We start from the raw sequence: 57671 nt of genomic DNA, 5'->3' as shown, positions 1-57671 counted from the left end.
TCCAGTCCTGATGCGCGATGTCCAGCATCAGCGGCAGGGGCAGGTCTTGCATCAGGTCGCGGTAGTCCTGCAGCGACTGCGGCATCAGGTAGTCGCGCCCATGGTCGGCGCTGAGCATGTCGAACAGGGTGGACTTCAGGAAGGCGGTCGGCCCGTTGGCGACGAACTCCTTGAACACCGCGTCCAGGCCGCTGGCCATCTTCAGCAGGTCCTGCGGCAGGTGCAGCAGGTCCTCGAAGGCGGCCGGCAGCGCGGCCAGCGCCTGGTAGAAGGCCTTCAGCTCCTCCAGGTCGCGCTCCGGATGCAGCAGGCTGAAGTCCTTCCTCAGCTGCTCGTAGGCCCGCTCGACGCGGCGCAGCGCCTCGGTCGGCAGGTCGGCGTTGAGCTCGCGCTCCAGCAGGCGCAGCACCGCGCGCTGGAAATTGGCGCTCAGCACCATAAAGACCTGCAGCACCTGGGCCTCGTAGGCCGGGCTGAACTTCTCGGCCTGGGGCAGGTCGGCCGACAGCGGCACGCCCTCCAGATAGCTCTGCATGTAGTTGTACTCGGTGCGCGCCAGCGAGAGCTGGAAACGCCGCGCCGCGCGGGCCTCGGGGTCCTGCCGCTGCGGCAGGCTGGGGATCCCGGCGCCGCCGGTGCTGCTGGTGGAAAGGTTGGTCATCATCATCGCTCCCTTGTGATTGGCTTGGGCGCGGGCCATCGGGGCCGGCGCGGGCTGCACGGTAGCCGCTCCGCCCCGGGGCGAAAGCGCCGAAAAGAGGCCAAAACGCCGCCGCCGGCGCGCCCGGTTGTCCGATTTGCCGCCAGGCCCTAAGCTGCATGACGACAACACAGCCACCGGGCCCTGGCGCCCGCAGCCCGAGCCACGATGAACACCACGAGTGCCGGCAAGCCCACCAGCGCCTTCAAGGTGCTGGTGATCGACGACCAGCAGCAGGTGCGGCAGATCATCCGCGAATCGCTGTTCCGCCTGGGCTTTCGCCATGTGCTGATGGCGGCCAACGCGGCCGAGGCGCTGAAGGCCCTGCGCGCCGACAAGGTGGACCTGGTGCTGAGCGACTACAACCTCGGCGAAGGCCCCGACGGCCAGCAGCTGCTGGAGGCGGCGCGCGGCGGCCGGCTGCTCAGCCCGGTCGCACCCTGGATCTACATCACCGCCAATGCGCTGCGCGCCGACATCCTGGCCGCCGGCGATTTCATGCCCGACGGCTACATCGTCAAGCCCTTCACCGACCAGCTGCTGTCGCGCTATATCGAGGGTCTGTCGGCGCGCAAGCAGGCGCTGGCGCCGCTGCTGCTGGCCAGCGACGCGCAGCAATGGGAGAAGGTGCTGGTCGAGGCCGAGACCTATATCAAGCGCGGCGACGCGCTCAGCGTCGAGGGCCTGAAGCACAAGGCCCAGGCGCTGATGCGGCTGGCCCGCTTCGACGAGGCCCAGGCTTGCTACGGCCGCGCGCTGGACCTGAACTCCGAGCTCGCCTGGGCGCGCCTGGGCCATGCCCAGGCCCTGCGCGCCCAGGGCAAGCTGGACGCCGCGCGCAGCGCGCTGGAGCAGCTGACCAAGAGCCAGCCCAGCTTCGCCAGCGCCTACGACACCCTGCTGGAGATCGCCGAGGACCTGGGCGACCAGCAGACCGCGCTGGACACCGCGCGCACCGTGGCCGATCTGGTGCCGAACGCCAAGCGCAAGATCCGCCTGGGCAGCATGGCGCTGGCCGCTGGCGAGACCGAGCTGGCGCTCAAGTCGCTGGAGCAGGCGGTGGCGAAGAACCGCCATGCGGTCTCGCCCACGCACCAGGAGAGCGTGCTGCTGGCCCAGGCCCTGCTGGACAGCGGCGACGCGAACCGCGCCGCCGCGCTGACGGCCGATGTCGTCAAGCGCTTCGCCGGCCAGAGCGATGCCCTGCTGCTGGCCAAGGCGGTCGGCGCCCAGGCCCAGCAGCGCCTGGGCAACGAGGCCGCGGCCGCCGCGCTGATGGACGAGGTCGCGCAAGACCTGGCACGCGCCGGCGCCCAGCTCGACGAGCAGCACAAGCTGCTGCTGGCCAAGAGCGCGCTGGCCACCGGCCGCAACGAGCTGGGCCAGCAGCTGATCGGCGAGGTGGCGCGCAACAACAGCGACCGTCCGCTGCTGCTGGCCAGCGCGCTGCGCGCCGCCGCCGGCACCGCGGCCGAGGCCGAATGCCGCGCCCTGATCGAACGCGCCAACGAGGAGATGAGCGCCGCACTGGCCGAGCTGCAGCGCGCCAAGCGCAGCGGCGACCTGGCCGCGGCGCTGGAGATTGGCGAGCAGGCGCTGCAGCTGTCGCCGCAGAACTTCAATGTGCTGATCGAGCTCTGCACTCTGCACCTGATCGCGATGGGCCGCCAGCAGGGCGAGGCCGGGCAGGGCTTGCGCGAGCAGCACCGCGAGCGCGCGCGCGAGCTGCTGACCCGGCTCGAGCAGAGCCACCCCAACCATGACCGCGTCGCGGCGGCGCGCAAGTTCTTCCGCGAGCGCGCGGGCCAGTCCTGACCCCACGCACAGCATGCCCCCCTCCTCCGGCCTCGATCCCCGTCTCAGCGCCCTGGTCGTGCATGACCTGAAGAACCGCCTGGCCATCCTGACCGACGAGCTGGCCAAGCTGGGCCGCCTGCCGCTGCCCGAGGCTGCCCATGCCCATGCGCGCCAGGCCAACGAGCAGGCCCTGATGCTGACGCGCCGCCTGATGGAGTTCCTGACCGTGCACCGCGCGATCGAACAGGGCGGCCTGCGCGCCAGCCCGGCCGAGGAGATGCCCGATGCGCTGCTGATGGAACTGGCCGCCGATGCGCAGATGCTGCTGCACGGCCGGCTGGAGGTGGTGCAGCAGTTCGACGACAACCCGCCCTTCTGGTTCTACGACCGCCCGCTGGCCCGCCTGGCGCTCGACTCCGCGCTCTACAACGCCCTGCGCTTCGCGCGCAGCCGCATCACGCTGGGCCTGCGCGTCACGGACGGCCTGCTGTGCTTCTCGGTGCGCGACGACGGCCCGGGCCTGCAGGACACCCCCGCCAGCACCTCGACCGGCCTGGGCCGCCTGGTCTGCGACGAGGTGGCCCGCGCCCACCTGAACCATGGCCGCCAGGGCCGCAGCGTGCTGCGCGACCATGAGGAGGGGGGCGCGGTGTTCGAGCTGTTCTTACCTTGAGGTGATATGCCGGAGCGGGCTGCTAGCATCCCGCGCCATGAGCCGCCCCACCCTTTCTCCCTTCCGCCTGCTCGCCGGCGCCCTGCTGGGCGCGGGCCTGCTCAGTGCCCAGGCCGCCGAGCTGAAGCTGCGCATCCTGCAGACCACGGATGTGCACATGAACCTGCTCAACTACGACTACTACCAGGACCGTCCGACCGACGAGTACGGCCTGGCCAAGGCGGTCACCCTGATCAAGGCGGCGCGCGCCGAGGCGAAGAACAGCCTGCTGTTCGACAACGGCGACCTGCTGCAGGGCAATCCGCTGGGCGATGTGGTGGCGCGGGTCAAGCCGCTGAAGGACGGCGAGGTGCATCCGGCCTACAAGGTACTGAACCTGCTGGAGGTGGATGCCGCCAACATCGGCAACCACGAGTTCAACTACGGCCTGCCCTTCCTGCGCCAGGCGATCTCCGGCGCGAAGTTCCCCTATGTCAGCGCCAATGTGGTCGAGGCCGCCAGCGGCAAGCCGGCCTTCGAGCCCTATGTGCTGCTGGAGCGCCGGCTGCGCGACGAGAGCGGCGCCGAGCGCCGGCTCAAGATCGGCGTGATCGGCTTCGTGCCGCCGCAGATCATGCTGTGGGACCGCCAGAACCTGGAGGGCAAGGTGCGGGCACTGGACATCGTCGAGACCGCCCAGCGCCTGATCCCCGAGCTGCGCGCCAAGGGGGCGGATCTGGTGGTCGTGATCGCGCACAGCGGCATCGAGAAGACCGAGCAGCCGCGCTTCGCCGAGAACGTCGCGGCCCAGCTGGCACAGGTCCCCGGCATCGACGCGCTGCTGCTGGGCCATGCCCATGCCGAGTTCCCCGGCCCGGCCTTCGCCGCCTTCCCCGGCGTGGACAGCGCGCGCGGCCTCATCCATGGCGTGCCCAGCGTGATGCCGGGCCGCTGGGGCGACCATCTCGGCGTGATCGACCTGAGCCTGGACGACAGCGGCGGGCGCTGGCAGGTGGTCGCCAGCCAGGCCAGCATCCGGCCGATCTTCCAGCGCAGCACGCGCAAGGCCCTGGTCGAGGCCGATCCGGCGGTAGGCATCGCCATCGCCGCCGAGCACCAGGCCACCCTGGACTATGTGCGCAGCCAGGTCGCGATCACCGAGGCGCCGATCCACAGCTTCTTCGCCCAGGTCGGCGACGATCCTTCGGTGCAGGTGGTGGCGCAGGCACAGCTGGACTATGCGAAGCGCGCCGTGCGCGGCACGGCCTATGAAAAACTGCCGCTGCTGTCGGCCGCCGCGCCCTTCAAGTCCGGCGGCCGCCAGGGCACCGGCCACTACACCGACATCCCGGCCGGCCCGGTGGCGATCAAGCATGTGGCCGACCTTTATGTCTACCCGAACACGGTCAAGGTCGTGAAGGTCAACGGCGCCGAGCTGCGCGAATGGCTGGAGATGTCGGCCGGCCAGTTCCGCCGCATCGATCCCGCCGGGCCGGCCGCGCAGGAACTGCTGGATCCGGCCTTCCGCTCCTACAACTTCGACATGATCGAGGGCGTCAGCTACCAGATCGACGTCAGCCAGCCGGCGCGCTACACGGCCGAGGGCCAGCGCACCCCGGCCCAGGGCCAGCGCATCGTCAACCTGCGCTACCGGGGCAAGCCGGTCGACCCGGGCGCGGAGTTCCTGGTCGTGACCAACAACTACCGCGCCAGCGGCGGCGGCAACTTCCCGGCACTCGGCGGCGAGCGCATCGTCGTCGACGCGCCGGATGAGAACCGCGAGGCCCTGGCCCAGTACCTGGCCGGCGCGAAACGCTTCAACCCCAGCGCCGACGGCAACTGGCAGATCCTGCCGGTGAAGGGCGTCAAGCTGCGCTTCCTCTCCGGCGCTGGCGGCATCAAGCACCTGGCGCGCACGCCCTCGGTCAAGCTGGTCGAGGAACGCGGCGACGGCTCGGCGTTGTACGAGCTGGCGGACTGAGGTCAGACCGGCTGCGGCTGCCGGTCATGTCCCAGCCACCGGCGTGCCAGGTCGACGAAGCCGCTGGCAGCCGCCTCGAACTCGATCTGGTGCACGTCCTCGCCGTCCAGGAAGCGGCGCAATGCATGGCGCGGCGTGTTGCGGTCGTTCAGCCCGGGCTCGCAGGTCGTGGAGCTGCGCACCTGCATCGCGTCCAGCCAGGCCCATTGGCGCGCGTCCCATTCGCCGCTGGGATAGCAGAAATGCGCGAAAGATGCGCCGGGCAGCCAGCCCTGCAGAGCCTGGCGGTTGTCGGCGATCTCGCCCCGCGCGATGGTCTCGTCAGCGGGAAAGCGATGGCGGTGGGTGTGCAGTTCCACCGTCACACCGGCCGCGGCCAGATCGGCCAGTTGCTCGGGCCGCATCAGCTCCATCACATGGGCCCGCGCCAGATCCGCGAAGTCCACCTGCAGCAGCGCGCCGAGCCGCTCGCACAGGACACGCCGCTGCGCTTCGTCGCAGCGCTGTTCGCCATGATCGATGCAGGCCCACAGCAGCCGGTCGGCGGCCTCGGCATCGGCCAGATCCACCGGACCCTCGATCGCCACGCCATCCAGCCCCGCGACCTCGATGCGGCGCGGTACGGCCTTCCAGAACATGTACTGCAGCAGCAGCCGGAACACCGGGTTGGCCTGCGCCACGTAGTAGCTGGTCACATAGACGGTCGAGGGAAAGCCGTGGCGGCGCAGCAGCGGCACGGCCAGCGCATGAAAGCTGCGAAAGCCGTCATCGACGGTGATGGCCACCGTATCCTTGCGGGTGCGTCCCGCATACAGGTCGTCCACCGCCTGGCCCAGCGGCAGCACCCGATAACCCAGCCGCGCCAGGGTCGCCAGGCGTTGCTCGAACAGCCCGGCACTGATGAAGAGCTTGGGACGGAAATGCTGCTCGTCGCGCAAGGCGAAGCCGTGATAGCAGAGGATCTTTAGGCAGTCGCGCGTCCACCAGCGCGCCAGCGCGAACAGACCCAGCGCGCGGCACAGGTACAGCAGGAGGATCTTCACTCGACGCATGATGTCTTCTCGTCTCGCCCCACCCACCGTCATCGGCGCAGCAGGTTCAGCAGGGCCCGGACCATCGCCCGCGGATACAGCCCGCGGTCGCCGGGAAACAGCAGGTCGGAGCGTATCCGCGGATTCAGCCCCAGCAGCACGAACTCCAGTAGCGGCCAGAGGCGCCGCCGCCAGGGCAAGGCCGGGTCACGCAGGCAGGACAGCAGGTAGGACAGCTCGCCCGGGAAGGTCTGGCGCGCATGCGTGCCAGCATCGTAGCCCGTGGGCACCGCCGCCGGCCGCCCGAAGAAGGCATCGGCCAGCAGGCGCGGGAAGTCGGCGCCGGCGAACAGCGCCAGATGCAGCGAGCCCCAGAAACGCGAGTTGAACTCCAGCAGATAGAAGCGCCCATCGGCCGGGTTCCAGCGGTACTCGAACATGCCCACCCCCTGCCAGGACAGGCAGGCCATGCGCGAACGCGCGTCGGCCAGGATGCGCTCGTCGCGCCAGGCGCGGCGGTAGGAGGAGGCGCCCCCGGTGTGTGGCACCTCGTGCAGGCGCCGATGCATGAACTCGGTCAGATCCCGGCCGCTCCAGCGCGCCAGGAAGGCACCAATGCCCACGCCCGGTACATAGCCCTGGATCAGCACCTGGCGATAGGCCTGGCGCAAGCGCGGCAAGCGCTCCAGCGCCGCCGCGACCGAATCGCAGCGCTGCACCGCGCCTCCGCCCTCACCCGCCCGGGCGTACACCGCGTCGACCTTGATGAACAGCGGCAGGCCAAGGGCCGCCAGCTCGGCCTCGCCCGGCGCGGCCGAGGCATCGTCCAGCAGCAGATGCGGTGGCAGCGCGTCGCTCAGGCCCTTCTCGACGCAGAGCCGGAACAGATCGCATTTGCTCAGGCCGGCGAACACCAGGCGCTCGTTGTCCGGCACCGGCAGCAGATGCCGGTACTTCGCAAACAAGGGGCGCAGCGCCAGCAGGAAGCCCTCGGACGGGATGATCAGCGCCACTCCCTCGGTCTCGATCAGCTCGCCGAGCCAGGCGTCCAGCGCCGCCGTCTCGCGCGGCTGCTCGCGCCGACCGGCGCAGAAACGGGAGTAGAAGCCCAGCGCCGTCGGCTGCGGCGAACTCGCCAGCACGCGATAGCCGGCGCGGCCCAGCGAGCGGATCACCGCCACCGAGCCGATGGCCTGGGCATCGGTGACCAGCACCGTGCGGCCGGCGCGCCAGGATGCCAGGGAATCATCAGCCATGCGGGCCCTCCCCCAGTTGCCGGCGCAGCCCGGCCAGGCCGGCCGCGATGCGTGTGAAACAGGCATCGAAGTAGGCGGGGGACAGGCCATAGGGGTCGTGCAGATAGGGCCAAGGCCACGGCCGCATCCAGCAGCCCAGCAGGGTCACCTGCACGCCCTGGCGCGCCGCCGCCCAGCTTGCCAGCCGCTGCGCATGCGCCGGCTCAAAAGCCACCAGCAGATCGCCCTCGCGCCACTCGAAGTCGTCCAGCGCCTGGGCGCGATGCGCATCCAGACTCAGCCCGAAGCGCGTCGCGCAGGCGCGCGCCTTCGGATCGGCCGGCGTGCCCGGATCCCCCTCCAGCCCGGCCGAGTCGACCACCAGCCCCTGCCGGCGCGCCAGCTCGGCCGCATAGGCGCTGCGGCAGATATTGCCCTTGCAGATGAAGACCAGGCGCCGCACCGCCGCGGCATCGATGCGCCGATAGGCCGCCAGCGCGCCGGCATGGTGGCGCAGCTGCTCCCTCAACAGTTGCAGAAAGGCGCGACGCCCCCCATACAGTTCCAGCGCGAACGGTCGACCCAAGGCTGTTGTCCTCTTGTTCTGCGGCCGGGCGGCCGCGCATGTCGCTCAGACCAGGATTTCCGGGCAGCCCCCATGCCCCAGGAAGGCCTGGGGGCTGGCGCTGGCGCCATAGGCGCCGGACTGGTAGATCACCGCCAGATCGCCCGGCTGGGCCGCCGTCAGCTCCATCCGGTCGGCCAGCAGGTCCAGCGGCGTGCACAGCGGCCCCACGACCGAGGCGGCCTCGCGCGCGGTCTCGCCGCGCGTCTGGCTCAGCATCGCCGGATAGTTCTTGCGGATCACCTGGCCAAAATTGCCGGAGGCCGACAGGTGGTGGTGCAGGCCGCCGTCGGTGACCAGATAGACCTGGCCGCGCGAGATCTTGCGGTCCAGCACCCGGGCCACATAGACGCCGGCCTCGCCGACCAGGTAGCGGCCCAGCTCGATCACCAGGCTGGCCTGGGGCAGCTCGCGCGCGGCGCGCTCGACCAGGGCCTGCAGATTGGCGCCGATTGGCGCCAGCTCCAGCGGCGTCTCGCCCGGGAAATAGGGGATGCCGAAGCCGCCGCCCAGGTTCAGGAAACGCACCGGGGCCGGCGCATCCGCGGCCAGGCGCAGCGCCAGCTCATAGGACTTCTGCTGCGCCTCGCAGATCGATTCGGCCTTCAGGTTCTGCGAACCGGCGAACAGATGGAAGCCCTCGAAGGCCAGGCCGTCGCCGGCCATGCGGCCGATCCGCGCCATCACCTCGGGCAGCACCTCGGCATCGATGCCGAACTGCTTCGGGCCGCCGCCCATCTTCATGCCCGAGCCCTTCAGCTCGAAGTCCGGATTGACGCGCAGCGCCACCCGCGCCGGCAGGCCCAGGGCCTGCGAGGCCTCGGCCAGCAGCGGCAGCTCGCGCTCCGATTCGACATTGACCAGCACGCCCGCGGCCACCGACTGGCGCAGCTCGACGGCGCGCTTGGCCGGGCCGGCGAAGCTGATCTCGGCCGGGTCCGCGCCGGCGTCCAGCGCCACCTTCAGCTCGCCCGCCGAGGCCACGTCGATGCCATCGACCAGGCCGGCCATCAGGCCGACCAGGGCCGGCATCGGGTTGGCCTTCATCGCGTAATGCAGCTTCACCGCTGCCGGCAGCGCGGCGCGCAGCTGCGCCACCCGGGCCTTCAGCAGGCCGCGGTCATAGGCATAGAACGGGGTCTGGCCGACCCGCTCGGCCAGCACCGACAGACGCTGGCCGCCGACGATCAACTCGCCCTGTTGAACCGGGAACTGCGCCATCGGCGCATGCACGGGCTTGTTGCTGGCGGGGGCGCTCTCGCTCATAGATGGTTTTTCTCCACCCAGGCGGTGGACAGGAGTTTGCGGTCGATCTTGCCGTTCGGGTTGCGCGGCAACGGGCCCGGCTGCTGCTCGAAGCCGGCGGGCACCATATAGGCCGGCATGCGCTTCTTGCACTCGGCCTGCAGCGCCGCCAGGTCCAGTTGCGCGGCGCCGGCGGGCGCGGTCGCGATGATCTGGATCGCCTGGCCCAGGCTGGCATGCTCGACGCCGAAGGCCACGCATTCGCCGACCAGCTGGGTGGCGTAGAGGATCTCCTCGACCTCGGTCGGGCTGACGCGGTAGCCCGAGGTCTTGATCATCTCGTCGCGCCGGCCGATGAAGTACAGAAAGCCCTCGGCGTCGCGGCGCACCGTGTCGCCGGAGAACACCGCGTACTCGGGCAGCTGCAGCCCGGCCTGGCGCCCGCCGACGCCGGCGGGCAGCAGCCGGTAGCGCTCGGCGGTCTTCTCCGGGTCGTTCCAGTAGCCCTGGCCGACCAGCGGGCCGCGGTGCACCAGCTCGCCCGGCTCGTCGGGCGCGCATTCCGTGCCGTCCTCGCGCAGCACCAGGATCTCGGCATTCGGGATCGCACGGCCGATCGAATCGGGCCGGCTGTCCACTTCCTCCGGCGGCAGATAGGTGGAGCGGAAGGCCTCGGTCAGGCCGTACATCAGGAAGGGCTGCGCCGCCGGCACACGCCGGCGCAGCAGGTCCAGGGTCTCGCGCGGCATGCGGCCGCCGGTGTTGGCGAAGTAGCGCAGGCGCTCGTTGATGGCGGCCGGCCATTCCAGCTGGGCCAGCTGGATGTAGAGCGGCGGCACCGCGGTCAGACCGGTCACGCCCTCGCGCTCCATCGCCTTCAGCACGTCGCGCGGCAGCAGGTAGTTCAGCAGCACCACCTTGGCGCCGGCGTGGAAGGCGGTGGTCAGTTGGCTGAAGCCGGCGTCGAAGGACAGCGGCAGTGCGGCCAGCAGGATGTCGTCCGCCCGATTGCGCAGATAGGAGGCCACGCTCTTCGCGCCGGCCACCATGTTCCGGTGCGACAGCACCACGCCCTTGGGCCGGCCGGTGCTGCCTGAGGTGTAGAGGATGGCGCAGAGATCGGTGTCGATCACGCGGTGGCCCGGGCGCGGCTCGCTGTTCAGCAGCTGACGCCAATCCTGGCCGTCGGTCGCGATCACCTGGCGCAGCGCCGGGCATTCGGGCAGCACCTCCTGCAGCAGCGCCAGCCGCTCCGGCGAGGTGATCAGCACGCGCACATCGCAGTCGCGCAGGATGAAGCCGACCTGCTCGGGCTTGAGCAGCGGGTTCAGTGGCACGAACACGCCGCCGGCCGCCGGCGCGCCGAAGCTGGCCACCACGGTCTCGAAGCGCTTTTCCAGATAGATCGCGACCCGCTCGCCGCGCTGCAGGCCCAGCTGCAGCAGGCCGCCGGCGAAGGCCTGGATCTGCGCGGCCAGCTCGCCATAGCTGAGCTGGCCGCCACGACCGTCGCCCAGGGCCGGTGCCTCGGGGCGCAGCCGCGCCTGGCGCAGGGGCAGTTCGTGCAGCAGGCTGGCTTCGTCGACGGGATCCGGACGGGTTGCGGTCATACGGCTGAAAGCTCGGTGGAGGGTGACGAACTAGGGGGTGTCGGCCGATGCCGCACGGGGCGGAAAAGTATCTCACGCCCCCTGGCATCGCCACCCATGACGGGCGCCGCCGAGCGTACGTGAAAGCGGGTGACAAATTCAACGCCGCGCCCCTCAGGATAAGGGGGCGCCCCAGCCCGGCGCCACAGGGCGGACAGTTAAGATGCGCCGCTGATTTCAAGCGCCTTTGCGCGCCCGGCCGAGACCCCTGATTCCATGGATACCCAAAAGCAAGTTCTGCGCATCCTCGACGACGTGTTGAGCCTGGACGGCCGCAGCGCCTCCTTCGGCCCCGACACCTTGCTGCTGGGCGCGATCCCCGAGCTGGACTCGATGGCCGTGGTCTCGCTGCTCACCGCGCTGGAGGAGCAGCTGGGCATCAGCGTCGACGACGACGAGATCGAAGGCGCCACCTTCGCCAGCGTCGGCTCCCTGACCGCCTTCGTCGCGGGCAAGCTGGCCGGCTGAGGCCGGCGTGGCGACAGCTGGCATGACCTCCACCGCGCCCTCGCCATTCCAACCCTTTTTTCTTGAACGGCCCCTGGGCCAGCGCTTTTGCATCCGGCATGCGCCGCAAGGCCGGCCGCGGGGTCGGGTCTTGTTCATCCATGCGCTGGCGGAGGAAATGAACAAGTCGCGCCGCATGGCCGCGCTGCAATCGCGCGCGCTGGCCGCGGCGGGTTTTGCGGTGCTGCAGATCGACCTGCTGGGCTGCGGCGACAGCAGCGGTGATTTCGGCGACGCGAGCTGGTCCGCCTGGCTGGACGACCTGCAGGCCGCCAGCGCCTGGCTGCGCGCCCACGGCCCGGCCGCCACCCCGCTGTGGCTGTGGGGCCATCGCCATGGCTGCCTGCTCGCCAGCGAGCTGCTGGCACGGCTGGACGAGCCGGCCGGCCTGCTGTTCTGGCAGCCTCCGGCCGCCGGCAAGAACCTGCTGCAGCAGTTCCTGCGCCTGAAGCTGGCCGGCCAGATGGCCGAGGGCGCCGGCGGCAGCGGCGCGATGGGCGAGCTCAAGCAGGCCCTGGGCGCCGGCGAGACGGTGGACATCGCCGGCTACCGGCTCGCGCCGGCCCTGGCCGTCGGGCTCGAGGCCGCCCAGCTGACGCCGCCCGCCACGCCCATGCCGGCGCTGTGGTTCGAGGTCTCGCCCCAGGCCGAGGCCGCCCTGCCCGTCACCGCCGCCGCGGCCGAACGCTGGCGCGCCGCCGGCTCCGCGCCCACGCTGAGCCTGGTGCAAGGCCCGGCCTTCTGGCAGACCACCGAGATCGAGGACGCACCGGCGCTGATCGAGGCCACGACCGCGGCGCTGCTGAGCCAGGTCCAGGACCCGGTGCCGGCATGAGCGCTACCACCGCCACGATCGATGACTGCCGCGAACGCGCGCTGCTGCTGTCCTGCGAGGGCGAGGCCCTGCTGGGCATCCTGAGCCTGCCCGCGGCCGAGCGGCCGGCGCCGGTCCTGGGCGTGCTGATCGTGGTCGGCGGCCCGCAGTACCGCGCCGGCAGCCATCGCCAGTTCACCCTGCTGGCGCGGCGCCTCGCCGCGGCCGGCTTCCCGGCGCTGCGCTTCGACTACCGCGGCATGGGCGACAGCGGCGGCGCGGCGCGCGACTTCATGGACGTGACGCCCGACATCGATGCCGGCCTGCAGGCCCTGCAGGCCGAGGCCGGCGTGCCGCGCTGCGTGGTGCTGGGCCTGTGCGACGCGGCCTCGGCCGCGCTGATGCATTGGGAGCAGCGCCGCGACCCGCGCGTGGCCGCCCTGGCCCTGCTCAACCCCTGGACCCGTTCGGCCGCCAGCCTGGCCCGCACCCAGGTCAAGCATTACTACCTGGACCGCCTGCGTCAGCGCGAGTTCTGGCTCAAGCTGCTGCGCGGCGGCGTCGCGCTGCAGGCGCTGCGCGGGCTGCTGGGCAATATGCGCCAGGCGCGCCAGGGCTCGGGCGCGGCGGCCGCAGTGAGCGGCGGCAGCTACCAGCAGCGCATGGCGCGCGGCTGGCGCGACTTCCCCGGCCCGCTGCTGCTGCTGCTCAGCGGCCGCGACTACACGGCCAAGGAGTTCCTGGACAACAGCGACAACGATCCGGCCTGGCAGGGTCTGCTGCGGCTGGATAAAGTGCGGCGGGTGGACCTGGCCGAGGCGGACCATACGCTGTCCGACCCGGCCTCGGAGCAGAGGGCGACGGCAAGCCTGCTGGACTGGCTGCAAAACCTGGCCGCCAAGAAGGACGGAGCATCATGATGAAAAGACCTGTGGGAATCCTGAGCCTGGCAGCCCTGCTGGCCGCATCGCTGGCCGGTACTCCCGCCCTGGCGCAGGACGGCGCCTGCGGGCCGCTGGCGAACCACTACGGCCCCTATGACTACCGCAAGGACCGCGGGCCGACGCTGGATGTGGTGGAGCGCCGGCATTTCCCGCTCGAGGTCGAGATGCTGCGCCCCTACCGGACCGAAAGCCCGGGCACCAATATCGCCTACACCCTGCATACCTTCCCGAACCATCATCGAGCGCTGGTCGCGATGGCCAAGCTGGCGGAGAAGGAGAAGCGGGATCCGCCGCGCGACGCCCGCTACACGGTGGATTGCTATTTCGAGCGAGCGCTGCGCTTTCGGCCCGACGACACCGTGGCCCGCCTGCTCTACACCCAGCATCTGGTCGCCAAGGCCAAGCTGGACGAGGCCCGGGTGCAGCTTGAGGAGACCACACGGCTGGCCGGCGAGAACCCCTTCACGCACTACAACATCGGCCTGGTCTATCTCGACATGAAGGACTACGACAAGGCGCTGCAGCAGGCCCAGCGCGCCATGGCCCTGGGCTTCCCGCGCACCGATCTGAAGGACGCGCTGAGCAGCGCCGGCAAGTGGCGCGAACCGGCCGCGGCTGCCTCGGCCTCTGCACCAGCTTCGGCAGCCAGCGCTCCATGAGCTCCGCTGCGACCATCTCCGTCGTCATTCCCTGCTACAACGCCGCGCCCTATATCGGCGCGACCCTGCGTTCCGTCTTTGCACAGCAATGGCCGACGCTGGAGGTGCTGGTGGTGGACGATGGCTCGCAGGACGGCTCGGCCGAGCTGGTCGAGCGCGAATTCCCGCAGGTGCGCGTGCTGCGCCAGCGCAACCAGGGCGTGGCGGTGGCGCGCAACACCGGCATCCGGGCCGCCAGCGGCCGCTGGATCGCCTTCGTCGATGCCGACGACATCTGGCTGCCCGGCAAGCTGCAGGCCCAATGGGACCTGCTGCAGGCAAATCCCGGCGCACGCATCAGCTATACAGCCTGGCAGGTCTGGGACAGCAGCACCGCCGAGCCAGGCGCCGACTACATCGCGGCGCTGCAGGCACGGGCCGACGAAGCACGCTGGCAGGGCGCCAGCGGCTGGATCTACCACCGGCTGCTGCTGGAATGCTCGGTCTGGACCTCCACGGTGCTGGCGGAGCGCTCGCTGTTCGACGAGATCGGCCTGTTCGACGCCGAACTGAAGCTGGGCGAGGACTACGACCTGTGGCTGCGCGTTTCGCGCGTCTCCCCGATCCTGCGCGTGCCGCGCCCGCTGGCGCTGTACCGCACCCATGCACAGGGCATCACCAAGCGCCCGCATGACACCAACTACCAGGCGCTCGTGATCTCGCGGGCGATCGAGCGCTGGGGCTATACCAATGTCGAAGGGCCGGATGCCGACCGTCGCGAGGTCGTGCGCGGCCTCGCGCGCAACTGGACCTTCTTCGCCGCCACGCATCTGCAGGCCGGCGACACCCGCGCCGCCCTTGCCTCCTGCCGTCATGCGCTGCGCCGCAACCCGATGGAACTCGCGGCCTGGAAGCTGATGCTCAAGGCCGCCCTGTTTTCCCTCAAACCCTGACCGGCCACCGGCCCAAGCCCAGCTCACCCGATCCATGCAGCAACAAGTCGGTACCGCGATGACCAAGGGGGCGGCCTGGATGGTCGGCCTCAAGCTGCTGGAGCGCAGCATCGGCTTCATCTCCACGCTGGTGCTGGCGCGCCTGCTGCTGCCGGAAGACTTCGGTCTGGTGGCGATGGCGATGGCCCTGCTGGCCTTCGTGGAGATCGGCGGCCAGTTCGGCTTCGACCTCGCGCTGATCAGCAAGCGCGATGCCACCCGAGCCCATTACGACAGCGCCTGGACCCTGCAGTTCGGCTACGGCGCCGTCTCGGCCCTGTTGCTGCTGGCGCTGGCCTGGCCCCTGTCGCTCTATTTCAAGGAGCCGCGGCTGGTGGCGATCATCGTCGCGCTGGCCCTGATCTCGCTGGCCCAGAGCACCGAGAACATCGGCATCATCGACTTCCGCAAGGAGCTGAAGTTCGGCCGCGACTTTCAGCTGCTGCTGACCAAGAAGCTGGTTTCCTTCACGATCACGCTCGCCCTGGCCTACACCTTCCGCAACTACTGGGCACTGGTCGGCGGCTATGCCGCCTCGCGCGTCTCGGGCGTGCTGCTGAGCTACAAGCTGCACCCCTACCGTCCGCGCTTCGATACCTCCGAGATCCGCAACCTGTTCCGCTTCTCGCGCTGGATCCTGCTGCGCAGTCTGCTGGACTTCTTCATCGAACGCTGCCCCGAGTTCCTGATCGGCCGCGTCTTGAACGCCAACCAGCTCGGTCTGTACCGGGTCTCGCGCGAGATCGCCACCCTGCCGACCACCGAGCTGATCTTCCCCATCATGCGCGCGGTCTTCCCCGGCTATTCGGCGATCGCGCATGACCGCGCGGCGCTGACGCGCAGCTTCCTGCAGGTGCAGGCCACGATCGTGATGGTGGCCTTGCCGGCGGGTCTGGGCATCGCGATGCTGGCCGACCCGATCGTGCGCCTGCTGCTGGGCCCGAACTGGCTGCCGAGCATTCCCCTGATCCAGGTGCTGGGCCTGTATGGCGCGGTGACCGTGTTCCAGGCCACCAATTTCTCGATCTTCAATGTGCTGGGCATCCCGCGCTGGGGCGCCGCGCTGAAGGCCGTCGAGGCGGTGACGCTGCTGGCCCTGCTGGGTCTGCTGGTCTGGCTGGAACAGGGCCTGCTGGCGATGGCCTGGGCGGTGTTCGCGGCCCATGCGCTGGTGATACCGATCGGCGTCGCCCTGATCCAGCGGCTGCTCAAGATCGGCTTCTGGGACCGCTTCCGCCTGGCCTGGCGCCCGGTCCTGGCCTCCGGCATCATGCTGGCGGCCCTGGCCTTGCTGCAGCAGCACCGCAGCGCCGCCGTCGACGCCCCCTCGGCCAGCCTCGAGTTGCTGCTCAGCATACCGCTCGGTGCGGCCAGCTATGTCGGCAGCCTGCTGCTGCTGTGGCGTCTGGCGGGATGCCCGGAGGGCCCCGAGCAGACCATCCTCGGCCTGATCCGCCGCCGACTGGGCCGCCCGGCCCCCATCCAGTGATGTCGAGACCCCGATGAAGCTCTACTACTTCAAAGACGCAAAAGGCAATTTTGGCGACGACCTGAATCCCTGGCTGTGGGAGCGGTTGCTGCCGGGCGTGCTGGATGAGCGTGCGGACGAGATCTTCGTCGGCATTGGCACCCTGCTGAACCATCGCATCCCCGCCGCGCCCGTCAAGCATGTGTTCGGCAGCGGCTACGGCTATGGCGAGAAGCCCGATGTGCGGCAGAACTATGTCTTCCATGCGGTGCGCGGCCACAAGACCGCCCAGGCGCTGGGCCTGTCGCCCGACCTGGTCTATACCGACGCGGCGGTGCTGGTGCGGGCGGTCGAGTTCCGCCGCGCGCCTGCCCGCGAATTCCGCTTCGGCTTCATCCCGACCGGCCACACGATCGCCAGCTACGACTGGCAGCCGCTGTGCCGCGAGCTGGGCTGGCATTTCATCAGCCCGCAGGGGCAGGTGGAAGACATCCTGTACCAGATGAGCCGCTGCGAGACCCTGGTCTGCGAGGCCATGCATGGCGCCATCGTGGCCGATGCGATGCGCATTCCCTGGCTGCCGATCCAATGCGACGGCATGGTGCTGGGTTTCAAGTGGGAGGACTGGCTCGGCACCCTGGAGCTGCCCTACGAGCCCAGCCTGATCACCCCGCTCTACGCGCACCAGGAGCCGATGGGCGCGGGCGCGCAGCTGAAGAACGAGATCAAGCACCGGCTGCGGCAGTTCGGCGTCTGGTCCTCCAGCTGGACCGCTCCGGCCCCGCGCGCGACCGGATCCGCCGCGACCGCGAGAGCGCTGCAGGACCTGCGCCGGCTGGAGCAGAAGTCGCCCTATCTCAGCCGTGAGCCCCTGGTCCAGCAGCATACCGAGCGCTATCTGGCGCTGCTGGAACGGTTCAAGCAGGCACGCGCCTGAGCCCGCTCCGCCCCATCCAAGAAAGCCCAAGCCGATGAAGATCGCCCTGCTCTGCGCCGGCCTCGGCAATATCGCGCGCGGCCACGAGGTGTTCGCGCGCGACCTGTTCACCCTGCTGGGCGACAGCGTCGACATCACGCTGTTCAAGGGCGGCGGCGCGCCGGCCGAGCGCGAGCTCGTGATCGCAAATATCTCGCGCAACGATCCCGCGCTGCAAGCGGTGCGCATGCCCACCGCCTCGCCCAAATGGGAGCAGGTGGCGATCGAGCAGGAGCGCCTGCGCATCGAGGCCGAGACCTTCACCCACGCGGCGCTGCAGCCGCTGCTGGAAGGCGGCTACGACATCATCCACTGCCTGGAGCGCGAGGTCTGCGAACGGCTCTACGGTCTGCGCCATCTGTTCGCGAACCCGCCCAAGATCCTGTTCTCGAACGGCGGCGCCATCCCCGCGGCCGATCTGCCGCCCTGCGACGCGGTGCAGGAGCACACGCCCTACAACCTGCAGCGCAGCGCGCGCGCCAAGGCCTTCATGATCCCGCATGGCGTGGACACGGAGCGCTTCCATCCCGAGGTGCCCACCGAGTTCCGCGCCCGTCATGGCATCCCTGCCGACGCCTTCGTCGTGATCAGCGTCGGCACCATCTGCTTCTGGCACAAGCGCATGGACCATGTGATCCGCGAGATGGCGACGCTGCCCGAGGTCTGGCTGGTGATCGTCGGCCAGGAGAGCCCGGACACGCCGGCGATCAAGGCGCTCGGCGAGCAGCTGATGCCGGGCCGCATCGTCTTCACCAAGCTGCCCCATGCCGAGCTGCCGACCGCCTATGCCGCGGCCGATGTATTCGTGCTCGGCTCGCTGTTCGAGGCCTTCGGCATCGTCTACGTCGAGGCGATGGCGATGGGCCTACCGGTGATCAGCACCGAGCACCCGAACCAGCGCGGCATCGTGCAGGAGGGTCTGTTCGTCGACATGGCCAGGCCCGGCGCCCTGAGCGCCGCGCTGCGCGCGCAATCGCGCGAGCAGCTGCGCGCGCTGGGCGAGCGCGGCCGCCAGGTGGCGCTGCGCGACTACGACGTGCGGCGCCTGCGCGAGCGCTATCTGGCGGCCTACCGCGAGCTGGCCGCGCGCCAGGCATTGCTGCCGCGCTGGACCCTGTCGAGCCGGCTGGCGGCGCATGCGCGCGGCGTGCTGAAGCAGCTGCGCCGGCAATGGGTGCGCTGATGGCCGGGCCGCTGCCGCTGCTGCAGGGCTTCCAGCGCTTCGATCCGAGCGGCTGCGCCTTCCCGCCGGTGGCTGTGCCGCTGCTGCCGGTCGCCAACGCGCGCGGCTGGCGCCTGCGCGCGCGGCAGGAGCCGGGAACGCCGGCCGCCAGCCATCTGCGCCGCTTCGGCCGCGGCCGCTACGCGCTGCACCAGGCCTACCGCCTGGCCGGGCTGAGGGCCGGCGGCCTGCTGCTGGCGCCGGCCTACCATTGCCGCACCATGCTGGACCCGGCGATCGCGCTGGAGGCGCGCATCGCGCTGTACCCGGTCGACGCGCAGCTGCACCCCGACCTGACGGCCCTGGCCGCCCTGCTGGACCAGCCGCAGACCGGGCCGCGCGTGCTGCTGTTGAGCCATTTCTTCGGCTTCCCGGTGCCGGAGCCGACCCTGCAGGCCCTGCTGGCGCTGTGCGAGCGGCATGGCGTGCCGCTGATCGAGGATTGCAGCCATCTGTGCATGCCGGTGCTGTGGCAACGCCAGACCTGCAACACCGGCCGGCGCGGGGCCTTCGGTACCGCCTCCAGCTACAAGTTTTTCCCGGTGCCCGACGGTGGCGAGCTCTGGTCGAACGCGGCGCCCTTGCCGCAAGACCTGACCCTGGCGCCGTCACCGCGCGAGGAGCTACGCGGCCTCAAGCATCTGCTGGACGCGGCGCTGCGCGGGCGCGGGGTGCGCGCGCCGTCCGCCACCGCGGCGCCCAGCCGCGACGGACTCGACGCCTATGCCGAAGGCCTGCGCTGCTCGCCCTTCTACGACCGGGCCCAGGAACGGCGTGGCGGCCTGGACCTCGCCGGCCGGCTCGCCGCCCATGCCGACCTGGACCAGCTGACGGCGGCGCGGCGCCGCCATTACGCCGCCTGGCTGCGGCATTGCAGCGGCCTGCCGGGCTGCCGACCGCTCTACCCCGAACTGCCGGACGAGGTGATTCCCTATATGTTCCCGCTGCTCCTGGACGACCCGCAGCGCCGCTTCGCGGCGCTCAAGCATCGCGGCCTGCCGATCTGGCGCTGGGATGACATGGGCCGCTCCGACTGCCCGGTTGCCGGTCAGGTGCGCCTGGGCCTGATCCACCTGCCCTGTCACCAAAGCCTGTCGCCGCGCCAGCTGGCCTGGATGCAGGACACGCTGGCCGAGGGGCTGCGAGCATGAGCGCCGGCAGGTGGCGGATCAGCCGTCTCAAGGGCGGGCTCGGCGCGCAGGCCGCCGCCTGGGACGAGCTGAACCAGCGCCGCTTCGGCGCGCATCCGCTGCTCAGCGCGCTGTTCGTTGACGGGCTGCTGGCGAGCTTCGGCCAGGGCGACGAGCATCTGTGCCGCCTGGACGGCGACGATGGCCGGCCAATCGCGATGTGCATCCTGCGGCCCAAGGGCCGCCTGGCCTGGCAGAGCTTCCTGCCCAGCCAGGCCCAGGTCGGCCCCAGCCTGCTGCCGGATGCGGCCCAGGCTCGCCAGTTGCTGGCCATGCTGCCCGGCATGGCGCTGCAGCTGGACCTGCTGTGCAACGATCCGCTGCTGGTGCCCGCCGGCGAACTGCGCGCGCCGGAGGCGATGCGGCTCGAGCATGCGCTGACCATGCATGTCGACCTGGCCGGCGGCGATTTCGATGCCTACTGGGAGGCGCGCCCGAAGAAGCTGCGCGCCAATATCAAGCGCTACAAGCAGCGGCTGAAGGCCGAGACCCAGTCGATCCGCTTCGAGGTGCACGAAGACCCGGCCGCGCTGGGCCCGGCGGTGCGGCGCTATGCCGAGCTGGAGACACGCGGCTGGAAGGGCCGCGAAGGCACGGCCCTGGGTTCGGTGCCCGAGCAGCTGCACTTTTACGAGACGCTGCTGGCCGAGGCCGGCGCACGCGGCCAGGCCGCGGTCTACGAGTACTACATCGACGAACGCCTCGCGGCCTCGCGGCTGACCATCGCCAGCGGCGACTGCCTGGTGATGCTGAAGACCACCTATGACGAGGAGCTGAGCAAGTTCGCGCCGGGCCGGCTGCTGCTGCGCCATCTGCTGCGGCACGAGTTCGGGCTGGGCCGGTATCGCCGCATCGAGTTCTACACCAATGCAAACCAGGACCTGCTGGCCTGGGCCAGCGGCCAGCGCTGGATCGATCATCTGAGCCTGTACCGCTACCCGCTGGTCAGCGTGATCAACGATGCCTTCCGGCCGCTGACCCGGCATCTGCAGCTGGGCACCGAGACCATGCTGCCGGCCGAGCAGCGGGTGCGGCGCTTCGACCGCGTCGAGGCCCTGCCGGACGATGCCCGCGCCCTGCTGGAACAGGCCGCCGCCGAGTCCAGCAGCAACTCGACGGCCTGGTATGGCAACCTCGCGCGCACCGTGTACGCCAGCGGCACCGAGCTGTGCTTCTACACCCTGGAGGAGCTGGAGCAGACGGTGGCCGTGCTGCCGCTGCGCATCGAGCGGCGCGGTCGCTCGGTGCGCCTGCATGCGCTGACCAACTTCTACTCGCCGCTCTATGACGCGGTGATCTCGCCGACGGTACGGCTGAACGCGCTGATGACCCTGGTCGCCACCCTGCGCCACGACCATCCGAAGCTGTGCTCGATCTATCTGGCGCCGATGGCGCCGGAGTCGCGCGGCTACCAGGCCATGGTCACCGCGCTGCGCAAGTGCAGCCTGCCGGTGTTCGAGTTCTTCTGCTTCGACAACTGGTATCTGTCGCCGGTGCCGCCCTGGGAGCAGTACCTGGCCTCGCGCGGCGGCCAGCTGCGCTCGACCCTGAAGCGGCGCGGCGCCAAATTCGTCGAGGCGGGCGGCAGCTTCGAGCTGCTGACCACCCCCGAGCAGATGGCCGAGGGCACCGCCGCCTATCTGCAGGTCTATGGATCCAGCTGGAAGCGCCCCGAGCCCTTCCCCGACTTCATCCCCGGCCTGTTGATGACCTATGCCCAGCGCGGCGAGCTGCGCCTGGGTGTGGCGCGCCTGCAGGGCCGGCCGGTCGCGGTGCAGCTGTGGCTGATCGGCCAGGGCCGCGCGGAAATCCACAAGCTGGCCTATGACGAGGCCTTCAAGCAGTTCTCGCCCGGCAGCCTGCTGACGGCCTTCATCATGCGCCATGCGATCGAGCAGGACCAGGTGCAGACGGTCGACTACCTGATCGGCGACGACGACTACAAGCGCGACTGGATGAACACCCGCCGCGAACGCTGGGGCGTAATCGCCTACAACCCGCGTCGCCTGGCCGGCCTGCTGGGCCTGCTGCGGGAGATGCTGGGGCGGGCGATCCGCAGCCTGTGGCCGCGCAGCGCCGGCAGTGCCTGAACCGAGGGTGAGCCCCGCGTCAAGACCTGGCCCCGGGGGCCGCCCACCGGGCAGCCGCCAGGACCCCGGCGTTAAGATGCCGGCGCCCTCGGCTGCGCGGTTCCGCCATGTCTGCTAATCCCTTGCCTTCCATGAGCTCCACCCGACGACACCTGCTGCTCGGTGCACCGCGCTTCACGGCCCAGGACCTGCCCGCCAGCGATGCCCTGACGGCCTGGCGGCAACTGCTATTGGCGCGCGGGCCGGCGCAGGCGGCCACGGCGGCCGGTGGCGAGTTCGCGGTGGCGCTGGAGGACGAGGCCGGCCGGGTGTTCCTGGCGGTCGACAAGTTCGCGGTGCACAGCCTGTGCTACCGCATCGACGGCGGGCAGCTGCGCTTCGCGGCGCGCGCCGACGAACTGGCCGATGCCACGCCAGAGATCGACCCGCAGGCCATCTTCGACTATCTGTTCTTTCACGCGATCCCCTCGCCGCGCACCATCTTCAAGGGCGTGTACCGGCTGCCGCCCGGACATTACGCCTGGTTCGAGAATGGCCAGCTGAGCGTCGCGCCCTACTGGCAGGCGCGCTTCGAGGAAGCCAGCGTGCCGCGCCCGCTGGACGAGCTGCGAGAGGAATTCCAGGGCCTGCTGCGCCAGGCGGTGCAGCGCCAGATCGGCCCCGATGGCCTGCCCGCCTGCTTCCTCAGCGGCGGCACCGACAGCTCCACCGTCGCCGGCATGCTGGCGCGCCTGGGCGACGGCACGCGGCCGCATGCCTATTCGATCGGTTTCCAGGCCGAGGGCTATGACGAGATGGAGTTCGCGCGCATCGCCGCGCGCCATTTCGGCTGCGAGCACCACGAGTACTACGTCACCCCGGAGGACCTGCTGCAGAGCATCCCGAAGGTGGCCGGCCATTTCGACCAGCCCTTCGGCAACTCCTCCGCCCTGCCCGCCTTCTACTGCGCGCAGCAGGCGCGCCAGGACGGCGCGACGCGCATGCTGGCCGGCGACGGCGGCGACGAGCTGTTCGGCGGCAACAGCCGCTATGCCAAGCAGCGCATCTTCAACTGGTACCAGCAGATCCCCGGCCCGCTGCGCCGCGGCCTGCTGGAGCCGCTGGAGCCAGCGCTGTCGCGCAGCGGCCTCGGCCTGCTGCGCAAGACTGGCAGCTATGTCGAGCAGGCCAGCGTGCCGATGCCCGACCGGCTGCAGATGTACAACCTGGTGATGCGCCTGGGCCTGAGCGAGGTGCTGAGCCCGGCCATGCTCGGCGCGATCGATACCGCCGCGCCGCTGGCGCACCAGCGCCAGGTCTGGCGGGCCACGCCGTCCTGCAGCGCGCTGAATCGCGAGCTGGCCTTCGACTGGCGCTACACCCTGGCCGAGAGCGACCTGCCCAAGGTGGTCGGCGCGACCGGCCTGGCCGGCATCGGCGTCGGCTTCCCGATGCTGGACGACGAGCTGCTGGACTTCTCGCTGCGCCTGCCGACCGATCACAAGCTCAAGGGCCTGCAACTGCGCTGGTTCTTCAAGGAGGCGCTGCGCGGCTTCCTGCCCGACGAGATCATCACGAAGAAGAAGCAGGGCTTCGGCCTGCCCTTCGGCGTCTGGACCCATCGCGACCCCAGGCTGCAGGCGCTCGGCGCCGACTCGCTGCGCGGTCTGGCCGCGCGCGGCGTGGTGCGCGCCGAGTTCGTCGAAGACCTGCTGAACCGCCGCCTGGCCGAACACCCGGCCTACTTCGGCGAGATGGTCTGGATCCTGACCATGCTGGAGCAATGGCTGCGCGCCAAGGCGCCGGACTGGCGACTGGCCTGACGGTAGCAGGCCGCCTCAGGCCTGCTGGCGCGCGAGGTCCTGCACTCTTGCGCCACCGGCCGTGGAAACCGCGGCCGTGTCATGTTCGATATGGAACAACGGCCGGCGCTTGGTCTCGACATAGGTCTTGGCCAGGTACTCGCCGATGATGCCGATGCACAACAGCTGGATGCCGCCCAGCAGGTAGATCGGCACCACCGTCGAGGCCCAGCCGGGCACCGAGCTGTCGGAGAACAGGCGCACCCACAGGGCCCACAACGTGATGCCGAAGCTGGCCAGTGAAATCAGCAGCCCGAGGCTGGTAATCAGGCGCAGCGGCATCGTGGAGAAGGAGGTCACGCCCTGCCAGGCCAGGCCCAGCATCTTGCTCAAGGGGTACTTGGACTCGCCGGCAAAACGCTCGGCCCGGTCGTAATAGACCTGGGCCGTGGTGAACCCGAGCTGCGGAATCACGCCGCGCAGGAACAGGTTGACCTCGCGATACTCGCGCAGCGCCTCCACCGCCCGCCGCCCGAGCAGGCGGTAGTCGGCATGGTTGAAGACGATTTCCACCCCCAGGCGCGCCAGCAGCCGGTAGTAGCCCTCGGCGGTCGCACGCTTGAAGAAGGTGTCGGTATCGCGCCGCTTGCGCACCCCATAGACGATCTCGGCGCCGCCCGCATGGGCCTTTAGCATGGCCGGAATCGCACCCAGATCGTCCTGCAGGTCGGCATCGACGCTGATCGTGGCGTCGCCGCGCGCCAGCATCAGGCCGGCCAGCACCGCCTGCTGATGGCCGCGGTTGCGTGACAGCTTGAGGCCGCGCACCCAGGGCGAGCTGCGTGATGCCGCCTCGATCAGGGCCCAGGTGCGGTCGCGGCTGCCGTCGTCGACGAACACCAGCTCGCTGTCGGCAGCGATCTGCCCCGCCTCGCACAACTCCTCCAGGAGCCGGCCTAGCCGCGCCAGGGTCTCACCCAGCACCGCCTCCTCGTTGTAGCAAGGCACGACGATTGACAGCCTCATGATCTTCCTTCGGTGGTGAGCCCGCCCCGGCCGAATGCCCAGAACTTGGCCAGCAGAAAGTTGTTCAGCATCACCAGCGCCGTGGTGAACAGCTGGGCCAGCAGCCAATGCAGGTCCAGCATCTCGACGCCGATGTACAAGAGCCCCATGTTCAACGCCAGCCCGATCAGCACGATGAGCAGGAAGCGCGGCCCGGCCACGCCGTGGCTCACCCGGCTGCGAAACACATAGCGCCGGTTCAACAGGTAGTTGAGCGCCGCACTGATCGCATAGCTCAGCCCGCTCGCCGGTACCGCTGGCCAACCCAGAGCGTCGATCAGCAGGGCCATCAGCAGATACTGCACGGCGGTCGCCAGCCCGCCCACCAGCGCAAAGGCCGAGAACTGCCAGCGCCAGCCCTTCATCACTGCGACTCCTGCTGCGGTCGCGACAGCAGGCATCCCAGCAGGACGCAAGGCACCCAGATCATCGGCAGGTGGTACTTGCTGGCGCTCTCAAAAATCGAGTGCAGGGCGAACAGATACAGCCAGCCCCAGATCAACCAACGCTCCTCATGCGCGCCCTGGTCGCGCCGCCCGGCGCGCACGGCCAGGGCCAGCAGCAGCCAGACCGCCAGCCACCAGAGGTTGGCCAGCAGCTTGGCCGCCATGTAGACGCGCAGATCCTGCGTACCGCCACCGATGCGCAGGGAGGCATAGATCGAGGCGCTGTCGTCGCCCATGAAGCGCAGCTGTTTCTCCAAGGCCAGCGCCGCGAACTCGCCGGGATGGCTGCGGATCCAGGCCAGCGCCAATGCCTTGCCCTGGCGGTCGCTTTCCAGCTCGCTCAGCCCCGACAGATCCACTTCGCCGCGCGGCGTGTAGCCCCCGTTGGCCAGCGGATTGTTGGCGCGATAGAGATTGCCGCCGCCATTGGTGCTGACCAGCACCGGCGCGCCCAGCACCTGCAGATTGCGCAGGGTCCAGGGCAGCACGACCAGCGCCGAACCCAGCAACAGCAGCAGGGCCGGAATCCAGACGCGCCGCAGCGGCAAGCGCAGGCACAAGAGCAGCAGCAGGCCGGGCAGCAGGAACTGCAGGCCGGGCTGCACCAGGATACACAGCCCGAGCGCCAGTCCGGCCAGGAGCGCCCGCCCGACATGGCGCAAATCCAGCAGCAGAAGCAGCAGCCAGGGCAGCAGCGCCAGCACCAGGGCCTCCTTCTCCGGCACGCTGGTCTGGGCCCAGAGATTCGGCCACAAGGCAAAGGCCCAGACCGCCACGCGCGCCGCCGTTTCGCCTCTCAGGTGTCGTGCCAGGCGATGGATGCCGCAGATGGCCAGGACAAAGAGACTGACCTGACTGAGCAGCACGGCCGGGCCTTCGCCGACCAACCTGATCCAGGCTGACAGCCACAGCGGGTAGCCGACCGGCCAGTAGGCCCAGGTGCCATCGGTCAGATAGGGCTGCCCCGCGGCCAGGGCGCGCGCCAGTTCCAGATAGGTGCTGCCATCGGATGCCGGAACCGAAGGAAAAACCACCGCCCAGGCCAGCCGGAGTGCCGCCCCTGCCAACAGGGCAACAGCCAGCCCCGGCAGCCCCGCCAGCCGCCCCCGCAGACCGGCCACCCGACCGCGCCCGATGACGAGCAAGGCCCACGCGACCATCAGGCCGACCAGGCCGACCACCGCTTCGGGCACCCGACCCGCGAAGGGGCTGACGCGCAGCAGCAGGATCGGCGTCGCGGCAAAGGCCAGCAGACACCAGAACAGCAGCAGGTAGTCCCAAGGTCTCGCCGTGAGCACTGCGGCGATGCGTCTGGCCCAGGGCGCGGGCCAGGACATCTCGGCGACGAGTCCGCTCGAATTCATGAGGCCAGCAGATTGCGCTGCAACCGTACGGCAAACCGCAGACGTTGGCGGTCCCAGGGCGTGAAGCGCGGGATCTGGAACAGATCGCCGCCATGACGCGCCGCGCCCCAGGCGGTGGACACCGCGGCATCGAAGCCCAGCTCGCGCACGAGCTCGGTGCTCTCGGCCGAATAGTCCTCGACCGGCCGGCCGTTCGGATAGGCGAACAACCCGACCCGCGCCCCCAGAAGGCCCTCCAGCGCCGCCTTGCTGTCGCCGATCTCCTGCCGGGCCTGCGCGCGCGGCAGGCCCGCCAGGATCGGATGCGACACGGTATGGGCGCCGATCTGCATGCCCGCCGCATGCAGGCCGCGCACCTGGGCCGAACTCATCATCAGATCGTCCGGCAGCACCGCGCCGCTGCGCTCCGCCAGCGCGGCCACCCAGTCCAGGCGCTCGGCATGGTCGAGGTACTTGATCGCCTTGATCGCGCGGTCGATCGCGCCGCGCCGGCCCTCGGCACCGTCCAGGATCAGCCGCCCCAGCGAGGCGGCCGGCGTGCCGGCCAGGTTGATCACCGGCAGCGCGCAGCGGCGGATCGCCTCGATCACCGTGTCGTTCCACATGCGGCCGCCATCAAGGAAGCCGGTCGCGACGAAGAAGGTGGCCGGCAGGCCGGCCTCGCGCAGAATCGGCAGCGCCACCTCATGGTTGTCGGCATAGCCGTCATCGAAGGTGATCGTGCAGGCGCGCGCCGGCAGGGTGCCGTTCTTCAGGCGCAGCGCCGCCTCGTCCAGCGGCAGCACGCGGAACCAGGACCTGAGCCAGGCGCACAGCTCGCGAAAGCGCGCCGCATGCATCTCCTCGGGGAACAGCGGGTCGGCCTCGGGCAGCACGCGATGGAAGATCAGCGTGGACAGCTTGGCTTGGGTGCCGCGGCCGGAGGCCAAGCTCATCAGGGTTCTCATCATCGTCAGCCCCGCACGCCGCTCTTGGCCGCTCCCGCCGGAGCTTCGCCGCGTTCGGCCTCGCTGGCGGCACGCAGTCCCGGGATCCGGCGCCACCAGCGTCCGTCCGGTATCGGCTCGCGCTGCCAGCGCTTCTGCTCGACCCAGGCGCGGCTCAGCACGATCAGCACCATCAGGTTGTACGGCAGATCGAAGTAGGCCAGGCTGAGGAAGGCGCCCCCCACCGCATAGCCGATCAGGGCCACCTGACACATGGCGCCCAGGTCCGACGCCCAGCGAGCCTCCGGGATCTTGACCGCCTCGGTGCGCAGCCACCCGGCCCAGCGATAGCTGACAAACCACATCGCCAGGAAGATCGCGAGCCCGACGAAACCATGGTGGCCCAGCACCTGGAAGTAAATGCTGTGCGCTACCGGTGTGCCGAACTCAAGGCCATAGGGCGAAAACTGCAGGAACAGCGACTCGCGCGCCGCCTCGAAGCCCACACCGAAGGGATAGTGGAAGGCCAGGTTCCAGGCGGTCCACCAGGCCGCGATGCGCCCCAGCGCCGAACGATCCTCCTGATAGGTCTGGATGGTGTTCATCCGCGACGACCATTCTTCGGGCATGAAGGCCACCAGAGCCACCGCCGCGATAGCAATCACCAGCCCGCCCAGCAGGCGGCTGCGTCCGCGCCACCACATCATCAAGGTCATGGCCGACATCGCCAGCAGGCCGCCGCGCGAGTGGCTGCCCAGGGCCGCCGCCGCGCACAGCAACATGACCACCGTCATCAGGTGCCGGCCCCATTTGCTCTGCAGCTGCATCTGCAGAAAACGCAGCAGCGGAATGGTGATCGCCAAGGCCAGGGCGAACTCGTTATTGCCCTCGATGTAACTGCCCGGCGGCCCCCAGACCCGGTAGGAGCCCCCGGTCAACACCGTGAACACGCCCCCCTTGGCTCCCAGTAACGCCAGCGAGCCCGCGGCTACCCAGGTCAGGGCGAAGATATGCTGCTTTGATATCAGCACGGCCATCGCGACGAGGATCATCAGGTCGATCTTCATCACCTTGTTCCACTGCTCATAGTCCTTGTCCGGATCCAGACCGACCAGCCAGGACACGGTGATCCAGACCATGAAAACCAGCAGCCAGCGCGCCGGCGCGTTCTTCAGCGGCGACTGCTTCTCCGCCGTCGCCAGCAGGCCCACCAGGGTGCAGGCCGCGGCGAGCGCGGCCAGCGGCGCGTCATGCGCGAAGCCCCAGGTATAGCGATGCGGGTTCATGATGCTGAGCCAGGTCCAGACCATCACCCCGATCCAGGGGAAACGCAAGGCCGCCAGCGAACCGATCAGCACCGGCAGGAAGACGAGCAGGTCACGCATGCTTCAACACCTCAGACCGCGTGGCTGACCACATAGCGGAACTTGCCCGAGCGCTCCGGCGGGATCGCATCGACCAGGCGCACCTCGACCTCGACCTCGGCGCCCAGGCGGCGCTTGAAGCCGGCGGCGATCTGGGCCGGGGCCTCGGGCGCGAAGCCGGCCTCGGCCACCAGCAGCACCTCGGTGCGGCTGCGGCTGTGCTGCACCACCTTGAAGGAGCGCAGCCCGGCCAGGTCGCGCAGGATGTAGATCAGCGCCAGGCCATGCATCACCGTGCCGTCGGCAGCGACGACAAAATCGGTGTTGCGGCCCTGGATCTCCTTGAGCATCGGCAGGCCGCGACCGCAGGGGCAGGCGGCGGTGTCGAGCACCGCGATGTCGCCGGTGCGGTAGCGCACGAAGGGGAAGTCGCGCGTCGCCAGATGGGTGACGACGATCTCGCCGGCCTGCCCCGCCGGCACGGGCCGGCCGTCACGGTCGACCAGCTCGACGATCACGTCCTCGGCCGTCAGGTGCATGCCGCCCGAGGGGCATTCATGGGCGATGAAGCCGGCGTCACGACCGCCGTAGCCGTTGGCCACCCGGCAGCCGAACACGCGCGAGATCAGCTCGCGCTGCTCGTCGTAGAGCCGCTCCGAGGTGACGAAGGCCACCGCGATGCCCAGATCATCCATGCGCTGGCCGCGCGCCTGGGCATGGCGCGCGATATAGGACAGGGCCGAGGGATAACCGAACAGCATCTTCGGCCGCTTGGCGCGGATCGCCGCGATGAAGCCGTCCAGCTTGGCCTCGGACATCTGGAAGGCCGGCAGCAGCTCGGTGCGCAAGAGCCGGTCGCGCCAGGCGCGGATGCGGTCCTGCGAGCCGAGCTCGATCGGCGAGCCCCAGACCACGATCTCCGGATCGCCAATGTCGACGTCCCACCAGCGGGTGGCGCGCCATTTGGCCGCCACGTCATGGCTGACGCGCCGCTTGCCGATGAAGAAGACCAGCGGTTCGCCCGAGGAGCCACCGGTGTTGAAGCGCGCCAGGCCGACGGCGCGCTCGCTCTTCAGCGCCTCGGTATGGGCACGGATCTCGGCCTTGGTCAGGAAGGGCAGGCGCTGCAGCTCGGCCAGCGAGCGGAACTCGCCCGCCCGGATGCCCTCGCGCGCGAACAGCTCGCGGTAATAGGGCACGTCGCGGCCGATCTCGCGCAGCAGCTCGTTCAGGCGCTGCAGCTGCAGCGCCTCCAGCGCCGCCGGAGCCAGCCATTGGCTGTGCTCCAGCCCGCGGCGCAGCGCCACACTGTCATGGCCCTTCAGGCGCTCATGCAGCGGGAACAGCAGCGAGGAGGCCAGGCGGGTGTAAGCGGACGACATGGCGAATAGCTCAGGAACGCGGAACGAGTAGATCGGAGGCCGTCGGCGCCTGCAGGCTGCGCCGGTAGAAGGCGGCCAGCAGCGGGCCGATCTGCGCCCAGGTGTAGCGCTGCACCTCGGCCAGGCCGTTGCCGCGCAGGGTGTCGTGCAGGAGCTGGTCGTCGAGCAGGCGCAGGATCGCATCGCGCATCGCCGCCACGTCGCGCGGCGGCACCAGCAGCGCGGTCACGCCATGCTGCACCAGATAGGGCACGCCGCCGACATCGGTCGACACCACCGGCACGCCGCTGGCCAACGACTCCAGCACCGAGTTCGGCATATTGTCGGCCAGGCTCGGGTTCAGGCTCAGGCGGCTCTGGCGGTACAGCTCGGCCATGCCCTCGCGCTCGACCCGGCCGGCGAAGCGCAGCGCCTCCTCGCCCAGGCCCAGCTCGCCGGCCAGCGCGCGCAGCGCCGGCTCGTCCGGCCCGGTGCCGGCCACCGTCATGCGCAGGCCCGGCCGCTGCTGGCGCACCGCGGCGAAGGCACGGATCGCGGTCGCGTTGTCGTACAGCGGCTCCAGATTACGCGCCACCAGCAGGTGCAGCGCCGGCGCGGCGGCCGTCTCGGCGGGACGGAAGCGCCGCAGGTCCACCACATTGGGCAGCACCTCGGCGCGATAGCCATGGTGCGCGAACACCGCCTCCAGGAAGCCCGAGGGCACCAGCAGCGCGCTGACGCGCCGCAGGCTGGCACCGATCAGGCCGGGCGAACGCTCAAGGAACTTGCCGGCCTCGCCGCCGCGGTAGTTGATCAGCACCGGGCGGCCACGCAGATTGGCGATCCAGATCGCCGGTGCCGCGAACAGATGCCAGGACCAGCCCGAGTTGGCCATCACATGCAGCAGCTCGTTGCGGCCGGCGGCGCGCCACAGCGCCCACAGATAGGGCAGCAGGCGGAACAGCGCGCGCAGCCCCGGCAGCTGGCCAACCCAGACCGGCCGGTAGGCCGTGTTGGTCTGCACCAGCTCGACCACGGCCCCCTCCCCGCGCAGCAGCTCGGCCAGCTGTCGGGTCTGGTTCGCCATGCCACCGGCCGGCGGCGGCAGCGGCCCCACCAGCGCGATGCGCAGGCCCTTGAAGCCCATATCACCCGTCCCGCTCATCAGGCCAGCGCCTCGCGGGCGCCGCCCAGCAGGGCCTGGTAGACGCCGGGATAGTTGGCCACCGAGGCGCGCCAGTTGCGCTCGGTCTCGACGAAACGCCGCCCCTGCGCGCGCAGGCGCGGCCAGGCCTCGCGATCGGCCAGCAGGCGTTCGACCGCGCCGGCCAGCGCATCGGCGCGGCCGGCCGCGAACAGCAGGCCAGTCTCGCCATCACGGATCAGCTCCTTGTGGCCGCCGACATCGGAGGCCAGCAGGAGGCGGCCCTGGGCCATCGCCTCCAGCGGCTTGAGCGGCGTGACCAACTCGGTCAGGCGCATCGAATGGCGCGGATAGACCAGCACGTCGACCAGGTCGTAATAGCGGGTCACCTCGGCATGCGGCACGCGACCGGTGAACACGATCTTGTCCGCCAGGCCCAGCGCCTGGGCCTGGGCCTTCAGCGCCGCATCCTGCGGCCCGCCACCCACCAGCAGCACCCGCACCTCGGGACGCTGGGCCAGGATCGCCGGCAGCGCCTGCAGCAGCAGGTCCAGGCCTTCATAGGCATAGAAGGAGCCGATGAAGCCCAGCACCGTGGCGCCACTCAGGCCCAGCCGCGCCTTCAGCGCCTCGTCGGGCTGGCCGCCGGGCTCGAAGGATTCGATGTCCACCGCATTCGGGATCACGGTCACCTTGGCCGCCGGCACGCCGCGTGCGACGATGTCACCGCGCAGGCCTTCGCAGATCGTGAACACATGGTCGGCCCGCTTCAGCGCATGGGTCTCCATCGCGCGGGTCAGGCGGTAGCGCAGGCTGCCCTCCTTGGTCGTGCCATGGTCGACCGCCGCGTCCTCCCAGAAGGCACGCACCTCGTAGACCACCGGGATGCCCAGCCGCCGCCCCACCTTCAGCGCTGGCAGCGCATTCAGCACCGGCGAATGGGCATGGATCAGCTGCGGCCGCAACTGCTCGGCCACCTGCTGCAGGCGCGCCTCCAACTGGCGCATCAGGCGCAGTTCGCCCAGGCCCGGCAGGCCGCCGGATGCAGCGACCGGCGTGCGGTGGAAATGCCAGCCGTCGACCGTCTGCTCCGCCAGCGCTCGCTCGGCCGCGTCCTTGTCGGCCAGGCCGGCGCCATGCTTGGGGCTGGTCAGGTGATGGGTGTCCCAGCCCAGGCGGCGCTGCTCGCGCAGCAAGGACAGGGTGCGAAAGGTGTAGCCGCTGTGCAGCGGGATCGAATGATCCAGGACATGGAGAACACGCAAGCTCATGACAGCACCAGGGCCTCCTCACCGGCACGGGTCGGCGTCGGCGCCGCCGACAGGGTGGACACGCCACCATCGACGACCTGGCGCAGGAAGGATTCGAACATCAGGAGGGTCCACAGCGGCGCGCTGTAGTCGCTGGCGCCGCTCTGATGCGCCTCGACCAGATGGCGCAGATAGTCGGGGTTGAACCAGCCGGTGGCGGCCAGGCGCTCGCCCAGCACCGCGTCGCGCACGCGCTGCTTCAAGGGGCCGCGGAACCAGCGCGCCAGCGGCACCGCGAAGCCCATCTTGGGGCGGTACAGGATGTCGTCGGACAGCTGCGGCTCCATCGCCTTCTTGAACAAGTACTTGCCCTCCTGGCCGCGGATCTTCAGGCTCGAGGGCAGACTGCCCAGCCATTCGACCAGCTCATGGTCCATCAGCGGCTCGCGCACCTCCAGCGAATGGGCCATGCTGGCGCGGTCCACCTTGGTGTTGATGTCGCCGACCAGATAGGTCTTCAGGTCCAGGTACTGGATCAGGGCCAGCGGGTCGTCGGTGCCGGCGCGCCGGGCATGGAAGTCGAACACCTCCTGCGCGCTGTAACCGGCCAGCTCGGTCTTGAAGCGCGGGCTGAACAGCTGGGCGCGCATCGGGCCGCGCAGGATCGAGACCGAATGGAAATAGGCTTCTACCGAGCTGCGCGCCATGCCCTCGAAGGTGGTCTTGGCGCGCAGCACGCGCGGCGCCCAGTCGGCCTTCGGATAGACGCGGCCCAGCAGGCCGAACAGCGGCTGGCGCAGCCCGGCCGGCAGGGCCGAGCGCATGCGTTCCTCCATCAGGTGCAGGCGGTAGCGGCGGTAGCCGCCAAAGCTCTCGTCGCCACCGTCGCCGGACAGCGCCACGGTCACATGCTTGCGCGCCAGCTGGCAGACGCGGTAGGTCGGGATGGCCGAGCTGTCGGCATAGGGCTCGTCATAGAGCCGCGCCAGCAGGTCGATCAGGTCGAAGTCGTCGCTCTTGACGGTCTCGACGCGGTGGTTGGTCTGGTAGCGGTCGGCGACAATCTGCGCGAAGGCCGATTCGTTGAAGGCCGGATCGTCGAAGGCGATCGAGCAGGTGTTGACCGGTCCATCGGACAGGCCAGCCATCGTCGCCACCACCGCGCTGGAATCGACCCCGCCGGAGAGGAAGGCGCCCAGCGGCACCTCGGCGATCATGCGCAGGCGCACCGACTCGCGCAGGCGCTCGCGCAGCTCGGCCTCGGCATCCTGCTGCGAGATCTTGTTGTCCAGGGTGAAACGCACATCCCAAAAGGGCCTGGGCTCGGGCAGCGGCTGGCCGCGCCGGATCGTCAGGGTGTGGCCGGGCGGCAGCTTGCGCGCCTGCTTGAAGATGCAGCGCGGCTCGGCCACATAGCCGAGCGCGAAATACTCTTCGACCGCCAGCGGGTCGATCTCGCGCTTCATGCCGCCGCGGCCGTCGTCATAGGCCAGCAGGGACTTCAGCTCGGAGCCGAACAGCAGCAGGCCGTCGTCCAACAGGGACCAGTACATCGGCTTCACGCCCAGGCGGTCGCGCGCGATGAACAGGGTCTGCTTGTTGCGGTCCCAGATCGTGAACGCGAACATGCCGCGCAGGCGCTGGACGCAGGCCTCGCCCCAGGCCTCCCAGGCATGCACGATCACCTCGGTGTCGCTCTTGGTGTGGAAGGCGTAGCCCAGGCCCTGCAGCTCGGCCATGAGGGGCTGGTAGTTGTAGATCTCGCCATTGAAGACGATCACCACCGAGTGGTCGGCATTGAACAGCGGCTGCTGGCCGGTGGCGATGTCGATGATGGACAGGCGGCGATGACCGAAGCCCAGGCCCGGCTCCAGATGGATCGAGCCCTCGTCGGGGCCGCGGTGCCACTGCGAGTCGTTCATGCGCTGCAGCCGCTCGGGCGCGAGCTCGCGTGCCGCACGGGTGTCGAATATGCCGGTGATGCCACACATGGTCGTCAGCCCTTCTTGCTCAGCTCTTTTCGCAGGTGGACCCGCGCAGGCGCCTGCGCGGCCAGCAGTTCATCGTAAAGCGACTGGTAGCCGGCCACCATCACCGACAGCGCAAAACGCTGTTCGGCCGCGGCCCGGCCGGCGCGGCCCATCGCGCGGCGGCGCTCGGCATCATCGGCCAGCGCGATCAGCGCGGCGGCCAGCGCCGCCGCATCGGCCGGCGGTACCAGCAGGCCGGTGCGGTCCTGTTCGACCAGCTCGACATTGCCGCCCACCGCGGTGGCGATCACCGGCAGGCCGCTGGCCATCGCCTCCAGGATCGTGTTGGACACGCCCTCGGCCAGCGAGGGCAGCACGAACAGATCCAGCCCGCGCATCCAGGCCGCCACATCGCCACGCTCGCCAGGCAGCCACGCCAGCGCGCCAAATCCCGCGTCGTCGATCAAGCCTTGCGCCGCGCCGCGCAGCGGGCCGTCGCCGGCCATCACCAGGCGCAGCTTCGTGCGCAGATCCGGGCGCTGCTGCAGGGCCAGCACGAAGGCGCGCGCCAGCAGGGTCTGATCCTTGACCTGCTGCATGCGGCCCACGGTGCCGATCAGCAGCAGTGATGCGTCGGTGCCGAAGGGGCAGCCCTCGATGGGCTCGCGCCGCGGGGCCGGCGTGAAGCGCTGGGTGTCGACGCCGTTGTAGATCTGCCTGATGCGCGCCGGCGCGAAGCCGACGCGCTGCTGCAGATAGCCGGCCAGGTCCTGCGACAGCGCGACGAAGCGCTGCACGAAGACGCCATAGAGCCGGCGCAGGCGCTGGTAGCCGCGATGGCTGCCATCCAGATCGCTGACGTCCCGGCCATGCTCACCATGCACGCGCACCGGCACGCCGGCCGCCCAGGCCGGCACGGCCACCTCCAGCGCGGCCAGATTGCGGGTATGCACGACCGCGGGCTTGAGCTCGCGCAGCAGCCGGTACAGGCGCGGATAGAGCCAGAAGCCATGGCCCGGCGGCTTGTGCAGCGCAAGGAACTGCACATCGGACCGGCGCACCCGTTGCTTGAACTCGGTCACCTCGGTCAGCGCCAGCACCGCGTGGCGATAAGCACCGGGGTCCATGTGGTTGATCAGGTTCACCACGCCGTTCTCCAGCCCGCCGGTATCGAAGCGATACACGACGTGCAGGATCAGCGGGCGTGGGTCCGGTTGCATGGATGAAGACAGCGGGAACTCAGAGGCGCCAGACCTTGTAGCCGGCCTCGGTCAGCCCCTGCTGGTCGAACGCTGCCTTGACGTCGATGAAGGCGCCATTCTTCACCAGCTTCTTGCCCAGGTCCTCCAGACTCAGGGCGGCGAACTCGCGGTGCGCCACCGCCGCGACGATCGCATCGGCGCGCGGCAGCTCGTCCCAGGGCAGCAGCTGCACGCCGTACTCGTGCATGGCCTCCTCGCCTTCCGCCTGCGGGTCGGTCACGAACACCTCGACGCCGTAGCTCTTGAGCTCATGGATGATGTCGATCACCTTGGAGTTGCGCAGGTCGCCGCAGTTCTCCTTGAAGGTCAGGCCCAGCACATTGACCTTGGCGCCCTTGATATAGCTGCCGCTGGCGATCATGTGCTTGATGGTCTGCTCGGCGATGAACTTGGCCATGCCGTCGTTGATGCGCCGCCCCGCCAGGATGACCTGCGGGTGGTAGCCGATCATGTCGGCCTTGTGGGTCAGGTAGTAGGGGTCGACGCCGATGCAGTGCCCACCCACCAGGCCCGGCTTGAACTTCAGGAAGTTCCACTTGGTGCCGGCGGCCTCCAGCACCTCGGAGGTGTCGATGCCGATCTTGTCGAAGATGATGGCCAGCTCGTTCATCAGCGCGATGTTCAGGTCGCGCTGGGTGTTCTCGATCACCTTGGCGGCCTCGGCGGCCTTGATGCTGGAGGCCCGGTGCACGCCGGGCTCGACGATGGTCTCGTAGAGCTTGGCCACCTTGTCCAGGGTCGCGGGCGTGTCGCCGGAAACGATCTTCAGGATCTTGGTCAGCGTGTGTTCCTTGTCGCCCGGGTTGATGCGCTCGGGGCTGTAGCCGACAAAGAAGTCCTGTTTCCACTTCAGGCCCGACTCCTTCTCCAGCACCGGGATGCAGACCTCCTCGGTGGCGCCGGGGTAGACCGTGCTCTCGTAGACCACGGTGACGCCCTTCTTCAGGTGGCGGCCCACGCTGGTGGAGGCGCCGATCAGCGGGCGGAAGTCGGGGATATGGGCCTCGTCGACCGGGGTGGGCACGGCCACCACGATGATGTCGGCCTCGGCCAGCAGGGCCGGGTCGGCGGTGTAGACGGCATGGGTGGCAGCGCGCACCTGCTCGTCGCTCAGCTCGCGCGAGGGGTCGGTGCCGCGCTGGCAGGCATCGACCTTGGACTGCGCGATGTCGAAACCGATCGTGCGCATGTGCTTGCCGAATTCCACCACCAGGGGCAGGCCCACGTATCCCAGGCCGATCACCGCTACCGTGCTGCTGACGCTGATGCTCATCTCTAGATCCTCTTCTTGGTCGGAGCCGCCTTCACCGGCCGGCTGTCTGTTTCAGCAGGGCATCGATCGACGCCCAGTTGTCCTGCAGGAATTCACGCAGCCGCCTCTCGGCCGGCCCGCCATTGTCCGAAACATCGTCGGTGTAGACGACGATGGAAGCCGCATCGTCGCCCTGCCCGCGCAGGCGCTGCCAAGCGCCAAGAGCCTTGGCCAAGGTCGGACTGGCGACTGGGCGCCCATCGACCCAGTAGATCTGCCAAGCCAGCAGGCGTGTGCCACTGGTGCCCCCATCAACACGTCCAGCGCGCAGGTCGGCCCCCTGCAGGGTTATGGCATCCGGCCCCAGCAGCAATGTTTGTGTTGAAGCAGCCAACTGTGCCCACTGCTTGTTCTCCGAATGCACCAGCTGGTTCTGCGAACTGATCAGCTTGCTGTCATACGCCTGCTGGCGGTAATAGGCGAGGTGCAGCCCCACACGCTCGCCATCGCGGGCATAGACCTGCTGTACTTCGGCCACCGGGTTTTCAAAAACCGGCTGCCAAGTCGTCAGCGGCTGGTCTTGCCGTGCCCAACCAGACAAAGTCGGCGCCGGCATCTGCAGCGCCGAACGCGCCCCCTGGTTTTCAAGCCGACTCAACGCCAATGGAGGCAGCATGAACACGACCAGCGCCAGCAGCGGCGCCAGCCACATCGTCCCCGATACGGTTGCCATCCGTGCCGACGCCTGCGGCGCAGCGGCGGCGGGCTCGGCCTCGGTCCAGCGTGCGCCCACCATGAACATCGCCAGCATCAGGATGCCGAAAAACACCCAGCCATAGATCAGGTGATCTGCGCCGGCGGCCAGCTTGTTGTCCGACAGATGGCCCAGCATCACGATCAGGTAGGCGCGCAGCCAGTTGCCGAGCAGCGGCAGCAGGATCGCGACGCCGATGAAGATCAGGCGCCGGCGCAGGCTGTAATAGCTCAGGTAGGCGAACAGGGTGCCCACCATCACCGAGGCCATCAGATAGCGCAGACCGCTGCAGGCCTCGACCACCGACCAGTTGCCGGAGGGGATCACGAACTGCAGGCCCTCGCGGTAGACCGGGATGCCGCTCAGGCGCAGCGCCGCGACGGTGAAGTCCGCGGTCATCTCCATCAGCCCGGGCAGCATGAACTCGCCGATCGGCACCGAGAAGAACAGGAAGGCCAGCGGGAAGATCAGCACGCGGGTGGCCTGCCAGCCCCACAGCAGCGGCACCAGCAGCACGATCTGGGCCACCAGCGCCAGCTGGGTCAGCGCATTGACCGCGACCAGTTCGCCCAGCAGCCAGGCCAGCGACGCCAGAGCCAGCGGCAGCAGGAACCACAGGTTGGGTCGAGGCGTCAGCGCGGCCAGCGCGGTGCGGCGGCGCCAGATCAGCCACAGCGCGATCGGCGGCACGACGAAGGCATGGGCAAAGGTTTCGGAGCGCTGCCAGATGCCCACCATCGCCAGGCCGGTCTCGCGGTACAGCCACAGCAGGGCCAGCAGCGCCAGCACCATCAGCGGTAGCGCGCGGCGCCAAGCGGGCGTCGGCCCTGGCCCGGAAGGCGCTGCCGGAAGAACCATGCTCATGCCGCCTCCGTTTGCAGGGCCGGATGCGCCGGCGGGAAGCCGGGGCGCGGGGGCAGTTCGGCCAGATAGCGATCGATGCCGGCCAGCCGGGCCGCCCAGCTATAGCCGTTCAGCACGCAGCGGCGTCCGGCACGGCCGATCTCGGCCGCCCGGGCCGGGGCCTCCAGCAACGCGCCGATCGCGGCCACATAGGCCTCGGCATCGGTCGCGCCCAGCAGATCCTCGCCGGCGCGGGCGTCGATCGCCTCGACGCAGCCCTGCGCGGCCACCACCGGGCGGGCCATTGCCATCGCCTCCAGGATCTTGTTCTGGATGCCGCGCGCCAGCCGCAGCGGCGCGACCACGACGGCCGCATGCTGCAGATAGGGCCGCACATCGTCCACCGTGCCGGTCACCACCACATCGGGACCGGCCAGGGCCGTCACCGCCGGCGTCGGGCTGCGGCCGACGATGTAAAAGCGCAGGCCCGGATGGCGGCTGCGCAGCCGCGGCAGCACCTCGGCCGCGAACCAGGCCACCGCGTCCTCGTTGGGCCAGTAGTCCATCGCCCCGGTGAACACCAGGGCCCGCTCGCCCGCCGCGAAGGGCGAATCGCGCTGCACGGCCGGCGCGAAGAATTCGGCATCGACGCCGTTACCCAGCGCCTCGACGCGGCCGCGCGCGGCCGGCGCCTGGCTGCGAAACAGCGCCACCTCCTTGTCGGTGACGAAGAAGGAGCAGAGCGCCCGCTCCACCATGCGGGCCTCGAAGTCGAGCAGGCACCGCCCCTCGCGGCGGTACAGCCAGGACAGCGGCCAGCGCCGGCTGCCCGCGTACTCGCTCCACTTGGCCGAGTCGAGATCGACGAAGTCAAGCACCAGCGGCAGGCTGGCCGGCGCGTACTGCGCCATCGTCGAGGAGAACACCACCACCGCGTCGGGTGCCTCGCGCTGCACCGTCTCGTCCACCCAGCGCGCCAGCGCGGCGTCGCGGTAGTAAGGGAGGCTCAACGCCTCGCCGCTCAGCAGCCCACGCAGGCTGGCCAGCTTGGCCCGGCCCGGGTGCAGCCGCACCGCCTGCAGGCTGGTGCACAGTTCGCGCACGCGGCCGAGATGCTGCAGGTCGTCCGGGTCGTCGACAAAGGTCCCCAGATGCACCTCATGGCGCGCCGCCAGATGCTTCAGCAGATGATAGGAGCGCACCTTGTCGCCCTTGTTGGGCGGGTACGGCAGGCGGTGCACCAGATAGAGCAGCTTGGCCATGCAGCCGCCTCACCCCAGGTTGCGAACGATATGCGGCCCCAGCCAGTTCGCCCAGGCCAGCGGCATGCGGCGCCAGGTCTTGATCAAGAGCTGGTACTTGGCGTTGCTGGGGTTGTTCTGGGGCACGGTCTCGCGCTTGTAGAGGCAGTACTCGTAGTGCAGCGGCGTCGGCTCGAAACCCCAGTTCTTCTTGAACGCATAGGAACCCGTGCCCTGCTTGCTGCGGCCATAGTCAAATACCTTGAGCCCGCGCGCGCAGGCGCGGCGCATCAGCTCCCAGTATTTGAAGTCGTTGGCGGCGAGATCCCGAGCCGCCACGGCGTCGCCCGCATAGTAGGGCAGCACCTCGTCGCGGAAGTAGAAACTGAGCACCGAACTGAGGGGGGTGCCCTGCGCATCGGTCACGGTCAGCAGCTCGCAGTCGGCGCCGAACTCCTCCAGCAGCGCATCGAAATAGCGCTTGGGCATGGCCGGCGTGCCATGCCGGTGCACATTGCCGGCATACAGCTCGAAGAAGCGGCCGGTGTCGGCATCGAGATGGCTTTGCAGCCCGTTCTTGATGCCCTTGCGCACCATCGCGCGCTGCTTGCGCGGGATGGCCAGCATATTGGACTCCTCCTCGGGCAGGATCTCCTTGCGGAAGGTCACATAGAGATCCTGGTGCGGCCAGTCGGCATGGCGCCGCTCGACATTGCGCAGCTCCAGATGCTCGGCGCCGAGCTGCTGGGCCAGGGCCTGCGCCTCCCGCTCCAGCGCCGCGGCGGTCTCCTCGTTGTCGGCCGCGACGCCGCCATAGACCGCGAACGGAAGACCGACCAGGGCATGGCCGAACAGCCGGCTCTTCACCTGAGCCAGCGGCAGCACGCCCTCGATGCGGCCGGCCCGCTCGGCATAGAGGAAATAGCAGGGATGGCCGAACACCTCGCCGACCAGGCGCATCCAGCCGGCCCGGTGGAAAAAGCTGGCGCGCGGGCAGCCAAGCACGAAGGCATCCCAGCGCCGGGCGTTCTCGGGCTCGCCCGCGCCCAAGCGCAGGACCTGCAGGGACGGCGCCGTCATGCCGGCACTGCCGCCGCGGGCGCGAGGCCGGCCTGGCTGCGGCCAAGGAAGATCTCGTCCATCCGGCCCCATTCGAAGTCGCGCAGCAACTGGGCGATACGCGCCTCGGTGCGGCCGATGTTCACGTAATGGCGAAAACGCGTCTTGGCATCGATGCCGGCGATGCGCGGCTGCTCCGCGTCGATCTCCCAGGGGTGGAAGTAGAACACCGCGGACTGCTGGTCGCGTTGATTGACCTGGCCGATCAGCCAGCGCGACAGCGCATAGGGCAGCAGCCGGAAATAACCGCCGCCGCTGGACGGCCAGTTGCGGCCGCGCAGGCGCAGGGTGGTGACCGGCACCTCCAGCAGGCCCTCGCGCACGGGATAGGCGAAGCGCGGCGAATCCGGCATGCCGTAATGGTCGTGGCGGATCGGGTAGACGCTGGAGCTGTAGCGGTAGCCGCAGTCGCGCAGCACGTCGAAGGCCCAGAGATTGCGTTCGCCGATCGAGAAGCTCGGCGCCCGGTAGCCCAGCACCTCATGCCCGCCGATGTCCTCCAACAGCCGCTTGGCGCGGCCGACATCGGCACGGAAGGCCTCGGGGCTCAGGTCGCTGGCGCGCTCATGGCCATAGCCATGGCTGGCGAGCTCGTGGCCACCGGCGACGATGCGGTGCACCAGCTGCGGGTAGCGCTCGGCCACCCAGCCCAGGGTGAAGAAGGTGGCACGGGTGCCGCGCTCGGCCAGCAGGGCCAGGATGCGGTCGACATTGCGTTCGACCCGGCATTCCCTGGCATCCCAGTCGCCGCGGGCGATATAGGGTGCGAAGGCGGAGACCTGGAAGTAGTCCTCCACATCGATGGTCATCGCGTTGCGCGGCCGGGCTTGGCGGTTGGGCATCAGCATGGTCGGGCCTCCAAGGGTCAGGACCGGGGTTCGCCGGCGCCGGGTTGCGACTGCTGGCTGACGGCATCGACCAGCCTCTGCAACAGCCCCAGGGTCTGCAGATTGATGCGCTCCAGACGGATCAGGCTCTGCTCCAGGCGCTGCAACTGCCCGAGCTGCTGGTCCTGGCCCAGCGCCGCGATCTCGCCGCCCAGGGCCTCGGCCTCCTCCACGCCCAGGCGCAGTCGGCCGAGATCCAGATCCAGCGGCCCATGCGCATGGCCATTGAGCGCCGCCGGGCTCGCCAGGGTCTTGGCCGGGGTCTCGCTCTCCTGCGCGATGTCGCGCAGCACCTCGTCGATGTCGTCCTTGCCCAGATGGGCCTTGCCGGCCATGAAGCCGAGCAGCAGCAGGCGATCGCACAGCGAATTGATGCGGCGCGGAATGCCTTGGCTCGCCTGGTGCAGGACCGGGAACACGTCTGGATCAAAGCTGGGCTTGCCGTCGCTGCCCGCGCATTTCAGGCGGTGCTCGATATAGCGCTGGGTCTCGTCCTCGTCCAGCGGGCCGATATGGCAGGTGGCCGCAACGCGCTGGCGGAACTGCTCCATCTCGGGCTTTTGCAGGATGCCGCGGAACTCCGGCTGGCCGACCAGAAAGGTCTGCAGCAGCGACTGGTTGCTGAACTGGAAGTTCGACAGCATGCGCAGCTCCTCGACCGCGCGCGCACCAAGGTTCTGCGCCTCGTCGACGATCAGCAGGCAGCGCTTGCCCTGGCTGGTCTGGTTGACGAAGAAGGCCTCCAGGGTCATCAGCAGCTCGGACTTGGGCAGGTCCTTGACCCGCACGCCAAAGGCCGCGCCGACCATGCGCAGGGTGTCTTCGGCATCGAGTTGGGTCGTGACCAGATTGCCGATCACGACATTGCTGCGGTTCAGGCTGTCCAACAGCCCGCGCAGCAAGGTGGTCTTGCCCGCACCGATCTCGCCGGTGATGACGATGAAGCCGTCATTGCGCAGCACGCCATAGTCCAGATAGGCCTTGGCGCGGCGATGCTGCTTGCTGCCGAAATAAAAATTGGGGTCCGGGCTGAGTTGGAACGGCTTGCTGCTCAGCCCGTAGAACGCTTCATACATGGGCGGCTGCTCTAGAACTGCTGGGTGTAGGTGGCGAGCACGGCGTTCTCGCGGTAGGGCTGGGTGGGGCTGTTAAAGCGGTTATGGCGAACGCCTACGGTGAGGTTGTTGTACGGTCCGAGACGGGCATTCCAGTTGGCGATCAGCGACTTCAGGTCGGTGCGCTGACTGTCCAACTCGCCTTGATTCTTCTGCTGGGTCAGCAGCACGCTTGCGCTGCTGATCGGCGTCAAGCGATAGGCGATATTGACCGAGAAGCTGCGCAGGTCCAATCGATTGGTCTGAGCAAAGTCATCGTTGCCACCCGCCGTCGGATCGATCTTGTTGCTCTTGGTTCGACTCAACAGAAAGGTCACCGTGCTCCGTTGCCCTTCCAGCGCAAAGGACAGTTCCTGTCGGCGCATCAGGCTCGCTGTCGAGTTCATGAAGCCACCAATGGCGATGGCATTCGGATTCAACCCAAGCAGCCCCAGAAACTGACGAACCAGCAGGTCGCGCTTTCGCAAATCGGGCTCGCGGGAAGCAAACAGCGAGAAGAACAGATCGTAGTTGGTCATCGCCCCGGCATTGCCCTGCGGGCCGGCAACGTTCGCAATCTGCGTATCCGACACCCGCCATACCGAGCGCGCCATGCGGTGCTCAAGGCTCAAGGTATGCGAGTCCCCATAGTCGTGATGCTGCCAATCCGCCGCCGCTTTCGTACGAGGCGTCGGCAACCAATTGGCGCTGGCGCCATAGGTGTTGCCACTCTCCTGGGACAAGGTGGTGAAACTGTTGCGCTCCTTGCCCAAGGTCAGTCCAAAGTTCCACTCAGGATCCGGGCGGAACAGCAGGGTGCCGGTGACCATGGAGCTTTCGGTATACCGCCCACCGCCGGGCCGCCAGCGCTGGTTCGACAAAAAGGCCGACCAGCCAAACAGACTTTGCGCGCTGAGGCCACCCAATTGGAGCGATAAGCCGCGGCTGCTGAGATCGCCATTGGTGGCATCCTTGGCCCGCGACTCGTTGATGTCCGCCCGCAACTCATAGCTGGCCACACCCCTCAACTGGCCACGCAACGCTGGCGACAGCCCCAGCGTGTAGAGCTCGGAGACGTTGCTGTTGGGCAGGGTTGGATCGATCGACCCGGTCCCGAAGGCGGAGCGTGGCTGCTGGGAAATCGAGGCTCGAGCATCCAGCACAAACCAGTTGTCGATCAGATCGGCACTGCCGCGGGCCGACAGCTGGTTCTGCACCCGGCTGGGCTCGTTGCTCTTGCTGTACAGCAAACCGTTCAGCGCATAGTCCAGCGAGCCTCTCACTCGGCCGCCGGTGGCACTGATCCGGATGCCCGGCGCGATCGTTGAGATCAGCGCCACATCCTTATCATGGGTGCGCAGCTTGAGGTTGTCGGTCAACGTCTCGGTGACGCTCAGACGCGGCTCGATCAGCAGTCTGGGCCGGTTGCTGGAGGCCGCCCCGCCCTCCCCCTCGGACTGAGCCCAAGCCTGCGCCGCCAGCAACGGCAGCAAGACTCCCAGACACAAACCACCAAAGCTCTCAGGCTTTTTGCGCTTCATTGTCCTGTCCGTATCCGTAGCCATAACCGTAGCCATAACCGTAGCCGTAGCCATAACCGCCGCCGGCGGTGGCTCGGGCCTGGTTCAGCAGCAGCATCTTGACCGGACAGGTTTCGATCGTGGCAACGGCCTGTTGCACCGCACTCTGCGGTGTTTTGTCGGCATGCACCACCATCACGATCTGGCCCATATGGGAGGCCACCACGCGCGATTCGGTGGTCAGCAGCAGCGGCGGTGAATCGAAAATGATGATGCGATCAGGATAGCGCTTGGCCATTGCGTCCAGCAGATGGCTCATCGCATCGCTGGCCAGCAGTTCGGTGGCGCGGGCATGCGGCGTGCCGCTGGGCAGGATGGTCAGCTTGTCGACATTGGTGCGCAGCAGCACGCTGGCCATGTCGACCTGATCCTCCAGCACATCCAGCAGGCCCGGCCCTTGCGGCAGGCCCAGCATGCGCAGCACCGAGGGGCGAGCCACATCGGCGTCGACCAGCATCACGGTGTTGTCCATCTCGGCCGCGATGCTCATCGCCAGGTTCAGCGAGGTAAAGCTCTTACCCTCGCCGGCCAACGCGCTGGTCACCATGATCAGGTTGGCATGGTTCAGGGTCGCCGCGCCCTTGCCCATCGCATTCTTGATCAGCGGCCGCTTGATCACCCGGTACTGGTCGGCGATGTGGGTGCGCGGCGCATTGGGCGTCAGGAAGCCCTGGGCGGCCAGCGCCTGCAGATCCAGGTCCACACGTTTGGACTGAGGATGCGGAGCCTCCGACACAGGATCCTGTACCGGCGGGGTGACAAAGGACGGCTCGACCGCTGCGGGCTTCACGCCAGCCGTGTCACCGGGCAGAGAGACCCCGGCCTGCCGCAGTTGCTCAAGGCGCTGCGCCGCCTGTTCGATAAGGCTGCTCATTCAACCCGCCTGTCTGCTAATCAGAATCGCCATCACCACCAGGCCCAGCGCATACACGCCGATCAACCCGCCCGAGGCCGCGCCAAAGCGCAGCAGGTCGATGCGCTCGCGACGGCGCTCACCCGGTGTCGCCAGGCGCGACACCACCCCCAGCACGGGCAGCTCGGTGCGTAGGCGCAGTTCGTTGCCATCATGGAACACCGGCCGCAACTGGCTGGCAGCAAATGCGGTGAACAACCCGGCGCCCAGCGCGACCGCGAGCGCACCGCCCAGCAGCAGCAGCCGATTCGGCGCCACCGGCTTGGACGAGGCGCGCGGCGGATCGATCAGGCGGAAGTCCGCCACACCGGAAGCAACATCGAGTTCTCCCGAGATCGCGGCCGACTCGCGCCGGGCCACCAGGTCCTCGTAGTTCTTCTTGTGGATCGCATAGTCGCGATTGAGCTGGGCAGCCTCGGCTTCCAACTGCGGCGAGGTTTTCATCGCCGCCATCGCCTGCGAATAGCGGCTCGAATACTCCGCCACACGAGCACGCAAGGAGGCTACCTGCACCTCGGCGGCGGCCAGCATCCGGGCCATTTCCTGCTGCATCATGCTGCCGCCTGCACCACCGGCCTGAGGCGCCGCCAGCGCGGCCTTGCGCAACTCGGCCACCTCCTTGGTCTTCTGCTCCTCCAGATCCTTGATCAGCTTGCGCGTGCTGATGATGTCGGGATGCTGCTCGGTATAGCGCTGCAGCAGCGCATCCAGGTTGCGGCGCTGGGCGTCCAGGCGTGCATCGATCTCGGGCGTCGCTATGTTCAGCGACGACTCCTGGAGCAGACTCTGCGTGGTACCGCCGGCGTTGCGGGAGCGCTCACCAGCCAGCTGCTGTTTCGCCGCGTCGCGTGCGTTCTCGGCCTCGCGCAACTCCAGCCGGGAACGCTCCAACTGGCCGCTGAGCTCGCTCAGTCTGGACGCGGAATCCTTGCCATCACCCGACATCATCTGGATATTGCGCAGCCGGAACTCCTTCAGGCGACCCTCGGCCTCCTCCAGCTTGGTCTCGTAGTTCTTGATCTGTTCGTTGATGAAGGTCGCGGCGGTCGCGGTGTCCTTGCGGCTCGCGCCCAGGCTGGACTCGACGAAGATCGAGACCAGCGATTGCACCACCCGCTTGGCTGTCTCCGGATCGCTGTCCCGGTACGCCAAGGTATAGAGGTTGTCTCGTCCCGTGCTCTGGATCGACAGCGCCTTGGTGACCGAGTCGATCATCGCTTCCTGCTGGGCCTTGGACTGGCTCTTCAGGTCCAGATCGGCCATGCGCACCAGCTTCTCGACATTGGGCCGGCTGATCAGCGTGCGGCTCAGCATCACCACCTGTTGCTCGACATTGGGCTGCACGGCCAGCCCGGACATCAGCGGCTTCAAGATGGACTGAGTGTCCACATAGATGCGGGCGCTGGCCTCGTAACGGTCGGGCATCATGAACACGACCCCCGCACCAACGGCACCCGCCACCCAGGCCACGAGAACCGCGGGCCAGCGGTATTTCCACATGCTGCGCGCAATGGAAAGAATCTGGGCAATCAATAAATCCATCGAGATACGGTCGGGCTGAACACGACGCGCCGGCTGAACATCAAGAGCCCCCGGAGATAGCTCCAGGGGTGCGGGTCGGAACCGTGCCTCCTCAGAAGAAGCTCTGCGGAATGATCAGGATATCGCCGGGCCGCATCTCGACATTGGCCGCAACATCGCCGCGCTTGAGCAGATCGGACAGGCGCACCGAGTACTGCTTGTTGCCGTCGCCGGTGCGCAGGATGGTTGCCTGGTTGCCGGCGGCAAAGTCGGTCAAGCCGCCGACGGCGATCATGACGTCCAGCAGGGTCATCTTCTGCTTATAGGGCAGGAACTGGGGCTTCGCCGCTTCGCCGACAACGCGGATCTGCTCGCTGTAGGGGCCAACGAAGGCGGTGACGATCACCGTGACCACCGGGTCGCGCACATACTTGCTCAACTGCTTTTCGATGTCGCGCGCGATCTCGACCGAATTCTTGCCCTGGGCCACGATCTCGTCGACCAGCGGCGTGGAGATCTTGCCGTCCGGCCGCACCGGCACCACGGTCGACAGCTCGGGGTTGCGCCAGACGATGATGTTCAGGCTGTCGCCCGGGCCCACGATATAGCTGTAGTCCTCGGTCGAGGCGGACACCGGCGCCGCGGGAAACTTGTTGCCACCGAACCCGGCACATCCGGCCAGCACGGCGGCCACCACGCACAGAGCGGCCAGACGCAGGCCACGGGGAATGAAGGCAATTCTGGTATTCAAAGCTCGTCCTCTGTTGATTCGACAAACAACATTGATGGATGCATGCGGGCCATCGCCGCCGCTTGTGTCACACCCCAAATCACAAGACATATGCTGAGCTGATGCCGACCGATGATGCCATAGCGTATCGGCGAATCCACAGGCAGATCTAATGGTTTGTATTTGCGCCCATGCGGACTTTCACACGATTCCAATGTCGAAATGGAGAAATCCGGCTCCGACATCACCCATTCCCCATTGCACCGCATTGAACCACCTGCGGGTATCCCTTGATTAGGTGCACCTAGGGCGTAGAAAACAATGGCAAGTTGTAGCGACCGGGCGCGATCACGTCATGGGGATCCAGCACCGACTTCAGAGACCTTAGGGTTTCCCAGAATGGATCGCCGGAACGCACGACCTGTTCCATCATGTCCGCCCGCGCGCGATAGACCTCCAGGCCGCGCCTCCGGATGCATTCATACAAGGCGTCGGCACAACGCAGGGCTCGCGCCACCGCATCCGGCTTGCTACGGTCAAACAACAGATTCGCCACCGCTACCAATGAACTAGGGGTCTCTATATTGAGCGTCACATAAAGCTCATGCCCAAAACCCTGAGCTACCGTTTTCATCGCTTCAACCGTAGCCGCCGCAAAAGCACCATCCATCGGTAGCGCCGGATTGATGAAGAGCAGGCCGCAATTGGTTTGATCCAGCTGGGTTGCCGGCAAGCCGGCCGCGCCGAAACGCCAGGTCAGGTTGTCGATGGCCGCATCGGTCGGCACCCCGGAAGCCAACCCATGCAGAGGCCGGATCGCCGCGATCGCCGCGGCATTGGCGCGCGCAAACGGCAGGAAGCGCAGACGGTGCAGCAGACCGTAGCCCAGCGCCAGCTTGGCATCGTCGACCAGGGTGATACGCGCCAATCCACCCAGACGAGAGCGCACCTCTGCAATCGCCGCGCGCACCTGCCCCTTGGTACCCGAGACTCCACCCAGACTGGCCCATTCATAGGGCGCCACGCGCAGCAGCGCGGCCTGTGCCTGCATCTCCAGTTCCGCTCCGGCCAGCCCGCAATGCTCGGCCAGATAGCCCGAGATGCCACTCATCATGCTGGCCTGGGTGCGCACCCGGTTGCCGATATGGGTCACCGAACTCATCACGCCTTCGCGCTTCAGCGCCGCCAGCCCGTCGATCAGCCGCGGCAGATCCTCCGGCCGGCGCAGGGCCAGCGACACCGCCACCCGGCAGGGTGGCTGCGGCAGCAACCGGAAGCAGGCGCTGGTCACGATGCCAAAGTTGCCCTGAAAGAAGAGACCATCCAGCATCGGCCCGAGGCCGTAGGGATGGGTATGAGCCAGGGGCGAGCCTTCCCCGAGGCGCCGAAAGCCGGTACGCAGCACCTGCCCGGTGCCGGTCACGACCTCCAGCGCAAACAGGTCCTCGCGCCGCGGCCCCAGGTAGCCGACCCCGCGGTCGAGCGCGTTGCCCAACAGGCTGGTCCCCCGCGCCGATCCCGTCACATTGAAAGTCAGCGCCGGGCAATGGCGCTGCAGCGAGTCATAGAGTTGTCCCTGGGTCACCCCGGGCTCAATCAGGGCGACCGGGTTGTTTGCCGAGTAAGGCCGCACACCCGGCTCGCCGTCATCGCGGCCCGGCTCATTGCGGATCCGATCCATCTCACTGAGGTCGACCAGCTCGCAATCCGGCATCACCGGCGAACCGGAGCCATAACCCCAGTTGAGCCCGGTCGAAACCGGGTAGAGCCGGCGCCGCCCCTGGTGTGCCTGCCGCACCAGCTCGACCACATCCCTGACGGATTTCGGCCGGTGCACCGCCCTCACCGCTTGCTGGCGCGCCGTGATGTTGAGTGTTGTTGCCTTATCCAAACCTTCCCCACGCCGCCGACCGCTGGACAGCCGGCCGAATGCTAACAACGCCTCGGGGTTTTCACTCTCGGCAGCAAGAACCGAAGCCCCACCATTCGTGGGGGTGCCGCCCGACCGATAAGCCCGGTCACAGGCTCGGCATCTGGGCACAATCGACCGTTCGGTGAAATCCGGTGAGCAGACGCATTCTTGCGCTCCTGCCCACATCCTGGTTTTGTATCGCGAGCCGACCCCATGGTCCGAGTTCTGTTGAGCGGAGCGAATCGATGAAAGAACTTTCCGGGCGAGCCCGCCTGAGCCTGCTGCTGAGTGCAGCCCTCCTTGCCGGCTGTCTGGGCAAGAGCGAGCAGGACCTGATCGTGTCCGGCAAGCAGCTGAGCGGCAAGGGTGATCTGAATGCCGCCCTGATCGAGTTCAAGAATGCCCTGCAGCAGAACCCGAACTCGGCCGAGGCCCGCTTCCTGCTCGGCAAGGCCCTGTTCGACAAGGGCGACTATGGCACGGCCATCATCGAACTGCGCAAGGCCCAGCAGCTCAAATACTCGCCGACGGAGCTGGTGCCTCTGCTGGCGCGTGCCAGCCTTGAGGTCATCGCACCGGCCCGCCTGATCGAGGAATTTTCTTCCCAGGTGCTGGACACCGTGGCTGCCAATGCGGATCTGCGCACCTCGGTGGCCCGCGCCCATTCCCGGGCCGGCGACCTCGACAAGGCCAAGACGCTGCTGCAGACCGTGCTGAAGGACTCCCCGCAGTTCTCGCCGGCCCTGCTGGCCAAGGCCAGACTAGAGAGTGCGGCCGATCCCTCCGCATCGCTGGTCATCATCGACCAGGTCCTGGCTCGCGAGCCCAAGAACATTGAAGCTTGGCTGCTGCAAGCCGACATCAAGCTGTTCAGCCAGCGCGATGTGGCTGGCGCCACTCAGGCCTATCAGCATGTACTGAGCTTGCAGCAGGACCATGTGCTGGCTCGATCCGCGCTGTACTCGATCGCGCAACTGAACAAGGATCAGAAGGCCGCTCAGCAGCAGCTGGATCAGCTCAAGAAGAGTCACCCCACTCACCCTCAGACGCGCTTCCTGCAAGCCCAACAGGCCTATCAAGGGGGTGATCTGAAAACCGCCAAGGAAATCCTCCTGCAGTTGATGAGCCGCGGTGGCGAGACCGGGCGGATATTGCAACTGGCCGGCACGATTGAGGCCCAGAACGGCTCACTGCTGCAGGCGGAAACCTATTTGAGCAAGAGCCTGCAGCAGGCCCCAGATCTGCTGGATGCTCGACGGCTGCTCGCCCAGGTTCAGTTGCGAACCGGCCAAGCGCAGAAAGCCCTGACCACCCTGAAGCCCGGGCTGCAGGAAGGCTCTACCGACGCAGCCATGCTGTCGCTGGCTGCGCAAGCCCATTTGCAAAATGGCGACCCCAAGGCTTCCGAAGCCCTCTTCAAACAGGCCGCCCGGCTCGATCCCAAGGACAGCAAGGTCCGCACTGCACTGGCACTGAATCGCCTGGCCAAGGGAGAAAGCGCCCAGGCCATCGACGAGCTGAGCAACATCGCCAGCGCGGACGAGCGCGACACCTCGGCCGACATCGCCCTGGTCAGCGCCCATATGGCGCGTCGACAGGTCGATGCCGCCTTGCGCGCCATCGATGCACTGGAAAAGAAAATCCCCGACAAGCCTCTGCCGGAGGAAATGCGCGGACGCATTCATCTGCTGCGCAACGACACCAATGCAGCGCGCAAGAGCTTCGAGACGGCACTGGCCCGCGACCCCAAGTACTTCCCCGCTGCCGCGGCCCTCGCCTCGCTCGATCTACAGGCCCGCCAGCCCCAGGCAGCGCTAAAGCGGTACGAAACCCTGCTCGCGGCCGATCCAGACAATATGCGTGCGACTCTCGCGGTCGCCGAGTTGCGCGCCCAGACCGGAGCACCGAAAGAGCAAGTCAGCCAATTGCTTGAGAAGGCCATCAAGCAAGCACCGGCCGAGCCCGGCCCCAGGCTGTTGCTGATCGCGCATCAACTGGCAAGCCAGGACATCAAGACCGCGTTGGCTACGGCACAGGCGGCCAATACCGCGGTCCCCAATCACCCCGAAATACTCGATGCCCTTGGACGCGCGCAGCTGGAGGGTGGGGACTACAACCAGGCCATCAATACGTTCAATAAACTCGCGCTGCTGCAACCCAAGCAGGCCCGGCCGCTGGTGCGTTTGGCCGATGCACAGATCGTGGCCAAGCAGATGGACAACGCCATCCACTCCCTAAAGAAGGCCGTCGAGATCAGTCCCGATTTGCTGATTGCACAGAAGAATCTGATCGCTTTGCTGCGCCAGACCAAGAAGTTCCCCGCCGCTCTTGAGCAAGCGCGCGCCTACCAGGGACGCCATCCGAAGGACCCGCTGGGCTTTTCCTATGAGGGAGACATTCAGTTCGACTTGAAGCGTTGGGATGCAGCAGCATCAGCCTATCGGGAAGGACTGAAACGCAACGGTCCGGAGTTGCTTGCAACCCGTTTGCACGCCTCGTTGATGCGGGCACAGAAACGTGCCGAAGCCGACCAGTTCGTTCATACCTGGTTGAACGACCACCCCAAGGACAGACAGATGCGCACCTATCTGGGCGACGTCGCGGCCTTGGGCGGCGACTTTGCGGGCGCCGAATCCCGATACAGAGAAGCCTTGGCTCTGGATCGCAAGGACTCGCTTGCCCTGAACAATCTGGCCTACGCCATGCTTCGCCAAGGCAAGCCGGGGGCCGCCAAGGTGGCGGAAGAGGCAGCAAGCCTATCCCCCAACAGCCCCGCCGTTCTGGACACCTGGGCAACCGCCCTGGCGGCCGAGAAAGAGCTGCCGAAGGCCCTGGAAAAGGCTCGCAAAGCCCACGAACTTGCCCCCGACACACCTTTGTTCCAACTGACCCTGGCCAAGATCCTCATCCAGAACGGCGATAAGACCCAAGCAAGAACCCATCTCGAAAAGCTACGGTCACTAGGCGATATCTTCAGCAATGAACAGGAAGTGCTGCAATTGCTGAAACAGCTTTAGGGCTGCGGCTGTTACTCTTCCGGCTGGCTGGGCATCTCAGCCGCACAGCTCTGGCCCAGCAACAGGAACCCTAATGGCGGGCACCAAACGCATTCTGTTCTTTGCCGAGGCGGTGACATTGGCCCATGTCGCTCGCCCCATCGCACTCGCCAGTGCCCTTGATCCGGCCAGATACGAATGTGCGATCGCCTGTGACCCACGTTACGCCCGCTTCCTGAGCCCGGGCAACTGGCGAAATATAGAGATCCACAGCATCAGCAGCCAGCAATTCCTGCAGGCCCTAGCCACCGGCAGGCCGCATCACGATTACGAGGTGCTGAGCGGCTATATGAGGGAAGATCTGGCGGTGATTCGGGACTATCAGCCTGATCTGGTCGTCGGCGACTTCCGGCTGTCGCTCGCGGTAAGCGCCAGAGTTGCCGGCGTACCTTACGCGGCGATCTCCAACGCTTACTGGAGCCCATACTTCGCTGGCCTCCGCCTACCCGTCCCCGTACTGCCGCTGACCCGTTGGCTCCCAATACCTTTAGCGCAGACCCTTTTTACTGCAGCAAAACCCCTTGCAATGCGCCGTCATTGTGCCGGCATCAACCGGCTACGCCGCGAAAATGGCCTGCATCCCGTTGGTGGGGATCTACAGCGCGCCTATACGGATGCCGACTACAACCTCTATCCAGATGTGCCTCAGTTGTTTCCGATGCACGATCTGCCATCCAGCCATAGTTTCATTGGCCCTGTTCTTTGGTCCCCCCACGATGCCGTCCCCTCCTGGTGGGATGAGCTCCGACCAGATCCGCCACTGATTTACCTCACATTAGGTAGCTCAGGCCAAGCCAGCCTCCTACAACTAGCACTCGATGCCCTGGCCGACCTGCCCGTGCAGATCATCGCCTCCACAGCTGGGGGTCCGATGCCCGCCCGTATCCCACGCAATGCGCGAGTGACTGACTACCTGCCCGGCACCGAAGCCGCCTCTCGTTCGGCATTGATGGTCTGCAACGCCGGCAGCCTATCCTGTCAACAAGCGCTAGCAGCGGGAGTCCCGATTCTTGGAATTGCCATCAATATTGACCAGTTTCTCAATATGGCAGCGATCGCGGATGCCGGCGCTGGCCTCTTGCTACGGGCAGACCGGATCAGCTCGAACAGAATCCACCTCGCTGCACGACAGATCCTCTCCAACGAAAGCTTTGCACGAGGTGCAAAGCAACTCCGCGAAGCCTTGAACCGTAGCGGCCCTGCAGGCGCCCGCTTCGAGGCCATGATTCCGGGCTTGCTGCATGATTGGTCAACAGGCGCGCGATCACGCACGCTCAACTGAGGACTCAAACGAGGGTGGCCTTGTCGACTTTTCTTACAGGTTTCCCCAACAATGGCCCCGCCCCCTCATAAATAGCAAATAACTTATTGATTTTTAAAGACAAACCCAACATGGCATGGGAACTGCTTGATTGCAGTGCGTCACCACCCTTCATTGGTGGCATCTATCAGGAGAAATCATGCTGAAAAGAACGCTTCTGTCCACAGCAGTCACTGTGGCCTTGGGCTTGAGCGCCGGTCATGCTAACGCGGTGATGATGGACTTGCTGGGTGGCAGCGGCGCCAGTTCACAAGTTCATAATGTTCAAACCCTGGACTGGGCTCCCGACAATGCGCTGGCTATCGGTGCCTTGTCCACTCCGCCTTACACCGGTGTCGGCGCCCCCGCTGCAGCCGGCCAACAGATTGGTGAGGCATACATCCGCAACGTGGCCCAAGGTCGCTTGGCCGAGTTCGGTACCAACTCCGGCCCCCTCGGGACGTCCGGCTCGACCACGTTTGGCCGGGAGTTCACATTCCAGGCTTCTTTCTACACCTTTACTGCAGGCCTGGGCACCACCGGCCTGACCAACCGGGCGGCCCCCGGTGAAAGCTATTTCCGCGTCTATGCCGACACGGCTGGCAACTCTAGCGATGTCACCGGCGCAGGCTACGGCGATGGGCAGTTGATCCTTGAAGGTCGGCTGAGTAGCCTGAGTGGCGTGTTCAATGACAACACCCGTCTCAACCCAACGCTGTTCCCGCCCACTCTGCTGGACAGCTTCGGTGGCGACAATCAGAACGGCGTTCAGTCCCATCGTGGCAACGGCAGCATCACGCTGGACATCGACATCACCTTCCTGGATTCCGCATACTTCCTGGGTGACATCGCCTCCTTGCTGATGACGCTGAACTACAACGACACGTCGAACTTGGCATCGCCGTTCCGTCAGGCCAACCCGTCCGATTCCGTTGTCGGTGAAACGCCTTACTACAGTTTTGACGGCGTTAACAAGCGCAATGGTGCAAACTGCAATGCGCAACTGGGCGGCCGCAGTGAGACGAATGCCATTGGCCCGCGCTGCGACTTCCACTTCCAGTCCGACGCGGCAGGCTCGTTCATCAACAACGTTCCCGAGCCCGGCTCCTTGGCTCTGGCCGGTTTGGCTCTGAGCGCTCTCGGCTTCGCTGGCCGTCGTCGCAAGGCTGCCTGATCGATAGTTCAACATCAAGCCAAGGGCGCCCGTTGGGCGCCCTTTTTCTTTCGTCGTTTCAAACTGCACCTGAACTCATCTGCAACAAACATCGCGCCGCTCCCCTCTCAAGCCAGGGGCACCAGGCAAACATCAAGTTGCAGAAAAACGGCAACCTAGGCGGCTAGATCACTTGAGATCATCCCAGTCTCCAGCGCCGCCACACAGCGCCGCCAATTACCGTCCGGCTCGCCCTCCAGGCGAAAGCCATAGAAGTCTTCGCCGGCGGCTGTGTGCTTGCGCACCGCGGTGATCCGGACCTCCGAACGCTCGCCGACACCCAGCTCGACCACCGCAGTACCTTGCTGGGACAAGGGCAAGGGAAGTTTGGACATGGCCTGGAAGCCCGACAGGGAGATTTCGATCACCAGCAGCACAAAGCTGCGCCCTCCCTCCGATTGTGGGAATCGGACTTCGGCGGGGCAGCGCAGCGAGAACCGCTGGTGGCGGCGCAAGGGATGGGACTCGACCACGCCCGAGCTGAGCATCGGCAGGACGCGGCGGTACTCATAGACCTCGTAGATCGACCACAGCAGCGACTTGCGCCGGTCGTCCAGTTCGGTGAAGACCGGGCTGCGCCGGTTGAAGAAATGGTCCAGCAGGGCCGGCGTCATGACCGGATCATTTGTCGTGAAGTAGCGGCGCTTGGGCAGCTTGATGTTGGGCAGGCGCAGGCCGACAAAATACTTGTAGAGGTTCTTGCGTGCCGCCTTGCCGCCATAGGCTCGCCGGAACACCTCGGGCGCCTGCTTCAGATCCAGGGCGGCCCCCACGGCCGGCGCACCGTTGGCAAAGTCGTAGCTGTCGACCACCCGCTCCTGCAGGCGCTTGAAGAACAGCAGGGACTCATAGAGCTCGATCTTGTCCGGGTTCACCGCGATCACCAGATGCCGCGTGTCGAAGTACTCGGTGCAGTACTCGTACATGAACTTCATCAGCGGAAACAGGATCGCCCCGCCCGTCTTGCGGAAGTCCGGATGCACCGCCAGCGCCGAGATCTCGGCGATGTTCCCTTCCTGCGCCCGGATCTGGCTCAGGTCGAACACCGACTGCAAGGGAAAGCCAAACACGCCCTCGCGGATCATCGAGATCGTGCCGACCACCCGGCCGTCGTACTTCGCACACAAGGTCGTGGTGGTCGGCAGCGCGTGATAGATCGTGACACGCATGCCCGAGGGGTCGGGCTTCATGAAGCCGCTGGCCACATAGGCATCGTGCAGGATGCGGAAGCAATCCTCCAGCTCCTCCTGGGTTTCTGCGATCTTGAGCTCGAGCCGGCTGTCCGGCTCGGGATCGCAGTCCACCATCGAGCGATAGACCGAGAAGCGCAGCCCTTGTGGCATCACGCCAAACAGCCGGCGCATGCCTTGGTGGAGGCGCTTCTTGAAGCTCGAACGCCTGATCTGGGTCATAGCTCGTCTCCCTGCCACACCTTCTCGAGCCGGCGGCCGATCACCCGGCCACCGGCCACCGTCGAAGCGCCATGGCTCGCCATGGCGCTCAAAGCGTGTCCATCAGCTTCTTCACTTCGGCCTGGGCACTGAACTTGTCGCCCAGCGCCGCCAGCCGGCGCAGTTCTTCGCGCGCCTCGGCCTTGCGGCCCGCCGAGGCATAGTACTTCGCCAAATGGAATCGGTGCAGGTGACGCTCCGGATCCAGCGCCACCGCGGCCTTCTGCACGTCGATCGCCTTGGCCACATTGCCCTGGGTCGCATAGACCTCGGCCAGCGTGTCCATGAAGGGAGGCTGCCCCGGGGCCAGCTTGTTGGCCTTCTCGGCCAGCTCGAGCGCTTCGGCCTTACCGCTGCGATTCTTCAGCCAGGCCAGGTTGTTCAGCGCCAACGCGTTCTCGGGTTGCAGGAGCAGCGCATCCTTGTAGCGCTGCTCGGCCGCTGCATGATCGTTGCGAGCCAGTGCGCGATCACCGAGATACAGCACGAAGGCGACGTCGTTCGGCTGCTGCTTGCGCCAGTCGGCCTCGAACGCCGCGGCATCGCCGGCCTTGCCCGTCGACGCCAACAAGGCATGCAGCTTGACCGCCACCTCCGGAGCCGGCCCCTTGGCCAGGGCCGCACGATAGGCCGCGGCCGCGGCCCCCGGATTCTTCTGGGCCTGCTCCAGATCGCCCTCCAGCACATAGGCCAGCGCCTCGTTCGGCCGTTGGCGCTGCATGGTCTTGACGATGCTGCGCGCTTCCGGGAAGCGGCCTGCCATCAGCTCCAGACCGAACATCGCGCGCTGCGCCAGCGGATAGTCGGGCCGGATGCTCAGCGCCTTCTTGACGCTCTGCGTGGCGGCCGGACGATCGTCGCGGCGCATATAGACATCGGCCAGGCGCAGATGCGGCACCGGCGAATCCGGCTGCAACGCCACCAGCCGGTTGTAGGTGCTCGAGGCCTGGTTGAAGTCCCCGCTGTTCAGCTGCACCTGCCCCAGAGCGTCCAGCACTTCGATGTTCTCGGGCAGGGCCGCTACCGCCTCCTGCGCATGGTTGAGCGCCTGCTTGTGCTGGCCGCGCGCCTGCTCCAGCCGGATCAGCGCGAGGCGCGGCGGCGCCTCGGACGGAT

Annotated in this window: 46 protein-coding genes (2 of these 46 cut by a window edge); 17 read left to right on the top strand and 29 right to left on the bottom strand. The window is 67.8% G+C overall.

Annotated features, from left to right (window positions below; translation table 11 throughout):
- Positions 1 to 667, bottom strand: partial view of a lipoxygenase family protein gene (locus tag G8A07_RS12830; protein ID WP_213086275.1) — the 5' portion only. 1490 nt of this gene lie to the left of the window's left edge; only the first 667 of its 2157 coding nucleotides appear in the window; its start codon is at positions 665 to 667; its stop codon lies beyond the left edge, outside the window.
- Positions 668 to 868: 201 nt separating this feature from the next.
- On the opposite strand from G8A07_RS12830, the gene G8A07_RS12825 reads away from it, so the two are divergent.
- From G8A07_RS12825 to G8A07_RS12815, 3 genes are read left to right on the top strand one after another with little or no spacing between them, the layout of a single operon-like run.
- Positions 869 to 2515: a response regulator gene (locus tag G8A07_RS12825; protein WP_195797359.1), complete on the top strand. Its 1647-nt coding sequence runs from the start codon at positions 869 to 871 to the stop codon at positions 2513 to 2515.
- Positions 2516 to 2528: 13 nt separating this feature from the next.
- Positions 2529 to 3170 carry a sensor histidine kinase KdpD gene (locus G8A07_RS12820; protein ID WP_195797358.1) on the top strand — a complete coding sequence of 214 codons (642 nt, stop codon included), beginning with the start codon at positions 2529 to 2531 and terminating at the stop codon, positions 3168 to 3170.
- A gap of 37 nt (positions 3171 to 3207) precedes the next feature.
- Entirely contained in the window at positions 3208 to 5130 is a 1923-nt protein-coding gene (locus tag G8A07_RS12815; protein WP_195797357.1) for a bifunctional 2',3'-cyclic-nucleotide 2'-phosphodiesterase/3'-nucleotidase, read from the top strand.
- A gap of 2 nt (positions 5131 to 5132) precedes the next feature.
- Here the strand turns inward: G8A07_RS12815 and G8A07_RS12810 are convergent, their stop codons facing one another.
- Genes G8A07_RS12810 through G8A07_RS12790 form a run of 5 tightly spaced genes read right to left on the bottom strand, consistent with a single transcriptional unit; the run spans position 5133 to position 10876 of the window.
- Positions 5133 to 6182, bottom strand: coding sequence for a polysaccharide deacetylase family protein (locus tag G8A07_RS12810; RefSeq protein ID WP_195797356.1), 1050 nt, complete (start codon positions 6180 to 6182; stop codon positions 5133 to 5135).
- A 29-nt stretch (positions 6183 to 6211) separates the two neighbouring features.
- Positions 6212 to 7417 carry a hypothetical protein gene (locus tag G8A07_RS12805; protein ID WP_195797355.1) on the bottom strand — a complete coding sequence of 402 codons (1206 nt, stop codon included), beginning with the start codon at positions 7415 to 7417 and terminating at the stop codon, positions 6212 to 6214.
- A complete protein-coding gene (locus tag G8A07_RS12800; protein ID WP_195797354.1) occupies positions 7410 to 7982 on the bottom strand; it encodes a low molecular weight phosphatase family protein in 573 nt (190 codons plus the stop codon). The genes G8A07_RS12805 and G8A07_RS12800 overlap by 8 nt, the downstream gene beginning before the upstream one ends.
- Positions 7983 to 8027: 45 nt before the next feature.
- The gene (locus G8A07_RS12795) at positions 8028 to 9287 is read right to left on the bottom strand and encodes a pyridoxal-dependent decarboxylase, exosortase A system-associated (protein ID WP_195797353.1); all 1260 of its coding nucleotides are present in this window, start codon (positions 9285 to 9287) and stop codon (positions 8028 to 8030) included.
- Complete coding sequence (locus G8A07_RS12790; protein ID WP_195797352.1) at positions 9284 to 10876, bottom strand: acyl-CoA ligase (AMP-forming), exosortase A system-associated; 1593 nt, start codon at positions 10874 to 10876, stop codon at positions 9284 to 9286. Before G8A07_RS12790 ends, G8A07_RS12795 begins: the two co-directional genes overlap by 4 nt.
- A 255-nt stretch (positions 10877 to 11131) precedes the next feature.
- On the opposite strand from G8A07_RS12790, the gene G8A07_RS12785 reads away from it, so the two are divergent.
- The 11 genes from G8A07_RS12785 to G8A07_RS12735 all read left to right on the top strand — a co-directional run bounded on the left by G8A07_RS12785 (position 11132) and on the right by G8A07_RS12735 (position 23558).
- A complete protein-coding gene (locus G8A07_RS12785; RefSeq protein ID WP_195797351.1) occupies positions 11132 to 11383 on the top strand; it encodes an acyl carrier protein in 252 nt (83 codons plus the stop codon).
- 22 nt (positions 11384 to 11405) lie between these two features.
- Positions 11406 to 12257: a hydrolase 2, exosortase A system-associated gene (locus G8A07_RS12780; RefSeq protein WP_195797350.1), complete on the top strand. Its 852-nt coding sequence runs from the start codon at positions 11406 to 11408 to the stop codon at positions 12255 to 12257.
- Positions 12254 to 13156, top strand: coding sequence for a hydrolase 1, exosortase A system-associated (locus G8A07_RS12775; protein ID WP_195797349.1), 903 nt, complete (start codon positions 12254 to 12256; stop codon positions 13154 to 13156). Before G8A07_RS12780 ends, G8A07_RS12775 begins: the two co-directional genes overlap by 4 nt.
- Positions 13153 to 13839, top strand: coding sequence for a tetratricopeptide repeat protein (locus G8A07_RS12770; protein WP_195797348.1), 687 nt, complete (start codon positions 13153 to 13155; stop codon positions 13837 to 13839). The genes G8A07_RS12775 and G8A07_RS12770 overlap by 4 nt, the downstream gene beginning before the upstream one ends.
- Positions 13836 to 14771, top strand: a complete 936-nt coding sequence (locus G8A07_RS12765; RefSeq protein ID WP_195797347.1) for a glycosyltransferase — start codon at positions 13836 to 13838, stop codon at positions 14769 to 14771. Before G8A07_RS12770 ends, G8A07_RS12765 begins: the two co-directional genes overlap by 4 nt.
- A 34-nt stretch (positions 14772 to 14805) precedes the next feature.
- Positions 14806 to 16299, top strand: a complete 1494-nt coding sequence (locus G8A07_RS12760) for a lipopolysaccharide biosynthesis protein (RefSeq protein WP_195797346.1) — start codon at positions 14806 to 14808, stop codon at positions 16297 to 16299.
- Positions 16300 to 16312: 13 nt separating this feature from the next.
- A complete protein-coding gene (locus G8A07_RS12755; RefSeq protein WP_195797345.1) occupies positions 16313 to 17215 on the top strand; it encodes a polysaccharide pyruvyl transferase family protein in 903 nt (300 codons plus the stop codon).
- A 34-nt stretch (positions 17216 to 17249) separates the two neighbouring features.
- On the top strand, positions 17250 to 18437 hold the full coding sequence (locus tag G8A07_RS12750; RefSeq protein WP_195797344.1) for a glycosyltransferase family 4 protein: 1188 nt from the start codon (positions 17250 to 17252) through the stop codon (positions 18435 to 18437).
- On the top strand, positions 18425 to 19627 hold the full coding sequence (locus tag G8A07_RS12745) for a DegT/DnrJ/EryC1/StrS family aminotransferase (RefSeq protein WP_195797343.1): 1203 nt from the start codon (positions 18425 to 18427) through the stop codon (positions 19625 to 19627). Before G8A07_RS12750 ends, G8A07_RS12745 begins: the two co-directional genes overlap by 13 nt.
- A complete protein-coding gene (locus G8A07_RS12740) occupies positions 19624 to 21756 on the top strand; it encodes a GNAT family N-acetyltransferase (RefSeq protein WP_195797342.1) in 2133 nt (710 codons plus the stop codon). The genes G8A07_RS12745 and G8A07_RS12740 overlap by 4 nt, the downstream gene beginning before the upstream one ends.
- Before the next feature lie 131 nt (positions 21757 to 21887).
- Complete coding sequence (locus G8A07_RS12735) at positions 21888 to 23558, top strand: asparagine synthetase B (RefSeq protein WP_195797341.1); 1671 nt, start codon at positions 21888 to 21890, stop codon at positions 23556 to 23558.
- Positions 23559 to 23573: 15 nt separating this feature from the next.
- On the opposite strand, the gene G8A07_RS12730 is transcribed toward G8A07_RS12735, so the two are convergent.
- The 21 genes from G8A07_RS12730 to G8A07_RS12630 form a co-directional block, all read right to left on the bottom strand.
- The gene (locus G8A07_RS12730; RefSeq protein WP_195797340.1) at positions 23574 to 24563 is read right to left on the bottom strand and encodes a glycosyltransferase family 2 protein; all 990 of its coding nucleotides are present in this window, start codon (positions 24561 to 24563) and stop codon (positions 23574 to 23576) included.
- Positions 24560 to 24967 carry a GtrA family protein gene (locus G8A07_RS12725; protein WP_195797339.1) on the bottom strand — a complete coding sequence of 136 codons (408 nt, stop codon included), beginning with the start codon at positions 24965 to 24967 and terminating at the stop codon, positions 24560 to 24562. Before G8A07_RS12725 ends, G8A07_RS12730 begins: the two co-directional genes overlap by 4 nt.
- Positions 24967 to 26412: a hypothetical protein gene (locus G8A07_RS12720; protein ID WP_195797338.1), complete on the bottom strand. Its 1446-nt coding sequence runs from the start codon at positions 26410 to 26412 to the stop codon at positions 24967 to 24969. Before G8A07_RS12720 ends, G8A07_RS12725 begins: the two co-directional genes overlap by 1 nt.
- Positions 26409 to 27347, bottom strand: a complete 939-nt coding sequence (locus G8A07_RS12715; protein WP_249937321.1) for a polysaccharide deacetylase family protein — start codon at positions 27345 to 27347, stop codon at positions 26409 to 26411. Before G8A07_RS12715 ends, G8A07_RS12720 begins: the two co-directional genes overlap by 4 nt.
- 17 nt (positions 27348 to 27364) lie before the next feature.
- Entirely contained in the window at positions 27365 to 28723 is a 1359-nt protein-coding gene (locus G8A07_RS12710; RefSeq protein WP_195797336.1) for a putative O-glycosylation ligase, exosortase A system-associated, read from the bottom strand.
- A gap of 11 nt (positions 28724 to 28734) precedes the next feature.
- Entirely contained in the window at positions 28735 to 30084 is a 1350-nt protein-coding gene (locus G8A07_RS12705) for a phenylacetate--CoA ligase family protein (RefSeq protein WP_195797335.1), read from the bottom strand.
- Between the two features lie 10 nt (positions 30085 to 30094).
- Complete coding sequence (locus G8A07_RS12700; RefSeq protein ID WP_213086274.1) at positions 30095 to 31228, bottom strand: glycosyltransferase family 4 protein; 1134 nt, start codon at positions 31226 to 31228, stop codon at positions 30095 to 30097.
- A complete protein-coding gene (locus tag G8A07_RS12695) occupies positions 31228 to 32472 on the bottom strand; it encodes a TIGR04063 family PEP-CTERM/XrtA system glycosyltransferase (protein WP_213086300.1) in 1245 nt (414 codons plus the stop codon). The genes G8A07_RS12700 and G8A07_RS12695 overlap by 1 nt, the downstream gene beginning before the upstream one ends.
- 2 nt (positions 32473 to 32474) lie before the next feature.
- Positions 32475 to 34448 carry an XrtA/PEP-CTERM system amidotransferase gene (locus G8A07_RS12690; protein ID WP_195797333.1) on the bottom strand — a complete coding sequence of 658 codons (1974 nt, stop codon included), beginning with the start codon at positions 34446 to 34448 and terminating at the stop codon, positions 32475 to 32477.
- A 5-nt stretch (positions 34449 to 34453) separates the two neighbouring features.
- The gene (locus G8A07_RS12685; RefSeq protein ID WP_195797332.1) at positions 34454 to 35647 is read right to left on the bottom strand and encodes a TIGR03088 family PEP-CTERM/XrtA system glycosyltransferase; all 1194 of its coding nucleotides are present in this window, start codon (positions 35645 to 35647) and stop codon (positions 34454 to 34456) included.
- Between the two features lie 19 nt (positions 35648 to 35666).
- Positions 35667 to 36962: a nucleotide sugar dehydrogenase gene (locus G8A07_RS12680; protein WP_195797331.1), complete on the bottom strand. Its 1296-nt coding sequence runs from the start codon at positions 36960 to 36962 to the stop codon at positions 35667 to 35669.
- Between the two features lie 31 nt (positions 36963 to 36993).
- On the bottom strand, positions 36994 to 38559 hold the full coding sequence (xrtA, locus tag G8A07_RS12675) for an exosortase A (protein WP_195797330.1): 1566 nt from the start codon (positions 38557 to 38559) through the stop codon (positions 36994 to 36996).
- Positions 38556 to 39800 (bottom strand): TIGR03087 family PEP-CTERM/XrtA system glycosyltransferase, encoded by a 1245-nt coding sequence (locus G8A07_RS12670; protein ID WP_195797329.1) that lies wholly within the window; start codon positions 39798 to 39800, stop codon positions 38556 to 38558. The genes xrtA and G8A07_RS12670 overlap by 4 nt, the downstream gene beginning before the upstream one ends.
- Before the next feature lie 9 nt (positions 39801 to 39809).
- On the bottom strand, positions 39810 to 40859 hold the full coding sequence (locus G8A07_RS12665; protein ID WP_195797328.1) for a FemAB family XrtA/PEP-CTERM system-associated protein: 1050 nt from the start codon (positions 40857 to 40859) through the stop codon (positions 39810 to 39812).
- Positions 40856 to 41740: an XrtA system polysaccharide deacetylase gene (locus tag G8A07_RS12660; RefSeq protein WP_213086299.1), complete on the bottom strand. Its 885-nt coding sequence runs from the start codon at positions 41738 to 41740 to the stop codon at positions 40856 to 40858. Before G8A07_RS12660 ends, G8A07_RS12665 begins: the two co-directional genes overlap by 4 nt.
- Positions 41741 to 41763: 23 nt before the next feature.
- Positions 41764 to 42861, bottom strand: a complete 1098-nt coding sequence (locus G8A07_RS12655) for an XrtA/PEP-CTERM system-associated ATPase (protein ID WP_195797326.1) — start codon at positions 42859 to 42861, stop codon at positions 41764 to 41766.
- Positions 42862 to 42872: 11 nt separating this feature from the next.
- On the bottom strand, positions 42873 to 44420 hold the full coding sequence (locus G8A07_RS12650) for a TIGR03016 family PEP-CTERM system-associated outer membrane protein (protein WP_195797325.1): 1548 nt from the start codon (positions 44418 to 44420) through the stop codon (positions 42873 to 42875).
- Positions 44401 to 45333, bottom strand: a complete 933-nt coding sequence (locus tag G8A07_RS12645) for an XrtA-associated tyrosine autokinase (protein ID WP_195797324.1) — start codon at positions 45331 to 45333, stop codon at positions 44401 to 44403. Before G8A07_RS12645 ends, G8A07_RS12650 begins: the two co-directional genes overlap by 20 nt.
- Entirely contained in the window at positions 45334 to 46914 is a 1581-nt protein-coding gene (locus tag G8A07_RS12640; protein WP_195797323.1) for an XrtA system polysaccharide chain length determinant, read from the bottom strand.
- A gap of 91 nt (positions 46915 to 47005) precedes the next feature.
- A complete protein-coding gene (locus tag G8A07_RS12635) occupies positions 47006 to 47644 on the bottom strand; it encodes an XrtA/PEP-CTERM system exopolysaccharide export protein (protein ID WP_371816448.1) in 639 nt (212 codons plus the stop codon).
- 283 nt (positions 47645 to 47927) lie between these two features.
- The gene (locus tag G8A07_RS12630; protein WP_195797321.1) at positions 47928 to 49562 is read right to left on the bottom strand and encodes an FAD-binding oxidoreductase; all 1635 of its coding nucleotides are present in this window, start codon (positions 49560 to 49562) and stop codon (positions 47928 to 47930) included.
- A gap of 218 nt (positions 49563 to 49780) precedes the next feature.
- Here G8A07_RS12630 and prsT (G8A07_RS12625) point away from each other — a divergent pair, with 218 nt between their 5' ends.
- The 3 genes from prsT (G8A07_RS12625) to G8A07_RS27725 all read left to right on the top strand — a co-directional run bounded on the left by prsT (G8A07_RS12625) (position 49781) and on the right by G8A07_RS27725 (position 55065).
- Positions 49781 to 52552, top strand: coding sequence for an XrtA/PEP-CTERM system TPR-repeat protein PrsT (prsT, locus tag G8A07_RS12625; RefSeq protein ID WP_195797320.1), 2772 nt, complete (start codon positions 49781 to 49783; stop codon positions 52550 to 52552).
- A 73-nt stretch (positions 52553 to 52625) separates the two neighbouring features.
- Positions 52626 to 53873 (top strand): glycosyltransferase, encoded by a 1248-nt coding sequence (locus G8A07_RS12620; RefSeq protein ID WP_195797319.1) that lies wholly within the window; start codon positions 52626 to 52628, stop codon positions 53871 to 53873.
- Between the two features lie 178 nt (positions 53874 to 54051).
- Positions 54052 to 55065 carry a PEP-CTERM sorting domain-containing protein gene (locus G8A07_RS27725; protein ID WP_213086273.1) on the top strand — a complete coding sequence of 338 codons (1014 nt, stop codon included), beginning with the start codon at positions 54052 to 54054 and terminating at the stop codon, positions 55063 to 55065.
- Positions 55066 to 55220: 155 nt separating this feature from the next.
- Here the strand turns inward: G8A07_RS27725 and G8A07_RS12610 are convergent, their stop codons facing one another.
- Positions 55221 to 56516, bottom strand: coding sequence for a GNAT family N-acetyltransferase (locus G8A07_RS12610; protein ID WP_195797318.1), 1296 nt, complete (start codon positions 56514 to 56516; stop codon positions 55221 to 55223).
- Between the two features lie 88 nt (positions 56517 to 56604).
- On the bottom strand, positions 56605 to 57671 hold the 3' portion of the coding sequence (gene prsT, locus G8A07_RS12605) for an XrtA/PEP-CTERM system TPR-repeat protein PrsT (RefSeq protein WP_195797317.1). The gene runs 1726 nt beyond the window's last position; 1067 of the gene's 2793 nt are visible here — the last part of the coding sequence; its start codon lies beyond the right edge, outside the window; its stop codon occupies positions 56605 to 56607.

The organism is Roseateles sp. DAIF2, from assembly GCF_015624425.1.
Lineage (GTDB): Bacteria > Pseudomonadota > Gammaproteobacteria > Burkholderiales > Burkholderiaceae_C > Kinneretia.
Note: the sequence above shows the minus strand (reverse complement) of the source record. Positions and strands in the feature narration are given on the sequence as shown.

Bases quoted from the DNA above. Each gene is read 5' to 3' on its own strand.
- G8A07_RS12825 (WP_195797359.1), top strand. From the start codon at position 869: ATGAACACCACGAGTGCCGGCAAGCCCACCAGCGCCTTCAAGGTGCTG.
- G8A07_RS12820 (WP_195797358.1), top strand. From the start codon at position 2,529: ATGCCCCCCTCCTCCGGCCTCGATCCCCGTCTCAGCGCCCTGGTCGTG.
- G8A07_RS12815 (WP_195797357.1), top strand. From the start codon at position 3,208: ATGAGCCGCCCCACCCTTTCTCCCTTCCGCCTGCTCGCCGGCGCCCTG.
- G8A07_RS12810 (WP_195797356.1), bottom strand. From the start codon at position 6,182: ATGCGTCGAGTGAAGATCCTCCTGCTGTACCTGTGCCGCGCGCTGGGT.
- G8A07_RS12805 (WP_195797355.1), bottom strand. From the start codon at position 7,417: ATGGCTGATGATTCCCTGGCATCCTGGCGCGCCGGCCGCACGGTGCTG.
- G8A07_RS12795 (WP_195797353.1), bottom strand. From the start codon at position 9,287: ATGAGCGAGAGCGCCCCCGCCAGCAACAAGCCCGTGCATGCGCCGATG.
- G8A07_RS12790 (WP_195797352.1), bottom strand. From the start codon at position 10,876: ATGACCGCAACCCGTCCGGATCCCGTCGACGAAGCCAGCCTGCTGCAC.
- G8A07_RS12785 (WP_195797351.1), top strand. From the start codon at position 11,132: ATGGATACCCAAAAGCAAGTTCTGCGCATCCTCGACGACGTGTTGAGC.
- G8A07_RS12780 (WP_195797350.1), top strand. From the start codon at position 11,406: ATGACCTCCACCGCGCCCTCGCCATTCCAACCCTTTTTTCTTGAACGG.
- G8A07_RS12775 (WP_195797349.1), top strand. From the start codon at position 12,254: ATGAGCGCTACCACCGCCACGATCGATGACTGCCGCGAACGCGCGCTG.
- G8A07_RS12770 (WP_195797348.1), top strand. From the start codon at position 13,153: ATGATGAAAAGACCTGTGGGAATCCTGAGCCTGGCAGCCCTGCTGGCC.
- G8A07_RS12765 (WP_195797347.1), top strand. From the start codon at position 13,836: ATGAGCTCCGCTGCGACCATCTCCGTCGTCATTCCCTGCTACAACGCC.
- G8A07_RS12760 (WP_195797346.1), top strand. From the start codon at position 14,806: ATGCAGCAACAAGTCGGTACCGCGATGACCAAGGGGGCGGCCTGGATG.
- G8A07_RS12755 (WP_195797345.1), top strand. From the start codon at position 16,313: ATGAAGCTCTACTACTTCAAAGACGCAAAAGGCAATTTTGGCGACGAC.
- G8A07_RS12750 (WP_195797344.1), top strand. From the start codon at position 17,250: ATGAAGATCGCCCTGCTCTGCGCCGGCCTCGGCAATATCGCGCGCGGC.
- G8A07_RS12745 (WP_195797343.1), top strand. From the start codon at position 18,425: ATGGGTGCGCTGATGGCCGGGCCGCTGCCGCTGCTGCAGGGCTTCCAG.
- G8A07_RS12740 (WP_195797342.1), top strand. From the start codon at position 19,624: ATGAGCGCCGGCAGGTGGCGGATCAGCCGTCTCAAGGGCGGGCTCGGC.
- G8A07_RS12735 (WP_195797341.1), top strand. From the start codon at position 21,888: ATGAGCTCCACCCGACGACACCTGCTGCTCGGTGCACCGCGCTTCACG.
- G8A07_RS12730 (WP_195797340.1), bottom strand. From the start codon at position 24,563: ATGAGGCTGTCAATCGTCGTGCCTTGCTACAACGAGGAGGCGGTGCTG.
- G8A07_RS12725 (WP_195797339.1), bottom strand. From the start codon at position 24,967: ATGAAGGGCTGGCGCTGGCAGTTCTCGGCCTTTGCGCTGGTGGGCGGG.
- G8A07_RS12720 (WP_195797338.1), bottom strand. From the start codon at position 26,412: ATGAATTCGAGCGGACTCGTCGCCGAGATGTCCTGGCCCGCGCCCTGG.
- G8A07_RS12715 (WP_249937321.1), bottom strand. From the start codon at position 27,347: ATGAGCTTGGCCTCCGGCCGCGGCACCCAAGCCAAGCTGTCCACGCTG.
- G8A07_RS12710 (WP_195797336.1), bottom strand. From the start codon at position 28,723: ATGCGTGACCTGCTCGTCTTCCTGCCGGTGCTGATCGGTTCGCTGGCG.
- G8A07_RS12705 (WP_195797335.1), bottom strand. From the start codon at position 30,084: ATGTCGTCCGCTTACACCCGCCTGGCCTCCTCGCTGCTGTTCCCGCTG.
- G8A07_RS12700 (WP_213086274.1), bottom strand. From the start codon at position 31,228: ATGAGCGGGACGGGTGATATGGGCTTCAAGGGCCTGCGCATCGCGCTG.
- G8A07_RS12690 (WP_195797333.1), bottom strand. From the start codon at position 34,448: ATGTGTGGCATCACCGGCATATTCGACACCCGTGCGGCACGCGAGCTC.
- G8A07_RS12685 (WP_195797332.1), bottom strand. From the start codon at position 35,647: ATGCAACCGGACCCACGCCCGCTGATCCTGCACGTCGTGTATCGCTTC.
- G8A07_RS12680 (WP_195797331.1), bottom strand. From the start codon at position 36,962: ATGAGCATCAGCGTCAGCAGCACGGTAGCGGTGATCGGCCTGGGATAC.
- xrtA (WP_195797330.1), bottom strand. From the start codon at position 38,559: ATGAGCATGGTTCTTCCGGCAGCGCCTTCCGGGCCAGGGCCGACGCCC.
- G8A07_RS12670 (WP_195797329.1), bottom strand. From the start codon at position 39,800: ATGGCCAAGCTGCTCTATCTGGTGCACCGCCTGCCGTACCCGCCCAAC.
- G8A07_RS12665 (WP_195797328.1), bottom strand. From the start codon at position 40,859: ATGACGGCGCCGTCCCTGCAGGTCCTGCGCTTGGGCGCGGGCGAGCCC.
- G8A07_RS12660 (WP_213086299.1), bottom strand. From the start codon at position 41,740: ATGCCCAACCGCCAAGCCCGGCCGCGCAACGCGATGACCATCGATGTG.
- G8A07_RS12655 (WP_195797326.1), bottom strand. From the start codon at position 42,861: ATGTATGAAGCGTTCTACGGGCTGAGCAGCAAGCCGTTCCAACTCAGC.
- G8A07_RS12650 (WP_195797325.1), bottom strand. From the start codon at position 44,420: ATGAAGCGCAAAAAGCCTGAGAGCTTTGGTGGTTTGTGTCTGGGAGTC.
- G8A07_RS12645 (WP_195797324.1), bottom strand. From the start codon at position 45,333: ATGAGCAGCCTTATCGAACAGGCGGCGCAGCGCCTTGAGCAACTGCGG.
- G8A07_RS12640 (WP_195797323.1), bottom strand. From the start codon at position 46,914: ATGGATTTATTGATTGCCCAGATTCTTTCCATTGCGCGCAGCATGTGG.
- prsT (WP_195797320.1), top strand. From the start codon at position 49,781: ATGAAAGAACTTTCCGGGCGAGCCCGCCTGAGCCTGCTGCTGAGTGCA.
- G8A07_RS12620 (WP_195797319.1), top strand. From the start codon at position 52,626: ATGGCGGGCACCAAACGCATTCTGTTCTTTGCCGAGGCGGTGACATTG.
- G8A07_RS27725 (WP_213086273.1), top strand. From the start codon at position 54,052: ATGCTGAAAAGAACGCTTCTGTCCACAGCAGTCACTGTGGCCTTGGGC.
- G8A07_RS12610 (WP_195797318.1), bottom strand. From the start codon at position 56,516: ATGACCCAGATCAGGCGTTCGAGCTTCAAGAAGCGCCTCCACCAAGGC.